Consider the following 57671-nt stretch of genomic DNA (forward strand, 5'->3'; position numbering starts at 1 on the left):
GGGTGGGGCGCGCCCGAATTCACGCATCGGGAGAGATTCCCTCTTGGTTGGTTGGAGAAATCCTGTCAGCTAACGGAGACTCGTAGAACGATGAATCCCCCTGCCTTCAGGCGGGGGAGAACGTCAATCCGTTGGAGTTTGTCCAGAGAGGTGATCAGATCCCGGATGGCATGGCTATTGGCTTGGATTAATTCGAGATCCAAACGTTGGTTATCTTGGATCTGTTGTGCCAAGGCTGCGATCGCCTCATTATTCGATTTCGCATATTGTTCTTGCAATTCCCGGGTTTCCGCCAGCTTTTCCGCCAACGCCGCAATCACCCATTGCCGAGAATCATCTGGAAAGTTCATGAGCCAAGTCTTAGGATTTTAAAAACGCCGAATTCTCCTCAAGTCCTGAAATCTCAAGTCTTGAGAAGAATCCACCCCAATTATTTCGTCGTCATGGTAAATACCCCATCCCAATCATCATCCGGAGGAACTTCCAAGAAATGGCGACAGCGTTCAATATGTAAACCCGCCGCCTTATCTCCCCCATTTACCTCTAAAATTGTGGCAAAATGACTTAACGCGAGGGCAAAATTGCGCTTCAAATAAAGCTCCCGTCCCCGGTTATATAACTCAATAGTTTGTTCCTTCTCATAGGGTAATTTAGCATTCACCTGTTCCACCAACTCATAGACCCCCACAGGCGTAGTTTTACCCTTCACCCGAATACAATCTAACTCCCGCACAATCACCTTATCCGAACATTGTTTAAAGGTATTTTCACTAATTACAATGTCACAACCGTACTGTTTACTCGCCCCTTCCAAACGGGAACTCAAATTCACCCCATCCCCAATCGCTGTAAACTCCATTCGTTTACTTGACCCAATATTCCCGCTAATCACATAATCGGAATTAATCCCGATCCCAATCCGAATAATATCTTTCCGTTCCGCTACCCGTTTTTCATTAAAATCTGCCAACCGATAGCGCATATCTAAGGAACTTTGAACGGCCTTCCACGCATGATCTTCCAAGGGGAAAGGTGTCCCAAATACCGCCATAATGGCATCCCCAATATACTTATCCAAAATGCCTTTATGGGCAAAAATTGCCTCAACCATTGACTCAAAATATTCATTCAGCATACTGACCACTTCTTCAGCTTGCAATTTTTCCGTTAACGTGGTATAGCTACGAATATCTGAGAAGAGAACCGACACTTCCCGGCGTTCTCCCCCGAGTTCTAATTCCCCTTTTTCTAATAACTGTTCCGCTAATTCTTGGTTCATATAGCGGTACATGGTACTTTTTAGTCGCTTTTCATCACTAATATCATCCATGACCACCAACGCGCCATAGACATTATCTTCATCGGCTGCATCACTAATGGAGTTAATCGAAAGGTTTACAGAATGCTCCTCTCCCGCCGCCGAAATAATAGTTTGATCCGGATAATACTGTTCTCGATCTTTATCATCTTTCGGATGTAATGCCCGGTTAAACCATTCAGAAAACTCGCCTTTTTTAGCCACATCTCCCTTCTCAACAACATCTTTACCCTTAATTTCCACTAAGGCGTTCATAGGTTTTCCTTCGAGGGGGTTTCTATCATCAAACCCCAACAATTCCCGGGCTTTTTCGTTGGCCGCAATAATCACCCCATTCTTATCGGTCGAAATCACCCCATTGGTTAAACTGCGCAAAATATCGCGCTGCATTTGTTCTTGTTGCTGCACTCGGGCAAATAAAGTTGCATTTTGTAAAGCAACCCCGGCCTGAATATTAAAGGCCTTCATGAACTCCTGATCACTGCGGTTAAAACTGGCTTTCCAGCGTTCGGGAGGTTCGGGCCAATCTTCGGAATTATAGGGGGGATAATCCCCTTGTTTAATTTTGTTAATTAATTGTGTCACCCCAATTAACTCGCCATCGGAGTTATAAACAGGCATACAGAGCAAGCTACAAGTCCGATATCCGGTTCTTTGGTCTGTTTCTTTAGATTTTTCGGATTCGGGGTGATTGTAGAGGTCAAAACCAATATTGAGGATTTCGCCCGTTTCTGCCACTCGTCCAGCATAACCCACACCAATGGGAATCCGAATTTCTAGTAAGGTGCCGTTGTCGAGGGGAATTTTTGTCCAGATGTCGTTTTTCTCGCGGTCAATTAACCAGAGGGTGCTGCGGTCGGCGTTCATTAGTTTTTTCGCCGCGTCCATCACCGTCCGTAGGGTGGTGTCGAGGTCTAAATTGCCCCGACTGAGGGAGTTTGTGGCCTCAATTAACGCATTGGCCGCTCGTTGTTTTTGGGTGGCTTTGTAGAAGGAGCGGGAGGATTCTAGAATTAAGCGGATGGAGGGGGCAAAGTTGGCAAAAACTTCTAGGTCATTCTCTGTAAATCCCGTATGGGAGATCCGATGTTCTAGGTCAGCCGTGGGATTATAGTCTGGTTCGAGTTTATTAATAAGTTGGACTACGGCCACCAGTTCCCCTTCGTCGGTTAGGAGGGGCAGGGCTAACATACTATAGGTGCGGTAGTTGTTGCGCTTGTCAAATTCCTTGGCGGCGACAGATCGGGGATCGTCATAAAAATCGTAGGGAATATTGATCACTTCCCGTAATTGGGCGACTTCCCCAGCAATGCCTTTCCCGACGGGAATGCGAATTTCAATGGGTTTCCCGTCGTCTCCTTTGGCAACAATAGACCAGAGTTCATCTTGATCATCGTCAAGGAGGTAGATGGTGGTGCGGTCAGCGCCCAGCAGTTCCCCGGTTTTGAGGGTGATGGAGCGCAACATTTCGTCAAGGATGGCATCAAACCCTTCGCTGTCTAATACGCTGTCGAGGAGGGAGAGGGTTTGATTGACGACTTTAAGTTTTTCCTCAACATCCATCACCACCTTTTGGAAGGTTTCTTTATTGAGGGGGGCGAGGAAGTTGGAGAAGGTGCCTTGAGCGGCGACTAGGGCGCTGGAGGATGACCCGTTGCCGTTGCTGGGGGGGGTGTTCTCGGGGGTGTTGGGGTCTGGGGTGGGGTTAATATCAATGGTGTTGCTGTTGTTATGACTAGACCCCTCAAATTTGGACGTTTTGGCGGTCGGGGGTGGCTCTTCTTCTGGTGTCACGTCAATATCAATGGTGGGGCCGGTTTGGGCAAATTTTTTGTTGTTTTGTTTGGGGTGAGAAGATGAAGGCTGATCATCCAGAATTTCCGGGTTGACTGATGCTCCCGTCGGGGTTTCTGCTGCGGGAGTTGGGTCAGGATTCTCATGGACATTGAGAGCCTGATTCGGATCATTAAATTGAGGTTTGTTGGGGTCAGGAGATGCAGCAGTCATTTCTCTTCACAGATTGGAGGACAGGGGTCTTAGCGGATGAGAGATGAGAGTTATTCGGGCTGAGTACGGCAAGCGGACTCCCGTTGTTCTAACTCAAGGGTCGGGCTTTTGACTCTGATGCTGATAAGTTTACGTCAAAATCATCAAAATATTCCTCAGTGGAATCAATAGTTGATGGGGAATAAGAGAGAATTTGTGTTCGGCCGGTCCTGACTGAGGGCAAGGTGATTGGACTCTCGATGACTTGAGAATTCTGGTGCTTTCAGGTGGGGGACTAGTGAACTACCCCACCCTGCCGTTGGCGAGGATGGGGCTTCCTGATTAAAGGAATTTTAGCGTCCTTTTTCTAATCGGGCGGCGGCTTGGGCAAGGAGGGATTGAGCAAAGGCGATCGCATCTTTGGCCGAATCTCCTCCGGTAAGTTGGGCGAGTTCGGCGGTGCGACTGTCGCTATGGTCGAGGGAGGTAATTCGGACGACGGTGCGTAGGGCGTTGGGGATGGTGTCGGGGTGGGTTGGGTGCTGTTCAATCACTTGTTTATCGACCCGGAAATGACTATCGGCGAGGGCGGCAATTAGGGGCTGATGGGTGACACAGAGGATCTGATGCTGGCGGCTGAGTTGGTGCAGTTTTTCGGCGATCGCCTGAGCGACTTTCCCGGATACTCCGGTGTCGATTTCATCAAATATTAAGGTTTTCTGACTTGTCTCGGGGGTGGTTGGGGAGAAGCAGGCTTTGAGGGCGAGGAGGAAACGACTCATTTCTCCCCCGGAGGCGGTGGTGGATAGGGGTTGCAGGGGTTCGCCGGGGTTGGGACTAAAGTAGTAGGTCACTTGATCCATGCCTTGGGCGCTGGGGGGGGTGGGGGTGAGGCGACATTCAAAGCGGACTTTATCCATTGCGAGGGGTTTGAGTTGTCGGATTAGTTGATTTTCCAACTGTTGGGCGGCTTGTTGCCGCTCTTGGGTGAGGATGGCACAGAGGCGGATTAGGGTGGCTTCGGCGGCTTCGTAGCGGGCGCTGAGGTGTTCGAGGGATTGTTCTGCGGTGGTGAGTTGGGCGAGTTCGTTTTGTAGGTGATCCCGATGGGCGATCGCATGACTTAATTCGGGGCCATATTTGCGACAGATTTGTTTCAGGGTTTGAATGCGCTCCCCGACTTCTTCTAGGCGTTGGGGATCGGCTTCAAGGCGATCGCCGTAATGATTGATTTGTTGTCCAGCTTCTACGACTTGAGCGATCGCACCCTGTACCATTTCTAATACGGGGGTGAGTTGAGCATCATAACTCACCATAGCTTGCAGGTGATTTTCAACGTCGGCCAGTAAATCGGCTACGGCTACCCCTTCTTGATCATTTTGATAGAGGAGTTGATACACTTGATAGCTCAGGTTTTGGAGGTCTACTACATGGGAAAGGCGATCGCGTTCTTGTTCTAATTCGGTTAATTCGTCAGGATCTTCTAACTCGGCTCCCTCCAACTCCTGCAACTGATAATTTAACCAATCCAGTCGTTGTAAGCGTTCCTGTTCCGACTGCTGACGTTCCTCCAGTGCTTGCTGTGCGGCTTTATAGACCTCGTAAGCCGTCTTGACCTCCTGCCGAGGGGTTTGTAGGGGTGTGCCGCCGTAGAGGTCTAATAAGTCCCGTTGACGTTGGGAAACGAGGAGTTCGACGGTTTGACCTTGGGCGGTAATTTCCACGAGGCGATCGCGCAGTTGCTGGACAATTTTCCGATTCACCAACACCCCATTAATCCGGCAACGGGAGCGAAAATGTTCCAATTTCGCCGACATCTCCCGACTACAGACTACCGTTTCCTCTTCTAATAATTCAATTTCCTGTTCCTTTAACCAATGGGTTAAACTCTCCGTCAAGCTAAAGGTGGCTTCTACTAGCGCCCGTTGACTACCAGTCCGCAACAAGCGACTACTGACTTTTCCCCCCAACACCACATCAATAGCATCGAGAATAATCGACTTTCCCGCCCCGGTTTCCCCTGTCAACACATTTAACCCTGTGCCGAACTCTATCTCTAATTGATCAATCAGCGCAAAGTTTTCAATCCTTAGCGACAGTAGCATCTGTTGCAGTCCCCCATTTTCAGTCAACTGTCATCCGTCATCAGTAAACAGGCGAACCATTCACTGTTAACGATGCACGATTAACTAGCTAATTCTAACGCTTGGGCTGGTCCAACGAGGGAAATATAGGGGTCTGTGCTGAGATAACGCTGGGCGACGTTTTGGGCTTGTTGGGGGGTGATTTGCTGAACCACAGCCTGAAAATCATCGTCAAATTCAATCCCCACGGAGATGGTTTCATACCAACCTAATATCTGGGCGATTTCGGCGTTGGTTTGTTTGCCGAGGGCGTATTGTCCTAACAGTTTATTTTTAGCGGACTGAAGTTCTTCCTCCGCTAAGGGGGCTTCCCAGAGTAATTTAACTTCTTGTTCAAGTCCGGCAATGGCCACGGGGGTATTATCGGGGGCAGTACCCATATAAACCACAAATTGGGAGGGTTCTAAGCGGGTGGGATAAAAGGCGGAGACATCGTAGGCTAACCCCCGTTTTTCTCGCAATTCTACGAAGAGACGACTGGATAAACCATTGCCGAGGTAGGTGTTGAGGAGTTTCAGGGTGGCGTAGTCTTCCCGTTTGTAGACCGATGGACCGAGGTAGCCCAACATGATGATGGATTGTTGGCTCTCTTGGGGGAGTTTGTCGGTTTGGGGGTGACTGGAGAGGGGGGGGAGTTCTAGGGTAGGCAGGGGGTGGGAGGGCGCTGGCCAATCACCGAGGGTTTGTTCAATGAGGTTGATGGCCTGTTCGTGGTCAATGCACCCGGAAAGGCTGACTACAAGGTTATCGGGGCGAAAATAGGTCTGATGGTACTGGTGAAGGTCGGCGGGGGTTAATTGGGTGACGGTTTCTTCTGTGCCGAGGATGGAAACGCCGTAGGGGTGGTTGGGGTACATGGCGCTGCGCAGTTGTTGGAAGGCTAGGTTAAAGGGGCGTTCTTTTTGGGAGTGAATGCTTTGTAGGGTGAGGTGTTGCTCTAGTTCAAATTCGTTGGGGGGGAAACTGGGCGATCGCAAAATTTCGGCCGCAAGGTCTAAAATTTCCCCAAAGTCGGCGGTGACGGTTTTCAAACTCATCACAAAATAATCGGTCGAAGCATCGGCCCCTAAGCTGGCTCCAATGGACTCGACTTTTTCGGCAATTTCGGCGGAATTGAGGGTGTGGGTGCCTTTGGTCAGCAGAACCGCGAGCAAGTGGGACATACCGGACTTTTCTAGGGGTTCCCAGCGCCCTCCAGCCCGGAAAAATAAACGAGCGGCAATAATATCCGTGGCTCGGTTTTCGACGGTTAGCACAGTAATCCCATTAGACAGGGTGGTGCGTTGAACGGTTTGCATAGCTTAAGTGTCAGGAGGTGAACAAGAGGAAGGTTATTTTTAGGTCGGTTGGAAAATTCCCCTTACAGTGACTCTGGAATGGGACTAGAGAAGAGTAACGGGAGGATGATCAAAGACCGAGCATAACAGTGACAGCGTATTTTTCAGGAGAGAGGTATTTTGCCGCGACTCGTTGTAAATCAAAGCCTTGAATTTGTTGGATACGTTGGGGATAACTCACGGAAAGTTCTGCGGCGCTGATGGTGTTGTAGTAGCCATAGAGTCCAGCCATTTGACTGGGGGTTTCGGTGGAGAAGGCGTAATCATTACAGAGCAGTCGCTTAGTGCGTTGTAATTCGGCTTCGGTGATGGGTTCGGAGATGATTTCTTGCAGGCGATCGCGAATAATGGCCTCGACTTGCTCTAAATCCCCTTCCTCTAACCACGCTGTAATAGTAATTAAACTAGCATCTCGTTGTAAGGAAAATTCACTGGCAATATCTAACACCAGTTGTTTTTCTTCGCGCAACTCTCGCACTAGCCTAGAAGACCGACCACTCGCTAAGATCACCGATAACATATCTAGACAACAGGCCTCACTTAATTGGGCTACACCAGGGCCTAACCACCCCATCATTAACCGGGCATGACCTAAACGGGGTAAACGGAGTTCGGTGCGTTGGATTTTTTGCAGGATGGGTTTACTTTTCTGGCGGGTGGGGGGACATTCTGAGCGAATCTCGAAATTTCCGAAGTTCTCACTCACTAAGGATAATGCCTTTTCTTGTTCAATGCCCCCCACTAAAACAACGGTCATATTTTCCGGTTGGTAGTGGGTACGGTGAAAACAACGCATTTGATTGGGCGATCGCATCCTCACCTGTTCCTCTGTCCCTAAAATAGAACGCCCATAGGTATAGTCTCCATAAATCGTCTCACACAACGATTGAAAGCCCAACCAGTCCGGATCATCCTGGCAGGAGCGAATTTCCTCTAACACCACTTCCCGTTCCCGGATAAACTCATCATCGGGAATCTGAGCATGAAGGAGAATCTCCGCAAAATAAGGCAAGGTTTCCGGTAAATACTCAGCCGCCGTGGTAATAAAAAAGTGGGCATAATCATGACTGGTTGCTGCGTTCGTCATCCCCCCACTGTTCTCAATCACCCAGTCAAACACCCCCGGCCCAACGGTTTTACTCCCCTTGAAGATCATATGCTCTAAAAAGTGAGCCATGCCATACCAATCATCAGGTTCTGCCGCCGCCCCTGCTCTCACCCAGACATCCACCACTGTGACGGGAGTTGCAGGAATATGTTGATGTATAACGGTTAAACCGCTTTCCAAGCGAAAGATATGGGCAGGGAAAGGGATTGCAGTGTGTTGTTGAACCAGTCGGGTAAGTTGTTGCAAGGTTAAGCTCGCTGAGTGACGCGCCAATGTATAATTCTTTATTCTAACCCGTCCCCTCTTGTAATATAGATCACTTTTATACAGATTTTGTGACATTTTCAGGTAGGGCTTGCTGAGAAGGTCTGCTTGTCGGGGAGTCGGGAGCAGGGGAGCGGGGGAGCAGGGGAGAGTCGGGAGTTATTGACATACTCCCCGACCTAAAGGTGCGGGGATTCTGGGATCAAGCAACGATTGCGGGCATTGCCCGTCTAACATCATCTAACCCAGCAGTTGATGCCCCAACTGCTTGAATATTCTTAGCGGCGTTTTCATCTCGCCCGTTCACAGATTGGCAGGACGGACAACGCCATTCTCGCACCGACAAATCCAACTCTTTAAGGACATACCCACAATGCGAACAGGTTTTCGAGGAAGGATACCAAGGGTCGATGAACACAACTTGCTTGTGCTTCTTTTTGGCAACCCATTTTAGAATCTCCAAGAACTCTCCGAAGGCGAGATCGGAAATTTTGCGTCCCCAAATTCGTTGCATCCCTTTCAGGTTCAACGTCTCAAAACACAGCACATCAAACTTGTCCGTGAGCCACTGCGCCAACTTCCAAAACCAATCAGAACGCCGATTGACAACATCCTCGTGCTTGCGAACTAGGTTCAATCTTGCCCGTTCCCGATTAGCTGAACCTTTCCGTTTCTTAGAATGCTGACGACTCGCTTTCTTAATGGCATTGAGCGACTGTTTCAGGAATTGCGGTGATTCAATCTTGGAACCGTCTGAGCAAGTGAGAAACGTTTTCAGACCGAAATCAAATCCAGCGATTCTACTCGTCTCGAATTTGGCTTCAGGTTCAACAACGCTATCAACGACTATGACCATGAACAACTCACCTAACAGAGTGCGTTTAATGGTCAAAGTTTTGATTTTCCCCTCAATGGGTCGAGAGTTCCAATACTGATACACACGATTCCCGATTTTGATTCGATTGCCACCGAGAAACTTATAGCCGGCTTGCTTGAGAGTGAACGATTTGTATCGTCTGACTTTCTTAAACCCCGGTGGTCGCACTCCTTTACCGTGATGTTTGAAGAACAGTTGATACCCCTTCTCAATGCGTTGACAGATATCCTGAACCGCCTGAGAACCAACCAACTGCCAGAAATCTTTACGCTTTCTGAGTTTAGCAATATGAGCTTGAAGTTTCGCGCCATTCAAATGCTTTCCCCACATACGGTAGTACCGTTTATGGAGTGCAATGCAATGGTTGTAGATCACCCCAGCCGCATTGATGGTGCGCTTGAGATGTCGATTCCGCTTGCTTTGATAGAGTTTGAACTTCAGAGTTTTCATGCTACCATTGTATATCATATAGATATATAATGCCATGAAAAAGAGTGTCTTTTTTCGACTGACTGATGAAGAGTTTGAAAAACTAGAAGCCTATTGCGAATCAACAGGTCGTTCCAAATCAGATGTTTTGAGAGAACTCATCAGAAGCCTTCAGATCAAGAAAAAGCCGTCCTAGAAGGACGGGGCTTTAGACCCAGTTCCTCGGTAATAATTCTCTATTCTCTCGTAGTACCCTGTCTGCCAAAAGGGAGAATTTAGCACCCGTGAGAGAAAAACGGAAACTATTGACCAAAAACTGCATCATTAGATCATCGATCACCGATTCACTTGTTAATTAGTATTTATGTTCTCACTGTTATCCCTTTTGTTTTTAGCCCAAACCCCAACCCCACCGCCGCCCCAAGAGATTGTACGCCCCCAAGAAGTGCGCCCCTTACCGGGGGAACTAGATCAAGTTCCCGTCTTTAATAGCAATAGTCCCGAATTGGTACTAGAAAGGGGAATTTTGCTCTCCACCTTTCCCCCCGAGGAAAAAGCCCATCCCGAGGCTCATTTGAACTTTGGCTTTGAAGGGCGCTTTGATGTATTTGCCCACCATGTCGCCAAGGCACCCACCCCGGAAGACTTACGCACCCTGTATTTAGGGGTATTGATCCACAATCCCGGCGATCGCCCCGTCACCCTGAGACTGCGGCAAGCAGCCAGCTACCTCAGTCAACCCGATGCTCCCTTTATTAGCCTTCCCCCCGTGCGAGAAAACCGTTTTGGGGAAGTTTATGCCGGCCCAGGCAGTCGAGTGATGAGTGATTTAGTCCGCGGCCGACGACAACGACAATTTCCCGCCCAAATCATCATCCCGGCCGGAGAAAGTCGGATGTTGATGAACCTTCCCATCCCCGTGAGAACCCTAGAACCCCCCTTAAATGGACGCTCAAGCTATTTTCGTTTAGAAAGTACCGGGAAAGTCTACGTCGCTAGTTTGGCTCAATTTGCCCCCACTGATGAACAAGGAGAAGAACGTTCTCCTACCCTAGAAGAGTGGCAAGAATTGTTAGTCAATGGACAATTAGCCACACCTCGCGATCGCACCCCCACCCCTCCAGGCTCCACCGAAGGCAGCTTTATCTATGGTCGCGTGGCCGGAGTCGCCCAAGGCTCCCAATGGCAAGCCCGACTCACAGATCCTGACCGGGATTATCTAACCATTCCCGAGGTCGGTCAAGCCTTTTCCTACGGCATCAGTACCTTAGATCGAGGCACCCTCGGCACCGGACAAATTCAAAGCGCCCCCATGTTAGTCCGTTATCCCGACACAGCCTATAAAGCCCACGGCAACTACGGCATCGAATACCGTTTAACCTTACCCCTCCATAACCCCTCCGACCAACCCAAAACCGTCACCCTCACCCTAGAAACCCCCATTAAACAGAATGAATTAGAGGGGGGACTGCGCTTTTTTGACCCCCTCCCCACCGCCACCTTTTTCCGGGGAACCGTACAAGTACAATATCCTGACTCAACAGGAAATTTCCAAACCCGTCATTTCCACCTCGTCCAACGTCGTGGACAGCAGGGAGTGCCGTTAGTTACTTTAAATTTAGACCCCCAAGAAACAAAAACCGTGGGCTTTAATTTCCTCTATCCTCCCGATGCTACGCCCCCCCAAGTCGTGACGGTGCAAACATTACCTATCAACAGTAATCAGTAATCAGTATGAAGCTAAGGTGTCGATATCGAATCTACCCAACAGACCAACAAAAGAGGCTGATGTCTCAGTTGTTCGGTTGCTGCCGGGTAGTTTTTAACGATGCCTTAGCTTACTGTTAAGAACAATACCGTGCAGGTAACAAAAAACCTAATATTAAGGAACTTTCCCAAAAGCTAACAGACCTCAAGAAGACGAATTAAAAGCAATGGTTAACAGAAGTTTCCTCTGTTCCCTTGCAACAGTCTTTGAGAGATTTGGAATAAACTTACTCCAACTTTTTCAAATCCTGTAAAGGACAAAGAAAAGGCTATAAAGTTAAAAGATGTTAACATGGGTGGAGGGGAGATGAATCTCTCCTAGGGTACTGGGGAAGCATGGTGAAATCGCCGATAATTAAATAATAATGACGATGTTTTTGCTCTTGTCTGCGGATGTTTAATGCCCTAACTTAAGATTATGCAAGCCACTCTTCATCAACTTCGAGTCTTTCAAGCAGTTGCTCATCATGGTAGCTTTACCCGTGCCGCAGAGGAACTTCTGATTACTCAGCCGACAGTATCGAGTCAGATTAAACAGTTGAGCCATCATGTGGGTTTGCCGTTGTTCGAGCAAATTGGCAAGCAGTTATATTTAACTGAAGCCGGAGAAGCATTGCTAGCGACTTGCGATGATGTTTTTGAACGCCTTGAACAGTTTGAAATGACGGTGGCTGACTTGAAAGGCATTAAGCGGGGTCGTTTGCGTTTGGGGGTGGTGACTACGGCAAAATATTTTGTCCCTCGGGTGTTGGGGTCTTTTTGCCAACGGTATCCGGATGTGGATATTGCGCTACAAGTGACGAATCACCAGAAATTAGTTCGCCGAATGCAGGAGAATCTGGATGATCTTTATATTCTCAGTCAGCCGCCGACGGATATTGATTTAAACACCCATCGTGTTTTAGAAAATCCTTTAGTGGTCATTGCCCATCGGGATCATCCTCTGGCGAAAAAGTCTCATATTGCGTTGAAACAGCTTCAGGATGTGCCGTTTATTATGCGGGAGTCGGGGTCGGGAACTCGTCGTGCTGTTCAACAGTTGTTTAATCAATATAAAATTAATGTGCAGGTGCGTTTAGAGTTGGGGAGTAATGAAGCGATTAAACAGGCGATCGCAGGGGGTCTAGGAATTTCGATTTTGTCCCAGCATACTCTCAACACAGAAGGCGATCGCAGTGAGTTAGCCATCCTCAACGTACAACACTTTCCCATCCAAACTCATTGGTATGCGGGCTATGTACGCGGGAAACAGCTATCGGTCATCACTCAGACCTTTTTAGACTATTTACTGGCAGAAAGTCCTAAAATCACCCTGCCCCATAGTCTTGAACAATCCATGAAGTCAGCGTGACCGACTCCCCCTTGCTCTCTCTCTTTTCTCTTTGCTCTCCCCGCTTGAGTTAAACATCTGGCAAGATACAATGAGAACAGCGACTTAACATTTATTAAGGATATTGACAGCACGCATGGGTAGAGTAGTTGGCATAGACTTGGGGACAACAAACTCGGTAGTTGCCGTAATGGATGGCACTAAACCGATCGTGATCGCCAATTCCGAAGGAATGCGAACCACCCCCTCCGTTGTTGGCTTCAATAAGGATGGGGATTTACTGGTGGGGCAAATGGCACGCAGGCAGGCCGTCTTAAACCCCCAAAACACCTTTTATGCTGTCAAACGCTTTATCGGTCGCAAATATGGGGAATTAAACCCCGAATCCAAACGGGTGGCCTATACAGTGCGTCGGGATGAACAGGGGAACATCAAAATCCCCTGTCCGCGCCAAGAAAAGAATTTTTCCCCCGAAGAAGTGTCCGCTTTTATTCTTCGTCGTCTGGCCGAAGAGGCCGAACGCTATTTAGGGGAACCGGTCACGGGGGCGGTGATTACGGTGCCGGCCTATTTTAATGACTCCCAACGCCAAGCCACACGGGACGCGGGGCGGATTGCGGGGTTGGAAGTGTTACGGATTATTAACGAACCGACAGCGGCCTCCTTGGCCTATGGTTTAGACCGCAAACAAAATCAGACCATTATGGTGTTTGATTTGGGGGGCGGGACCTTTGATGTGTCCATTTTAGAAGTGGGCGACGGGGTGTTTGAGGTGCGTTCCACCAGTGGGGATACTCAGTTAGGGGGGAATGACTTTGACCGGAAAATTGTAGACTGGCTAGCGGAGAAGTTCCTAGAAGCCGAGGGCATTGATTTACGACGGAGCGATCGCCAAGCCCTCCAAAGACTAACCGAAGCCGCCGAGAAAGCCAAGATTGAACTCTCTGGAGTCGCTAGCACAGAGATTAACTTACCCTTCATCACGGCCACCGAAGACGGTCCCAAACACATTGAAACCAGCCTTTCTCGCCCAGAATTTGAGTTCCTCTGTGAAGACTTACTCGCTCGTCTCCGTCGTCCGGTCAAACGAGCCTTCAAAGATGCAGGCCTCACCCCTATGCAAATTGATGAGGTGGTCTTAGTCGGGGGGTCTACCCGGATTCCGATGGTGCAGAATTTAGTGCGGAATTTAATTAATCGGGAACCCAACCAAAATGTTAACCCCGATGAAGTGGTGGCCGTGGGGGCAGCGATTCAAGCGGGAATTTTAGCCGGAAATGTCAAAGATATCCTCTTACTCGATGTTACGCCCCTCTCACTGGGTCTAGAAACCGTCAGTGGGGTGATGAAAAAATTAATCCCCCGCAACACCACTATCCCCGTCCGTCGTTCCGATATTTTCTCGACGGGGGAGAATAACCAAACCATGGTAGAAGTCCATATCTTACAAGGAGAACGGGAAATGGCCCGGGATAACAAATCCTTGGGACGCTTTAAATTAAGCGGAATTCCCCCAGCCCCTCGGGGGATTCCTCAGATTCAGGTCGCCTTTGATATTGATGCGAACGGCATCTTACAAGTGACGGCAATGGATAAAACCACCGGACGAGAACAGAGTATTGTCGTTCAAGGGGCTTCTACCTTAAGTCAGACTGAAGTAGACGAAATGATTGAGGAGGCCGAACGCTTCGCCCAGTTAGACCGGGAACGGCGGGAACGGGTGGAAAAACGCAATCGGGCCAAAGCTTTAGTAGACCAGTCCCAACGGCGTTTAAAAGAGGTGGCGCTAGATTTTGGGACCCAATTTGCCAGTTACTACCGCCGTCAAATTGATTCCCTCATTCGGGAGTTAGAGGAGAGCCTGCAACGGGAAGATGAACGGGGGATAGACCGGGCGGCGGCGGATTTACAAGATGCTCTCTATGAACTGAATCGGGAAGTCCGCCTTCAGTATGCGGCCGAGGAAGAGGATGATTTCTTTGGCTCCATTAAGCGCACCTTCTCGGGGGATAAGAAACGGGATGAACGAGGGTCGTCCTATTATGATTATGACCCCTATAATAGTCCGGGACGGGGGGCAGAACCGCCCGCCTATGGCTCATCCGGTCGGGGGTATGAATCCCGCCCCTATGAATCTCGCCCCTATGAACAACCTCGGGGGGAACAAGGACGCTATGATGCCCGTCCCTATGAGGCTCGACCCTCTGAGCGGGGGCGACCGGAACGGGATCCCTATAATGACCCGGTGAATAGTCGGCGAGAGCGCCGTCCCACTCGTCCCGTCTATGAAAATGACTGGGATGAAGACGATGATGATTGGTTCTAAATTCTGCCCTAGGGGACAGATTTAAGCTGGCTCGCTGTTCCCCTTGTCCTATTCCCTGTTCCCGATGCACCTATGGAAAATTTTCGCAATTATTACGACATTTTAGAAGTTGCCCCTAATGCGCCCAATACGGAGATTAAGCAGTCCTTTCGCCGACTCGCCCGGCGTTATCATCCCGATTTGAATCCGGGGGACAAAGGCGCGGAAGAGAAGTTTAAGGCGATTAACGAGGCCTATGAGGTGTTGTCTGACGAAAATCGGCGATCGCAATATGACCAATTTAGTCGTTTTTGGCAGCAAAGCGGCTTTAAGCGCCACGGGAAAACCACCGTCCGACGCAACGGCAAAACCCCCAGTCCCGACCTTGACCCCAAAGATTACCCCGACTTCAATCGGTTTGTCGAAGAACTCCTCAAACGTCAAGAAAAAGCCCGGTCAGCCCCCCGCACCAGCACCCGCGTTAACCCCAAAGACCCCGACGCTTTCCGCCCCGGCCGCACCAAAACAGAATATTCCGTCGGTCGAACCGCCGTCAAAGACCGTCCCCGAGATGTAGAAGCCCGTTTGACCCTCCCCCTCGAAAAAGCCTATCGCGGAGGACGGGAACGCATTCGTTTAGAAGATGGACGCTCCCTAGAAGTCGATATGCCCCCCGGAATGTTAGACGGTCAGAAAATCCGTCTGAAAGGCCAAGGTATTCAAGGGGGCAACTTATATCTAAAAATTTCCATTGAACCCCATCCCCGTTTTGAACTCCAAGGCCCCGACATCTTTTGTCGCGTCCCTGTCACCCCTACCGAGGCCGTATTAGGGGGCATGGTGGAAGTTCCCACCCTCGACGGTTTAGTTAAGATGAATGTCCCCAGTGGAGTGCGTTCCGGTCAACTCCTCCGTCTCGCGCAAAAAGGATTCCCCACCGAAAATCAAGGTCGGGGTGATCAATTAGTCGAAATTGAGGTAGTCATTCCCAAAACCATTACCCCCGAAGAAAAAGAACTCTATGAAAAGTTAAGAGCAATTGAGTCCTTTAAACCCCGTCGGGAATGGGTCGATTAGGGCTAGTGCAATCTTGACAAGTTAAGCCTTTTCTCCTCTTGTCAAGATTGCGTGAACGCTAACGCGAAGTGGCACAGCAAGCCCTATATAACTTCGGGAGTCGGGAATAATGTCATTATGGAATTCGAGTGGAACCCAGATAAAGCGGTTATCAATCTGAGAAAGCACGGTATTTCTTTCCAAGAAGCTGCCACCGTATTTGACGACTCGTTATCTGCAACATTTCCTGACCCTGATCATTCCATAGGAGAAGACCGCTACGTTATCATTGGGATGTCTGGGTCAGGGCAGTTGTTGGTTGTCTCCCACACTGACCGAGGAAACCGCACTCGTATTATCAGCGCTAGAAGAGCGACTCGCCAAGAAAGGAGATTTTATGAGGAAGGAAGTTGATGAGCTAGATGATGAATTACGCCCTGAATATGACTTCTCCAAGATGACGGGAGGTGTCAGAGGTAAGTATGTTGAACGATACCGAGCAGGAACAAATTTAGTGCTTTTGGAGCCTGATGTTGCCCGAGCCTTTCCAACTGATGAATCTGTAAATGAAGCATTACGGTTACTGCTCCAAATTGCTCAACGACAGCAACCTAATAACCCGATTGGAGCGGATTAGCAAGTTTGGTGAGTTGTGCCGCAAAAGTTAAGAATCTCCCTTGGTTTTAGCTTTCCCTAGAAAACTGCGAAAACGGCGCAGATTTGCCCGTATTACTTTCCATTGATCAAGGCTATGTAAGAGAATAAACGCTAGAAACGTATAACTTAGCCAGAAATGCAAATTGCGGGCTAATCCCACAGCACTGGAATCCACTGGGAAAATATCGGGTAATGGTAGCCCAAAGAACTTGACATTATTGGGGCGGAAAGAGTTGGAGAGGAAATAGCCCGCAACCGGAACTCCCCACATAAAGACATAAAGTGATGTATGTAGGGCTACTGTTTGAAACCAAGGAAGCGTCAGTTTAGGGAAACGTCTCGTGTATTTCTTCCACCACACCCGCAAGAGGGTTAAAATCCGCCAAGTTAACAAGGCCATTGTTAAAACTCCCATTGATTTATGGAAGCTATACATGGGGCTGCGAATGTCTAAATTCGCGGGTAATTGCACCATGATCATCCCTGTGGAGAAAATAATTACATAGCAGGCGGCCATCCACCAGTGAACGGTCATGAGATGTTTAAAAGCGGAGTTTTTTCTGGATTTCGTGATGGGGTTGGGTACGGTCATGTCCTGAATGTCCTTGGGTTGACATCGCTGAAACTCAAGGCTGATCAGCCTTAATGAGAAATGAGAATTTCTACTGTTCCGGAATCGTGAAAGTTTTAGATTTTGAAAGTTTTAGATTTTCTTCACGATTCGGCTTTATTGTAGCTTGCCTCTTTCCAATCTGACCTCCCCTAGTTGGCTCTTCTCGTTCCGAGATGCTACGCGAACGGAGATGTTCTGTCGGGGTTAATCTGGAATGAGCCGGATCAGAGTCTGTGAGGCAAGAGGACCCGTACCTTTGAGGTTGGGGATGGTCAAAGTGCCTGACCAGAACGGTGTTGGGCATACTGCCAATAGGCTTGATACTCTACGGCTTTTTCTTGAGCGAGATCGTAGTGGGGACTTCTGGAATCAACCGCCTGCATTAGCTGAATGGCCATTTCCCAGTGGGTGGCGGCTTTTACCCAGTCTTCGGGACTTGTGGCACCTTGACTGGATTTAACGGCCTGTAGGGCGTTATTTACGGCAATCCGGAACACTTCATTGGGGTTGGTTGCCCGATCTTTGGCATAGTCGAGATAGCCTTGATATTCATGAATTTTCTTCTGGGCGACGGCATAATGGCGATCTGTGGATGGCACTACTTTGAGCAGTGCGATCGCCTGTTGCCACTGTTGAGCAATCTGATCCCAATCCTGGGGCAATTGCGCCCTTTCCAATAACTTCACCGCCTCACTCGCCGCGTTAATCGCTAGTCGGTAGGCTTCCTCTTTCGGGACTTCGGATGCAATGGGCTGCCATAAATTCCCCGCAATGGTGGCCGGAGTTAAGGGGTTATTCTCCCAACTCCATCCCAACATGGCACTTACTCCCCATCCCCCCAATACAACGGGAATGAGAGCCAATAAGGCCGCTTCCGGGATGCGATTCCCCCGTTGGTGCCGTTTTTGATATTCCAGTTGCAGGGAACGAGCAATTTTCTGCACGGGTTTTTCGGCTACAGTCGCCGCATGAGTTGCCGGAGTTGGGGCGGCTGCTGTGTCCTCTTCTGGGCTGGTGAAATCTGCCCCCAGATCAGATTCCTCCCCTTCGGCCCCGACCTCGGGTTTCTCGGTGAGTAATAAACTGGGAATCTCTTGCCACTGTTCAACTTCCACCTGATTAGACTGTAGGGCGATTTTCTCTTTTAACCAGGCCTCAAATTTATCCTCAATCAGTCGTTGCCGTAAGGGTGGGCTTAACTCGGCGGAAATATAACGCTCTAGCCGCACAATCACCAGCCATTGATCGACCCGAAAGGGGGGGGAAATTTGCCCCGGCTGACTAATGCGCAACATTTGCGCCAGTCGGGGGTGAATATTGCGTAATTCCAATGGCCCCACTAAGCCATTAGTGCGGGCTTCGGGGCCTTGGGAATACTGGGTAGAGAGTTCCGAAAAAGAAGCCTCGCCCTCTTGTAAGCGAAAATATAGTTCTTGCACAACTTCCACCGCTTCACTTTGAATCAGGGAGAAGAGAACCTGATCATAAACGTGGGAGTGATTGCGAAATTCTTCCTCAACTTGCGCTCCCCAAGTTTCCTCCTTGAATTTGCCTAATCTCAGTTGGCGTTTTACCAACCAGTCCATCTGTTCGGGGGAATGGTGGGCAAATTGGGGGAGTTGGGCAAGTTGTCGATAAGCGAGTTCAAATTCTGCTGGAGTATAGGAAACGGAGGCGATCGCCTGTTCAATCGCCAATTCGCGTAGAAGGTGGGGGAGGATTTGAGGAGACGTGAGTAACGACACCACTTCATCCGCACCTAGTTGTTGATTGCCAAGTTGTAACGCTGCACTCATCGGTTGCCTCCAACTAGAGAGTAGTTGGGTGGATAGATGGGTAATTGAATCATCGGGGTACTGTCAGTTTAACGCTATCTTTTCAATTCAGCCAGTTTTTCTCTGTTGGTATAGAAGATAAGTCCGGGAGTCGGGAGTTGGGCTTATTGACATCCTCCACCGTCGTCAACGACGGGGATTCCTCGACCTTGTAATCTAGGCTTTCTGCTTCAGTGCCAGATAATTAATCATTAATAATTAATGATCAATTCCCTGTTGGGTCTAGCGTAGGGGTGTTATTCAGCAAACCCCACATACAGGAAAAGGATATGCTTAACATATCCTTTCCTGTCTTTAGTTGTCATTATTTTTTGCCGTCACTATACCGCTACACCACATAGGTCGTGCGACGGGCTAACAACCAGCACAAAATCGGTGACAGGATTGTACTAAAAATGGTCACAATCAGAATAACCCACAGGGCATCAATTAAATCTGGACTCATAACTTCTTCCTCCCGTAACTGCAACACAGTTGAATGATGATGAATGGCTAGGAATAGGCAGAACCATCACCATCCCCCCTTTGAGCCTAACCTAGCTTTTGAGAGATTTGTGTCTTTTGTTACAGAAATGTTAAGTATTTTGAGCATTTATCCGGATCTTAGCTGTCACGAAGGGGCAAGAGTCACTTTTTCCCCGGTTTCCACAGAGCGGCGAATGGCATCGGCAACGAGGAGGGCATAATAGCTCTGGCTGGGGTGAACGTACAAGGGCTTATGGTCTAGTAAGTAATCTAAGACTAACTGGGTGTCTTGCTGGAATAAACCGCGCCGACTGCTCACTTCTAGGGGGGTTTCCTGTTCTCCTTGGATGAGTTTTCCACGTTCCCTGACGAAGAGTAAGGTTCCTTGATCGCCGTGGAGTTCTAGGGTGCGGGTACTGTGCCAAAAGGTTTCCCCTTTGCCATAGACGAGATCGGCGATCGCACCGTTGCGAAATTCTAGTTGAGCGGTGGCTAAACAAGCCCGAAAATACTCGCTTTCAGGAACATCCCAATAGCGCAAGGTTCCGGTGACAGTGGCGACTTCTCCCAAAATATCAGTTAGGCGATGAATGCGAGACAGGGCGGCTGTGAAGGGAAACCCAAACAGGCTTTTATGATAAGTCCACCGTTGAGAAACGGGACGCTGGGGGGTAATGGTGATATAGCGCCCATAGGACACTTCCCCAATCTGCCCTAGGGCTTGGCCTAGGGCTTGATGAACGCCTCCCAACAGTTCGATATGTTCAACATGGAGCAATTTCCCCTGCTTGTCTGCTAGCGCTAGGAGAGTTTGACCGTCTTGGGGGGAGAGGGCGAGGGGATACTCTAAAACAACGTGCTTGCCTGCTTCTAGGGCTTTTTGGGCGATGGGGGCATGATCTTGATTGACGGTAGCAATGATCACTAAGTCAAGCTGGGGATGCTCGACAAGGGCTTGCCAAGAAGGGGCCGCCGAAATTTGATACTCCTGACAAAATGCCTCGGTATTTGCCCGACTGTAGCCGGATACGGTGACAAGATGCGATCGCTCATCCCCTTGGATCGCCTCAGCCCGTCGTTTGGCCGCGTATCCTGTCCCCACAATACCCACCCCAATGGCGGATTCTGATTTCTGCTCACCCATAAGATTTTTCTTTCTCTTTTCCTACAGTGAAGTACCCCACCCTGCCGTTGGCGAGGATGGGGCTTCCTGATTCAACGGGAACTGCATCTAACAAAACCGATGTTTTGCCAGGTTGTCTTACACTCCCTCCCCAGGCAATATCGCTGGTTCCCAACGACAATATCCGCAAGGCTTCTTTACATTCAGATTCTCTACAGCAATAACTTGGTTTTCGTTGACTATCTTGCGGGATAGTTTGTGTAGAAAGTCCTCACGGCAACGGGCAGTCTTGCTATGAACCTTAGCTACTTTTTGTTGGGCTTTAGTTCTATTCTGACTCCCCTTTGCCTGTCTTGAGATAGGTTTCTTGGCATAGGTTGAGTGCAAAATTCCCATACCAACGACAGCATCCAAAGGCCTTGGCGAGAGACGGTTTTTGGTCGTCGGTTGGGTAGATGCGATACTTGTATGCCTTATACATTATCTTTATTGGCTGTTGCCGATCAAATTGTAGCTGCTCATCCGCTCCCTGCAAGCGAGGAAGGGGAATTCCGCAACATTTTGTTAAATTATGTTAATAATAATTTAAACTAATTATAAGAAATTAGGCAATTTCTGGATCTCTGACTTCCCCCTTAAGATATAAAAACCTAGACTGTTCGAGATTCGGGAAAAAATTGCTTTCCCCTAGGGGGGCAATCCGTTCTTAGCATAAAGCATAATTAAAACTTATTATAGGATTGATTCAGAATTCCATTACTAATGCTCTCTACACTGATCATAATTTTCCCGTAGTATCAAAAATGGAATTGACTTCCCCCAGCATCAGGGCATAACCTTGAGCGGGAAAGTTGAATCATGGCTGCTATCTTAGCAATCCAAAAATTTCTAGAGGAGTTCACACATGGCGACCTATAAAGTTACGCTGATTAACGACGCAGAAGGGCTGAACACCACCATCGATGTACCTGATGATGAGTACATTTTAGATGCGGCTGAGGAACAAGGGATTGATTTACCCTACTCCTGTCGTGCTGGCGCTTGTTCTACCTGTGCTGGGAAAGTCACGGCTGGGACTGTTGATCAATCCGATCAGTCCTTCTTGGATGATGACCAAATTTCTTCCGGGTATGTGCTGACTTGTGTGGCTTATCCCACCTCTGACTGCACCATCATGACTCACCAAGAAGAAGAACTGTACTAAAACAAGTTTTTTCCGTTAGGACAGGGGGATCTCAAGGGATCTCCCTGTTCTTGTTTTGAGATCAAACCCTTGGCTCACCGTAGCACTTGATTGCGTCCTCTCGCTTTGGCGAGCAATAGTTTTTCATCAGCCCGTTGTAACAGACTTCTACCTTGGGGATCATCATCTGATTTTAATTCGGCAATGCCTAAGCTAATGGTGACACTTAGGGAAAGTTCCGGTTCTACGAGAAAGGGTTGTTCGGCGACGGTACGGCGTAAACGTTGGGCGATGACTTCCCCTTGATCGAGATTGGCTTGTTTAAACACCACAACAAATTCTTCTCCACCGTAGCGAAAAATGGTGTCGAGGGGGCGCAGTTTGTGCTTGATACGGGTGATGAGTAGCTGGAGAATGCGATCGCCGACTAAATGCCCATAGTTATCATTCACCGCTTTAAAGTAGTCAATATCAACTACCGCTATAGACAGGGGAACATGGTGCTTACGGGCGTTGTAGACTTGGCGGGGTAAGTCCCAATCTAGAGCGCGACGATTGCCAATTTCTGTTAGGGGATCACAAAGGGCAATGGTGGATAAATAATCGTTTTCTTGTATTAAGGTTTTGCATTTCTGACTCCACAATAAGCCGATTTCTAAATGAGATAAGAATAATTGCGCTTGGGCTTGGGCTTGATTTTTGCTCAAAATCTCCGGGGGGATAATATCTAAATACCCATCGACTCCTTGAGCCAAAAAATGTATTTTTTCTGAGCAATAAGCCTGCAAATCAGGATGGGTTTGACTTGAGTACTTTTGAGACTTTATGGCTAAAAAATAGATCCATCTACCATAGGCTTTTTGTTTGACAGATTGACATAATCCTTGGTCAATTAATAGACTATTTTCTAAGATCACAACATCCGGTAAATGGGTTTTAATCGCCTGTATCACTTCATCCATAGATTCTCCTTCTACCCAGGTCGAAAGGAGCGACGCATTGTGTTCTGTCAGGGTTGACAGGAGCTTATGATTGCCAATTAGTAAGATTGAAGTAGTCATAACCCATTGATCTAGTGTGAAGAAGAAAGGGAGTCATATAGGATCAAGTGGCTACATAAGGGGTTGGGCTACTAGGTAAAATTGGGGATGTTGATGGATGATGCCGAGTCCCTGATTGCCAAGAGAGACAGTCTCTAGAATTTTGTACAAGGCAACTATGAAGAATTTCTGAATAAGTCAGGATCGGGCAGTACGAGACTATCAAAACTTCATAAAAAGGGTATTTTTATAAAGTTTTGATGAATGTTCATAGACTCCAAAAATCAGTATTTATACGCATATTTTTCTAAGATAAAAATTAGTTTGCGTACATATACGGAAACCCTTAAGAGATAAAACTAGGATTTGGAACTCAGAGATTTTTGGTGAGTCTTACTGGGTCATGGGGTTAACTATTTCCGAGTAAAAACAAACTGATCAAGGTGCCACTGTTCCAAAGACTATGGAGACAGATGGAGGCGAGGAGATTGCGCGATCGCACATAAACAAACCCTAACACCATCCCTAACACCGTCAGAGGTAGCACTTCTGAGATATTCAGGTGAGCAATAGCAAACACTAAACTACTCACGGCAATGGCACCCCAAACCGGAATATAGCGCGTTAGGGAAGGGAGGAAAAAGCCGCGAAAGATGATTTCTTCAAATAAGGGAGCGGCGAGGGAAGCCGTGGAGAAAAAGATCAGCAGGGCGAGGGTATCCTGAGATTGGAGAGCGAGGGAAATAATGGGATTACTGCCCCCCTGTCCTTGCCAAATTTGTTGATTCACCAGAGAAATCACCACCACAAGGGGAATGGCCGCAAAATACCCCCCCACTCCCCACAGGGGCCAATTACTGAACCATTTAACCTTAAACCAACCTTCAGGTAAGGGAAAAAAGGGCTTGAGTGAGAGATAAAGAACCGCTAATCCTCCCACCATCATCAGAACATAACTGGTCAACACATAAAAGGCTTTTCCCCGTAAGTCGAAGCTGAGGGGATCTAAGCCCATCCCTTGGACAATCAGGGGGAGAAACTCGGGCAGGAGGATCTGACTAATGAAGAAAAACCCGACAATTAAGACTTGCCAAATGGTTTCCCCATCCCAAGGTGTCTCCCAGAGGGCGTTTTGTGTTCCGGCGAGGAGCGATCGCTCTTTTTGTAGGATCAACTGGATAATCAATCCCACCACAATGAACACCCCTAAAATGCCACCTAACAGGGGAATCCCCCCAATCAGGGTTAATTTCAATAAGGCTTGTTCTGCGGCTTGTTGCCGTTGGGTGGCCAACATAGCCAAAGCGGTATTATTGCCTTGTACTTGGTACAAATGACTTAAGCTTTCATCCCGAAACCAGCCCTGTAGATGGTTTTGAATCAGACGTTCTGCATCGGGAGCAATTAAGGGCGCCGCTGACCATAAACCCATTAAAACCTCTGCCGTTGCCTCCCAATGACTGCGAGGATAGGTCATCATGACTTCTTCCCAACTGCCTTGAGCCGCCTGAACTTGCTCTTGTTTCGCCTGCAAAATGCCCTTATTTAAGCCAATTTCTGCCCGCAATCCGGTCATTTCTACCAAGACGTTTTGTAAACGGGGTTGAGCTTCGGCGGAGGGATTATCGGCTCCCACCAGTTGAGGATCTCCAGCCACGGGGGCAGTTTCTAACAGGGTTTTGAGTTGACTTTCGAGTTGCTCAAAATTGCGGCGAATTTCCGCCTCTGCCTGTTCATATTGTTCTTGAGCCTTGCTGTAGGGGTTTTCTCCTAACAGGTATTGTAAGGGGAGTGGGTTAGACTCCCCTTCTATTTGCAATTCGGCCGCCTGTAAGATCAAATTAGTTTGATAAAGTTGCAAACGGCTTTGAACTTGGGGTTGATTGACACTGAATAGCAGGGAAAAGAGGAGTTTTGCCACAGCTAGGCCAGTGAGGAGAATCAAAATAATACGTTTTGGGGTCATAGCGGCTTTAAAAACATCTGGTCGATTATCCCAGATTAAGACCCGCCATGACTACGGGGATCTTCGCCGCTTTGGGGTTTCACCTTGGCTTGAAAGGCGGACACTTTCCCGGTTTGGTTGGCGTAGGGGAGAGTCTGCTGGGCAATGAGGGCCTCTAGATCCGCTTTGAGAACGGATTTGGGCTGTTCTCCGATGGTTTGGGCGATCGCCTCTCCCTGACTGTTAAAATAGACAAAATGGGGAATCCCATCCACCCGATAGCGCAAGACCTCGGGCAACCATTTAGTATTGTCTACATTCAACATCGCAAAATTAACCTGATTGCCATAGTCGGCCTTGACTTCCCCTAAATCTTTGGCCATTGCCTGACAACTGGTACACCAATTAGCATAAAATTCCATCAGTGTGGGTTTGCCATTGTTTAGAGCCACTTCTAGGGGAGTCGCTTGGGCGGCCTGGGTTTCAAGGGACGATACTCCCGTTTCTGTTTGCAAGCCCCAAACAAGGGTAGCACTTAATAACACAGCCACCAGAGCTAGAACAAGGTTGCGTAGCCGTTGATAGGGTTTAGGATTGGATTCTGTGGGGTTCGTGGTGGGATCTGTCATAGAATTACTGGGCGATAAAATGACTCTGGGTCTATTTTGACATCTTCATCGCCCTAGAAGGACGATGATTCCCAAACCGGATCAAAGGTTGTCCTGCTTCTTCCCTGCGGTAGCATAGTAGTAATGCCCCTTCATGGCCTGGTAAGGGGATGGGGTTTCTCAGAGGAAGATCATGAAAAAGCGAGTCACTCTTACTTTCCCCAGACGGGCGGTGCAAATGCCTGTCACTTATCGACTAGCCAAAGATTTTAATGTGGCGACTAATATTATTCGCGCTCAAGTCGCCCCCAATCAAGTGGGGAAGTTAGTCGTGGAATTGTTGGGGGATATTGATGAAATGGATGCGGCCATAGAATGGATGCGATCGCAAGATATCACCGTTTCCCTCGCCAGTCGCGAAATCCTGATTGATGAGGAAAGTTGTGTAGACTGTGGTTTGTGTACTGGAGTTTGCCCCACTCAAGCCTTAATCTTAGATCCAGACACCTATCAACTCAAATTTACGCGATCGCGCTGTGTCGTCTGCGAGCAATGTATTCCCGCTTGTCCTGTGCAGGCTATTTCTACTAATTTTTGAGGATCCGGGTTTTTCCCATGTCCATGCACAATTCCCTCAATTCTTCCCCTGTCTCTTACTTCAGTTCCACCCTCCACGACCTCAGTTTAGAGTCTACCCTCGCCCAATTATCCCTATTTTCCTGTGTCGTCTCTACTGAACAAACAGGAACAGAATTAGCCGCCATTTTTGAGCAGTATCCTCAGTTACCGGGTGCCATTTTAGTCGATACCCAAGACAAAACCCCCCAATTTGTCGGCATGATCTCTCGGCGACAACTCCTAGAATACTTGTTACTCCCCCACGGTATCGAGTTATTTTTACCCCGTCCTCTCGCTATTTTACACCACTACCAGCGCGGCGAAACCCTAGTTCTCAAGGGAGATACACACATCTTAGAAGGCAATCGTCAAGCCTTAAGGCGATCGCCCACTCTCATCACAGAACCCATTATCGTCCAATTAGACCCCCAAACCTACCATATTTTAGACTTTGGACAACTGAGTTTAGTCGCTTGGCAAATTCGCGGCATTGAGACACAAATCCGTTACGAACGCAGCCAAGCCCAAATGATTCAAAGTGAAAAAATGGCTAGCTTAGGGCGCTTAGTCGATGGAGTCGCCCACGAAATTTTAGATCCCGTCGGCTTTATTTGGGGCAACCTCACCTATATTTCCCGCTACAGCGATCAACTCATGGAACTTCTTCAAGCTTATGAGAAGATTTTACCCACCCCCCCCACTTGGATTCAAGACCTACAAGAAGACATCGAACTGGACTATCTCAAACAAGATTTGTCCCGTATTGTTAACAGTATTACCACCGGAGCGCAACGGCTGAAAACCTTAGCCAGTAGCCTACAAAACTTTTGTCATGTTGATGAAGTTTACCCCAAACCTGCGGATATTCATAGCTGCTTAGATGGGATTTTATTACTCCTAAAAAGTCGGATTAGTCGTGAGATAAGAATTGTAAAAAAATATGGACAATTGCCCCCAGTTATGTGTTACTCAGGCAAACTGAGTCAAGTTTTTATTAATATTTTTACCCAAGCCATTAACTCATTATTAGAACAAGCTGTTACTCAAGAAATAGCCCAAGAATTTGATCATCCTATCCCCAACCATGATCCCGCTCAAATTACCATTATTACCCAAGTTATTTCCCGCAATATGTCATCAGAATCAACCCTAGAGATGCGTTTCATCTCCATTCGCATTATTGATAATGGTCCCGGGATGAGTCAAGCTGAATATCAACAATTTATGGATTCTTTTTCTCTTAAAAATAGGGCAGATATTGAAACCAGTTGGGCGGTGAGTTACCAGATTATCACCGCCAAACACGGGGGAGAATTTTGGGTTAAATCCCAGTTAGGATTCGGCACAGAATTTGAAATATTACTCCCCCTTGGTGAAGGGTGATTGGTGGACTCATAATTGATAATTGATAATTGATAATTATTTCCGACTCCCGACTCCCCTGCTCCCCTGAGAATTGATAATTGATAATTGTCAATTGTCAATTGTCAATTCCCCACTCCCCCGCTCCCCTGCTCCCCAACTTATTCAGCAAGTCCTATGCTAGCTCAAGGTTAACATCCAAATCATGCCCCCCACCGCAATTAACCAGCCCAAAAAACACCAACGCATTAATCCTAAAGCTTGGTAAATAATCTCCGGTGTAATGGGATTAATTGCCTCTCCTAATAACGGTTTTGTCCTCACTTCCCCTTGATAAGAATTAACCCCCCCTAATTGCACCCCTAAAGTAGCGGCATAAACGCATTCACTCCACCCAGAATTAGGGCTAGGATCTTGTGTCGCATCACGACGACATACTCCTAATATATAACAGGGACGGGTAGAAAATAAGGCAATAGTTAGCACCGTTAAACGACAAGGCAACCAGGTTAAACGATCTTCTAATTGGGCGCTAAACCAGCCTAAATCTCTGTAAGGTTCGCGTAAATAACCAATCATAGAATCAAGGGTACTAGCGGCTTTATAGGCCATACAAAAGGGAACCGTACCAACCGTAGGGATAAAGATACCTAGGAGGGCATAAAATAAGGGGGCTGTGACTCCATCGGTGGCGTTTTCGGCGATGGTTTCTAATACAGCGCGCAAGATTTCCGGTTGAGATAGTTGGGCAGTATCTCGCCCTACATATAGACTTAATTTAGCCCGTGCCTGTTCTATATCTCCGTGAGATAAAGGAGTTAAAACATCCTCAGCTGCCCGCCGTAAACTTCGACCTGCAAAGCAACTAGCCAGTAAAATAATTTGTAATAAAGTGGCTAAAAGGGGGTTAATTTTTTGAGTTAAATAAAGCCCTAGCCAAGTTAAAAATCCTGTACCTATAATTAGGATCAGTCCTAAGAAAACTCCAGCGATTTTGCGAGCGGTTTTTGAATTAAATTGTTGTAGAATAATTTGGCTCAGTTTTTGAATGATCCAGCCCATAAACTGGACGGGGTGAGGAAAATTCCAAGGATCTCCGATTAAATAATCCCAAAAGGCAGCTACACAGACTAGAATGAATGCCTTTTCTACAACCGCATGGTACATTCTAGAATGAGTTTCTGGTTAATGGTTGCATAGGGTTGGATTTCTAAGGCTTTGCGGAAGGCATGAATGGCAGGTTTATATTTACCTACGGCGGCATAACATAAGCCTAAACCATGCCACGCGCCAAAGTGAATGGGGTTAAGTTCTACTACTTTTTGACAGTCTTTTTGTGATTTTAAGTAACGAGATTGGGTATAATACAAAACAGCGCGGCGATTCCAAGCTTCGGCAAAATCAGGGTAGTTTTGAATGGTTTTAGTCAGAATTTGTTCTGCTTTGGTGAACTCTCCATTATCTAATAAAGCTTGAGCGCGCTTTAAGTATTCTAAGCCTAATTCCCCTTTTTGGTTTAACCACAAGTTCCAAAATTCTGCGGTGGCTTGTTCGCGAATGCCCTCATCTGGATCTTTGAGTTGGGCAAGGAGTTGCAGGGTTTGAATATCAAAGTCTTTCATAGATGTTAGGGGATAGGGATTGGGGGAAATACGGGCATAATTGGCCAGCTTTGTGGTAGGGGGTAACTCGTGAATTACCCCCTACAATATGGGTTAAATGTCCAAAACTATGACAACTTCAATAGGATGGTGATAATTGACAATTGATGGGCGTTAACCTACTAACAATTTGGACGGTTAATCTTAGCGGTTGATCAGGGATTTACTGGTCTTTTTTGTCGTCTTTGTTGAGGTCAGGAATGAAGTCGGGGCGATCTTTGTCTTCCCAGCCGGGGGGACGTTTGGAGTTATACCAGGCGAGGGAACCGAAGACGACGGCGGCAATGAAGCCGACGACGTAGACGGCGGTGAAGGAGAAGGGGAGGGCGTTGGCGGCGGCGAGGATGTCTAAGGGTGTTTCCATAATTGGCTTGTCAACTTTTGATGCTCATTAGTGGCGATCCTACCAGAATTTGGGGGGATCAGGGGAGGGGTAGAAAGGGGGTAAGGGCTTCTAGGATGGGCTGGGGGCAACTGGCGGCGGCATCGTGGCCGCAGTTGGGGAGGATTTGCAGTTGGGCGTTGGGAAGGGCTTGCTGGAGGGTTTTTCCTTGGGGTAGGGGGAACCAATGATCTTGATCTCCCCAGAGGAGGAGGGTGGGCTGGGTTATTTGGGGGAGTTTGGCTTGAATGTTGCGGATGGTGTTGGGTTTTTGTTGGACGAGGGACTCGATTTCTCGACAAGCTTGTTGGAGGGCTTGGCCGTATTGGGCGATCGCACCGGGAAATTCAATATAAGGGTAGGTAATCCAGTACACATCTTCGAGGGTGATTAAACTGGGATCGGTGACTAATTCCCGTCGGGAAAAACGGGTAATTTCCCGAATGAGGGGGGCGAGGGGTTTACTGAGACGGGCTTGATCAAACCATTGGATGAGGGAGAAGGGCAAGCGGGCGATCGCAGGCATCCACCAACTGGGCAGGGTATCCAAGAAAATCGGTACGTTGATCAACACCATTTTCTCGCATAACTGGGGATATTCTTCCACCAAGCCTAAGCTGATTAATGCTCCCAAGGATTGGGCGATGAGAATGACAGGTTGATCACATAAGGCCCTAATTACCCGTTGTAATTCGATAATTTCATGACCGATGGGTTCAATTTGTTGGGGTTTGTCGGAAAAGCCATTCCCTTTGAGATCCACGCAAATCACCCGGAAAGATTGGGCTAGAGGGTCAATCAGATGTCGCCAGCTATAACTCCAACTGCCGATTCCATGCACTAATAACAGGGGCTGCCCGGTGCCTTTTTCTCCGTAGGCGATTTTAACCTCTCGTCCGGTGGCATCGGGGATGATCAGGCTTTGTTGTCCTTGGGGAAAGGTGGTTTCCCACCAGTTGCTTGGCATAAGGGCGAGGAATGAGTAAAAATCAACAATTATTAATTATTAATTCTCAAGAGGACTCGGGGCTTTTCCGCGTCTACTAAAAACTTTGCCCGACGAAGATGGAACGCACCTCCCCATCCCGGCGAATAATGGCATTTTGACCGTTAGCATCGACTAGGGTCCAACCACTCTCCCCGATGGTTTCCCCGATGGTGATGCGTTGGGTGCTGCTACCAATGCGGAAGAGGGCGGCGGTGCGATCGCCAGATTCCAAAATTCCGACCAGTTTATGGGTATTCCCTAAAGCGGTTTGAGTGGGGCTAGGACTGGCTTGGGGGGCATCAGGAGAGGCTACATCTTCCGGTTCCGGCACGTTGGGCAATTCGGAACGACTGACACCAGCCCGCGCCGCAGGGGTTTCCGGAGCCGCAGCGACTGGAGAGGGAGAAGGGGCGGGGGATTGGGCGGCACGAGGAGAGGGTGCAGGGGGGGCGGGAGGACTGGGAGCCGCTTGAGGACTCGGACTGGGGCTAGGACTGGCTTGAGGGGCAGGGGAAGCGGCCGGAGAGGGTGGTAATAGGCTGCTAACGGAAGGATTGGGGGGGTAAATGGGGATATACACCCGTTCTACGACTTGGGGGGATTGACCGGGGATGGCGGGTAAACCACTGGCTACGGGGGAGGTGCTGCCTTCTGGGGGGGCGGATCTGGCTTTGGTTTCGATGACTTCAAGCGATCGCTGCATATAGCGCACAAACTGGGCATCTTCCCCAGAAATCGGCACCCAGACGTACTGAGAGCGAGAACGCACCCCCTGTAAAAAGGCTGGAGGCCATTCTAGCTTACCTTCGTTCACCAGCCACGCCACAACCCCGACAAAGGAAACACAGGCCACCCCGAATACAATCTTATCGGCGTGTTCAAGCCATGAGATATTTTTGAAGGTGGTCGCCCACTTTCCGCCTTTCCCCGTGGCTGTTGGGTCTGCTTTAGCCCCTTTGTGGCGCGTTTTGCCGCTCCCTTGACTGGACCGAGATTGGGTAGACTGGAGTTGGGTGGTCTGGCTGTTGGTCGTGGGATTTTCAGCTAAGGAGGACTGAGGGCTATTGGCGGCTGGTAAGGTTAAGGAGGGAACAACGACCGACTCCAAGGCAACATAATCTGATTTAACCGTCTTAGTGGGTAGTTTAGCCCCTCCATCTAGGAGACGATCCACATCATCAAAAAGGTCATCCATCAGAGCATCTGCATCCTGTTCAATCGACCACGGCTGAAGGGGAGCCGTTTCAGGAAAGGGTTGTCTTGGGCGATTGTTATAGCTCACATCCTCAGACATAAATCGTTTCCTCTGTAACACAAGCAACACTAAGAACAGTTACAGGATAGCCGAAGAACGGGCTATCCTGTGTACATTTTTTGCAAATCTATGAGTTTGGCTCTCTTGAATCGGGGGCATGAGGATTAATAACCATGAAACAGTATGACTGGCACGAAAAAATTTATGAAGGCTCTCTCTCTATCGTTTACCGAGGAGTCGATCGGGTAGCCAAACGTCCGGTCATTGGCAAAATTCTGAAAGCGGATTATCCCACCCCCGAACAGTTAAGTCGCTACCACCAAGAATATCAAATTACGCGATCGCTTAATCTGTCCGGAGTCGTCCAAGCCTACGCCCTAGAACGCTATCAAAACAGCTTAATGATTATTCTAGAAGACTTTGGAGGAGAATCCCTAGAACAGTTACTACAGCGTCGTTCCTTAAGCTTATCAGAGTTTTTGGCGATCGCCCTTCAAGTGACCCAAACCCTCGCCCAAATCCACGCCGCCCACATTATCCACAAAGACCTTAACCCATCCAACCTTATTTATAATAGCACAACCGGACAAGTTAAAATCATTGATTTTGGCCTATCCAGTGGGTTAACTTCTGAAGTCACTTCCCCCCAAATTTCCCCCTCATTTGTCGGCACATTAGCCTACATTTCCCCAGAACAAACTGGACGGATGAACTGTTTACTAGACTATCGCACCGACTTTTATTCCTTGGGGGTAACATTTTACGAATTACTTACCGGAGAACTCCCCTTTAAAACCCAAGATTCCTTAGAACTAATTCACTGTCATATTGCTAAACAACCCCCTCCACCTAATCATTGTCCTGAAGTTCTCGCTCAGTTAATTCTAAAGCTCCTTGAAAAAAATCCCGAATCCCGCTATCAAAGCGCAACGGGGATTTATGAAGACCTAAAATGTTGCTGGGAGCAGTTAAGAACCCAGCAAAAAATTAAACCCTTTCCTTTAGGAAGATTTGATTATTCTGACTTCTTTAAAATCTCACAAAAACTCTACGGAAGAAGCCAAGAAATTGATTTTTTACTGCACTACTTTGAGCGACATCTCCAAGGAGTGCAAACCTCCCTTAACTCAACTCCATCAGAAAAACCAGCCCTACCATTTTTATTAGTTTCCGGTGCCCCCGGTATTGGTAAATCCGCTTTAGTCAAAGAACTCTACAAACCCATTACCGAAAAACGCGGAGTTTTCTTATATGGTAAATTTGAACAATATAAACGAGACAGACCCTATAGTACCATTATTGATGCTTTTCAAAGCCTAATCAAAGCCATCTTGACCGAAAATGAGCAAATTATCACCCAATATCGCAAAAAAATCTTAGAACATATCGGGAAAAATAGCTCAATCCTTATAGAAATTATCCCCGAATTAGAACTAATTCTTGGGACTCAATCTCCTGCACCAATTTTGTCCCCTAATGAGTCTAAAAATCGCTTTAATTTAGTCCTACAAGATTTTATCTCTATCTTTGCCAAACCCGAACATCCTCTAGTCTTATGTCTCGATGATTTACAATGGGCAGACCTAGAAACTTTAGACCTCATTCGCCTATTAGTAACTCGTCCGCTTCCCCAAGCACTTTTTATCATAGGGACTTATCGAGATAACGAAATTTCCCCCCTGCATCCCCTCAGCCTAATGCGTGAGGAAATTGACCATTTAGGCTACTCTCTCCCTGAGATTACCCTACAACCGTTAGATTTTCTCTCCATTGGTCAATTAGTCGCAGATACTCTAAATCTATCCATCTTCGAGGTGATGCCATTAGCCGAACTTTTAGGACAAAAAACCAATGGTAATCCCTTCTTTTTAGTGCAATTTCTCAAAACTTTATATGATCAAAAATACATCGTTTTTGATCATAAAGCCCGATGTTGGATTTGGGATTTAGTCCAATTACAATCCTTGCAAATTACCGATAATGTCGTTGAACTTCTCGCCACTCGCATTCAACAACTCCATCCCATAACCCAAGAATTCTTACAGCAGGCAGCCTGTATTGGGAACTGCTTTGAAGCCGATCTTTTAGCCGTTTTAAGCAAACAATCAGCCCTTAATATTCAAAATGCCCTACAAGAAGCCTTAGAAATGGGGTTAATCTTTCCCGTTGGCGAGCAATCTTATTATACCATGAGAATCGGCAATCAACAGGATTTAGAACTATCCAGTTATACCCTCTTAGGTTGCCAGTATAAATTTATTCATGATTATATCCAACAAGCCGCTTATTCCTTAGTTCCAGAAGAGCAAAAACCGATCATTCACCAAAAAATTGGCGAATATTTATTACACAATACACCGGAAGTTGAACGGGACGACAAATTGTTTGATATAGTCAATCAACTAAATCTAGGATTATGTCAATTGCCGTCAGATACTGTGGCAGAAGAGAAAAAAATAGAACTAGCTCAGTTGAACTGGGAAGCGGGGATAAAAGCCAAACAATCAACCGCCTATGCTATAGCTTTTGAATATCTTCAGACGGGCGTAAGCTTGTTACCTGAAAACAGTTGGCAAAACCATTATGATTTTACCTTACAACTGTTTATCTCTACCGCAGAAGTAGCTTATTTAAGCAGTCATTCTACGGAGCTTGACCAATTAATCAATAAAATTTTACCTCACACAGCAACCCTTTTAGATCAAGTTAAAGTTCATGAAATTAAAATTCAAAGTTTAATTGCTCAGGGAAATCTATCAGTCGCCCTTAATATTGGCTTAAAAACCTTGAGCTTGCTGGGGCTTAATTTACCCCCTAGACCGAGCAAAAATCTAGTTCAGGAAAAGATTAAGCAAACTCAGCAAAACTTAATCAACATTTCGGTTAAAAATATCTTAGAATTACCCCCAATGGTCAACTTAGAAGTTGAAGCCATGATGGGACTTTTAGCCAATATTTGTGCCGCATCTTATTTACATCGTCCCAGTTTATTCCCCTTCACGGTTTGTACGATGGTTGATCTCAGCTTACAATATGGCAACAGCATGATCTCTCCTTTCGCTTATGCCGCTTATGGTTTAATTTTATGCGGAATTCTAGGTGATATTGACGCAGGATATGAACTAGCAGATGTTGCTTTAGACTTGGCTCATAAAATCAAAGCAGATTCAGTTTTAGCTCGCACTATGTTTGCTGTTAATAATGAAATTAAAAGCTGGAAACTGCATTTTCGGGAGGTATTAAACCCCCTCAAACATTGTTACCAGATTGGGGTAGAAAACGGTGATTTAGAGTTTGCAGGCTATGCCGCAATGTATTACTGTAGTTATCTATACTGGGTTGGAACCCCATTAAGTAAAATGAAAACGGTTTTAATGGAATACATTAAAGCCTTGCAAAAAATCCAACAACCGACGGGAGTTCATTATCTAGAAATTTTACTCCAGCTAGTATATAAATTAACGGATCAATCTGCTGATCCTACCCATTTATTAGGGAAAGTTTATACTCCCTCTAAATTCAGTTGGCTAAACGGGGCTAAAATTCGCACTGTCCTTTTATTCTTCTATCTCCATCAAGTTTATCTCGCCTATATCTTCGGGGATTATGACTTAGCCTTAGAACAATTAAAATTTGCTCAAGAATACAGTGATGCTCTTCCCGGATGTCCTCAAGTTGCCATTGTTGATTTTTATAGTGCTTTAGTTTTATTAGAACAGTATCATAAAATCACAGATTCTGAACAAGAGAGTCTGTTACAGCAAGTCTATCAACACCAAGCAAGCCTGAAAAAATATGTAGATTTTGCACCGATGAATCACTGGCATAAATACCAATTAATTGAGGGAAAAATTCACTGTATAAAGGGGGAGTATTTCCAAGCTATTCGTTGCTATGAAGAAGCCATTCAGGAGGCTAAAAATAATCGCTTTATTCAGGATGAGGCAATGGCTTATGAATTAATAACCCAATGTTATAAAGCCCAAAATAACACGATTGTAGCTCGGGCTTATATTCATGAAGCACACTATCATTATCGCTCTTGGGGAGCAGTTGCCAAGGTTAAGCAGATTGAGCAGAAATATAATGAATTATTGATCGGACTGAAGCACCCTAGCAACAATCTGAGTTCTAGTCAGGAGAATAATGAGGATTCTACCCTAGATATTAACAGTGTCCTCAAGGCTTCTCAAGCCTTGGGCAGTGAGATTATTTTTGAACAACTGCTCACCAAGATGATGAAAATTGTCATTGAAAATGCCGGAGCAGATCGAGGGGTTTTATTGTTAGGGTATAATGACCAACCTTGGCAAGTGGTAGCGGCGGAAACCATTGGCAAGGAAGTTTCAGATTTTTTGCAATCTCCTCTAGAAAGTTTACCCTCTAATGCCCTGCCTAAGTCGATGATCTATTATGTCATGCGAACTCAAGAAAATTTAGTTTTAGCGGATGTAATGGAGGGCAAATTTAGCCAAGACCCCTATATTATACAATATCAACCCCAATCGGTTTTATGTATGCCGTTATTGAACCAAGGTCAGTTAATTGGAATTCTCTATCTAGAGAATAAGTTAATTGCTGGGGCATTTACGGAATATCGCCTCAAGATTTTAAGAATTTTAGCCGCTCAAGCGGCGATTGCTTTAGAAAAGTCTCTATTATACCAAGATTTAGAGCAGGCGAAACAACAGGTTGAGGACTACTCAAAAACCTTAGAACAAAAGGTCAAAGAAAGGACAAAAGCACTCCAGATTAGTGAGTCTCGTTATCGGGCTATTGTGGAGGATCAAACGGATTTGATTTGCCGCTTTAAGAAGGATGGAACATTACTGTTTGTCAATGATGCTTATTGTCGTTATTTTGGCGTAGAACGATCCCAAATTTTATCGCAGTCTTTTGTGCCGATTATTCATCCAGAGGATCGGGAAAAGGTGCAAGATATTATTGAGGCTTTGAGTTCAGAAAATCCGGTGATTAGTGTGGAACAGCGCACGTTAAGTCCAGAGCATCCTGATGATCCTGAGACAGTACGTTGGCAACAGTGGATTAATCGGGTGATTATTAATGAACAGGGGGAAGTGGTGGAATATCAGGGGGTAGGACGAGATGTTACCCTGCAAAAAAAGGCGGCTTTTGAATTAGAAAAAGCCAAAGAAGTGGCTGATGCAGCTAATCGCGCTAAAAGTGAGTTTTTAGCGAATATGAGTCATGAGTTACGAACTCCTTTAAATGCGATTTTAGGCTTTAGTCAACTGTTACAACGGGAAACTGAAGGTTTAGATCATCCCAAGGTGCATGAATATATCCAGATTGTTAATCGCAGTGGGGAACATTTGCGGGATTTAATTAATGATATTCTGGATATGTCGAAGATTGAGGCGGGTCGTTTGACGTTGAATCAGACGGATTGTGATTTGTCTGGTTTATTGCGAATGTTAGAGGATTTATTTCAATTAAAGGCGCAACAAAAGGGGTTAGCGTTATGTATGGATTGTGATCCCGCTATTCCCCCGTTGATTGTGGTAGATCAACGAAAATTACGTCAAGTTTTAATTAATTTATTGGGGAATGGGATTAAGTTCACGGTAGAGGGAGAAGTTCGTTTAGGGGTAATGTTAGAGGGTGCAAGTTCTGCGGACAATTTGCGGTTACGCTTTGAAGTGAGGGATACAGGGGTAGGGATTGGGGAGGAAGATTTACCGATGCTATTTGAACCGTTTGTACAGACGGAGGTGGGGAGACAGTCGAATAGCGGCACGGGATTAGGTTTGGCGATTAGTCAGCAGTTTGTGGAGTTAATGGGGGGGAAAATTACGGTACAAAGTCGGGTCGGTGAGGGGACGGTGTTTGAGTTTACAATTCCTGTGCTGCTTGCGGAGGGTTCTCTTCCGGTTGTTTCTCCTGTGGGTCAGCGTATTATCGGTTTAGAACCGGATCAACCGAATTATCGTATTCTGGTAGTGGATGATCGTTGGTCAAATCGCCATCTTTTAGTACAATTGCTCGAACCGTTTTTTGAGGTTCAGGAGGCCAAAAATGGGGAGGAGGCGATCGCACTTTTTCAGAGTTGGCATCCCCATCTGATTTGGATGGATGTTCAAATGCCGGGGATGAATGGCTACGAAACCACCCGTTACATTAAATCCACCCCAGAAGGTCAAAATACACCGATTATTGCTCTGACAGCTAGTATCTTTGATGAGGAACAAGCGGTTATTGTCTCCGTGGGATGTGATGACTGGGTGCGTAAACCCTTTGCCAGTCGGGTGATTTTTGAGAAAATTCAGCAATATCTGGGGGTGCGTTATCGTTATGGGGAGGAAGTCCTCAATCCTGCGGTGACTATGCTGAAGGAAGTCCCTCTGACGCGGCAAGACTTGGCCGCACTGCCTCTGCCATTGCAGCAAAAACTCCACGAGGCAGCTTTAACGCTTAAGTATCATGTGATGATTGAGGCGATCGCACAAGTCCCCCCAGAATCAACTAAACTCAGGGATGCTCTCCGCCAATTAGCTGATAATTTCCGATATGACACTATAATTGACTTGACTGAGCCTTGCTTAGAATCCTAGCTCCCCCAGAAAAAATCGTCTCCCACTCACTAGATTGCCCCAAGTTACGTCATTTATCACTCACTCTATTTTATCACTCACTCTATTTTTTTTCAAAAATTGTTGGCAAAATTCACTCAAAAAAGTAGAGAAAAAATTCAGGATAAAATTTTTCGTTTCTTGTTTCTTCAGATAGTAAAGGTCGTCTTTTTCCTGAGTCTATCAAAGGGATTTGCTAAATTTAAATGTGTCACTTGTCTCCTAACATCTTTAACTTATTTGCTCTCTTCTTTTGTTTAACCATCATTAAAAATGACGATTAAAAATGACGATTGAGACGACCGAATCTCGAAAAGCGAATATTTTAATTGTTGATGATACTCCAGATAACTTACGATTTCTCGCCCAAACTTTAGAGATCAGAGGCTATGAAGTACAATGCGCTCTGTCAGGGGCGTTAGCTCTGCGTGCTGCTAAACTGGAACCCCCAGATTTAATTTTGTTAGATATTAAAATGCCGGGGATGGATGGGTATGAGGTTTGTCAACAATTTAAACGTTTAAAAGAAACCCAAGAAATTCCCGTCATTTTTATTAGTGCGTTAGATGAAGTTTTGGATAAAGTAAAGGCGTTTCAAGTCGGGGGTGTGGATTATATTACAAAGCCTTTTCAAGAGGAAGAAGTCCTAGTGAGAATTGAAAACCACTTGATGTTACAAGCGGCAAAACAGGAAATTTCTCAACTCAATTTAGAATTAGAAAAGCGGGTTCAAGAGCGAACAGCAGAACTAGCTCAGGAAATTAAACAACACCAACAAACTCAACAACAATTGCTCCATATTGCTTTGCATGATGAGTTAACAGGGCTACCTAATCGGAGTTTATTAATTGAACGCTTAAAAGAGTCTTTAAAAGCCTATAAAGCTAATCCTAGCCAACGTTTTGCGGTTTTATTTTTGGATTGCGATCGCTTCAAGGTAGTCAATGACTCTCTCGGACACAGTGTAGGCGATCGCCTACTCTGTGCCATTGCCTCCCGTCTGCGCTGTTGTCTGCGTTTGGGGGATACCCTAGCTCGTTTGGGAGGAGATGAGTTTACCATTTTGTTAGAAAATATTGAACAACTCGAAGATGTATTACTGATTGTCCGTTCCATTCAATCAGAATTGCAATATCCCTTTAAGCTGGAACATCAAGACATTTTTATTGATATGAGCATTGGGATTGCAATGGTCAATGAAGACTATCAACAGGCCGAACATTTATTACGAGATGCTGATGCGGCTATGTATCAAGCTAAACGAGCAGGGAAATCTTGTTATCAAGTATTTCAGCCGGAAATGTATCGCAATGCACTGATTCGGTTTCAAGCAGAACGAGACTTACGGCACGCCATTGAACGGCAAGAGTTTCGGGTGTATTATCAACCCCTAATTTCTCTGATGACAGGTCAATTAACAGGTTTTGAAGCCTTGGTGCGTTGGCATCATCCTGAACGGGGGCTAGTGTCTCCGGGGGAATTTATCGACATTGCAGAAGAAACCGGATTTATTGTCCCTATTGGTTTCTGGGTTTTACGAGAAGCGTGCGCCCAGTTCCAAACTTGGCAAGATACGATTGCTATTCCTTCTAATTTAACCCTCAGCGTCAATCTTTCAGTGAAACAATTTGCGCAACCGAATTTATTAGATTGGATTGATAGTATTTTAAAACAAACTAATATTAAATCTCAACAATTGAAGTTAGAAATAACAGAAAGTGTTATACTAGAAAATACAGCCTCAGTTCAAGGCATTTTTAATCAACTACATCAACGAAAAATTTTATTAGCGATTGATGATTTTGGCACGGGTTACTCCTCCCTGAGTTATCTCCACCGTTTCCCAATGGATACGTTAAAAATTGACCGTTCTTTTGTTGATTTTATGACCCAAAGTCCGGTAAATTTAGGCATTGTTAAAACCATTATCAATCTTGCTCATCAACTGGGAATGAGTGTCGTGGCAGAAGGCATTGAGACAGAACACCAAGCCCGCACTTTACAAGAGATGGGTTGTGAGGAAGGGCAGGGGTTTTTATTTTCTAAACCCCTGCCTGTGGAAGCGGCAACGGAATTGCTCCAACAATTTCCTGTCTTGTTGGTTTCTAGAGATTAGCAAAAAGGACGCAACATCTTGCGTCCTTTCCGTTGTATGATGGGCCAATCCCTACAACTGTTTCACTTCAGACACTAACTGAGTCACCACATCTTTGGCACTGCCAAACAACATCATGGTTTTGTCCTCATAAAATAACTCGTTGTCTACCCCAGCAAAACCCGCCCGCATACTGCGCTTAATGACAATGGTATGCTTGGCGTGATCTACCTCCAAGATGGGCATTCCGTAAATGGGACTACTGCGGTCATGACGGGCGGCTGGATTGACTACATCATTGGCCCCAATGACTAAAGCGACATCGGTTTGATCAAATTGGGGGTTGATGTCGTCCATGTCGTAGAGTTGGGGATAAGGCACATTGGCCTCTGCCAGTAAAACGTTCATGTGGCCGGGCATCCGACCCGCGACGGGGTGAATCGCATATTTCACTTCTACCCCTAAACCTTCCAATTGGTCGGCTAATTCCCGGACGGCGTGTTGCGCTTGAGCAACGGCCATACCATACCCGGGTACAATGACCACAGAACGGGCATAGCCCAACATCATGGCCCCTTCTTCGGGATCAATGCTATGGACGGTCTTCTGGATGCCATCTCCTCCGGCGCTGCTCACTTCCCCTGAATCTGAACCAAATCCGGCAAATAGGACATTGGCCAAAGAACGGTTCATGGCTTTACACATGATATTGGTCAGGATTAGCCCGGAAGCTCCCACTAGGGCCCCGGCAATGATCAACATATTGTTATTGACCACAAATCCAGCCGCGGCCGCGGCCAGTCCAGAGTAGGAGTTTAAGAGGGAAATGACTACGGGCATATCCCCCCCACCAATGGGGATGACAAATAACACCCCGAGGATGAGGGAAATGGCAATTAGACCGTAGAAAATGGGCAGGGTATGGGGGGCAAAGAGGAAGTAGGCACTGCCCCCTAAAAAGGCGGCGAGGATGAGGAAGTTCACCACCTGCTGGAGGGGGAAGAGGACGGGCGCCCCGGGCATGATGCCCTGAAGTTTGGCGAAGGCGATAAAACTCCCGGTGAGGGTGACTCCACCAATGAGTACGCCGAGGATAATGGTGACGAGGGAGGTGGTGGAGAGGGGGGCGTTGCTGCTGAGGAGTCGCCAAAATTCGGCGATCGCAACTAGGGCCGAAGCCCCCCCGCCTAAACCGTTGAAAATCCCCACCATTTGGGGCATGGCGGTCATTTCCACTTTCGAGGCAGCAACGGCCCCAATCACGGAGCCAATCACAATCCCAATCAAAATGATCTGATAGTTCAAGACTTGCTGTTCTAGCAAGGTGGCGACAACGGCTAAGAACATCCCAATGGCGGCTAGTTGATTGCCTTGGCGCGCTGTGGCCGGGGAGCCTAAGCGTTTTAAACCCAAAATAAACAGGGACGCGGCCACCAGATAACTCAATTGAATCCCAGTGGGCAAAAATTCGCTCAGATTCATGCTTTAGCCTCCTTTTTCTTAAACATGAGCAACATCCGGTCTGTCACCAGAAAACCGCCGACGACGTTAATGGTGGCGAGAATGACGGCGATAAAGCCCAAAATGACGGTTAAGTTCCAATCCTTGGCCCCAGAGACTAAAATCGCCCCTAATACGGCAATACCGGAGATGGCATTAGCTCCAGACATCAGGGGGGTGTGTAGGGTGGGGGGGACTTTGTTAATCACCTCAAAGCCCACAAAGGAGGCCAAGACAAAAACAAACAAACAAGTAATTAAGGTTGCTGTGGTCATAGTTTTGACGAAATTAACAGATCAAGCTTTAAACGGCGACACTTTCAAGACCCAGGGCGGCTTTCACTCGTTCATTGCGCAGTTCCCCGCCGTGGGTGACACAGGTTTCATCTACAATGTCATCGCTAAAATCAAGGTTTAGGCTGCCGTCCTCTTGGATGAGGTATTGCAGCAGAGTGGCGATGTTTTTGGAGTACATTTCGCTGGCATGGACGGGCATGGAGGAGGGCAAGTTCACCGGTCCCATCACGGTCACGCCTTGATACTGGATATTTTTCCCCGCTTCACTGACGGCACAATTGCCCCCTTGTTCGGCGGCCATGTCTACAATCACGGTGCCAGGTTTCATGGCGGCTACCATGTCCTCGGTGACTAAGAGGGGGGCTTTTTTCCCCGGAACTTGGGCGGTGGTAATCACCACATCGGCACTGGCGACGTGCTGGGCAATGACGGCCTGGGTGCGTTGTTTGGATTCTTCCGAGATTTCTTTAGCGTAGCCTCCTTTGGCGGTGGTTTCTTCTTCAAGTTCCACCTCCACGAATTTGGCCCCTAAGCTTTGGACTTCTTCCTTGACGGCGGGACGAATATCAAAGGCTTCGACTACGGCACCTAAACGCCGGGCTGTAGCGATCGCCTGAAGTCCCGCTACCCCAGCCCCAATGACAAACACCTTGGCCGGGCGGATGGTTCCGGCGGCGGTGGTCAACATGGGGAAGAATTTGGGTAAGGTGGCGGCTGCAATCAGGACGGCTTTATACCCGGCTACCCCCGCTTGGGAGGAGAGCGCATCCATACTCTGAGCGCGACTGGTGCGGGGAATCAGTTCCATACTAAAGGTGGTGATTTTGCCCTCGGCTAGCTTTTGGGCGGTTTCTGGTTGTCCCAAGGGGTTGAGGAAACTAATCAGGGCGGCTCCTTCGTGGAGTTGCTCTAGTTCGTCATCCTTGGGGGGGGCGACTTTGACGATTAGATCAGCTTCTCGCCACAGTTGCCCTTTATCGCCTATGATTTGCGCTCCGGCTTGGCTATAGTCTTCATCGCTAAAAAAAGAGCCTGTTCCTGCTCCGGTTTCTACACAAATTTCCCAGCCTTTTTTGGTCAGCCGGGATACCATATCAGGGATTAGGGCAACTCGGCGTTCTCCTCCTTCTAAATCTTCTCGGGCGATCGCAATTCTCATGTAAACCTCCTTTCAATACTCCTGCTCAACCTTGGAATGGTTAACGGCGGGAGGAACTATCCTAATGCAGTGAATCGCAAGACTTCTGAGGGTGTTCTCATCGGCTTTAGCACAGACACAACAATGCACTTCTACTCTGAATCCTAGTGGTGATTTCTAGAGGAGAAGCCTGATCTTTAGCTTGTTTTATGGATTGTGAGACAAAAAGCAAAGTTTGATGAAGCGTGAGAAGGGATGGCTTGGGGGACTTTCTGTTATGGGAAGCGATCGCGTATGGGAAGCCATCTTCAGTTGAAGGGATGGCTTCGGGGGGCTTTTCTGATACATCCCCCAGACTAACGTTTCCCCCTCGCCATGACAGGACTCATCCTGAGTCATTGAGGGACTTTTTCCTGACTCCCAACTCCCGAAGTTATTCAGCAGACCCTACTTAGGACTATTAATCGGTAGATAAATCACAAACTCCGTTGTTTCTCCCGGTTCGGAATAACAGAAGATTTGCCCTTGATGTTTTTCGACAATGGTTTGATAACTCATAGCGAGGCCTAATCCTGTCCCTTCACCAATGGGCTTAGTCGTAAAGAATGGATCAAAGATTTGGGAGACAATTTCTGGAGGAATCCCAATCCCATTATCTTTAATTCGAATACAAATTTGAGGAGTTTCTGGATCTTGTTTATCCTCAAGGCTCGTTTCTAAAACAATAGTTGGCACAAAAGTATTTGACTGAGTTAGTTTTTCTTCTAAGGCATCAATGGAATTATCCAGTAAATTCAAAAAAACCTGATTCAGCAAGCCGGGATAACACTCAATTTCAGGTGTATTTCCATATTTCTTTTCTACTTTAATGGGGATTTTTTGATTATTAATCCGACTTTTCAGCATCATCAAGGTACTGTCTAATCCTTCATGAATATCTACATCCTTGCGTTCAGCTTCATCTAAACGGGAAAAGTTACGCAAGGATAAGATAATATTGCGAATTCGTTCTACGCCCGATTGCATAGACTGGAGGAGTTTCGGAAAATCTTCCTCAATAAATTCATAGTCAATGGCTTCGTAACAGGCTTGAATTTCTGGGGAGGGATTCTGGCAGTATTTCCGGTAGTGGTCAATCAGTTCAAATAAGTCCTCGGCATATTCAGCGCTGTGGGTGATATTCCCGGCAATAAAAGCCGTGGGGTTATTAATTTCATGGGCAATGCCTGCGACTAATTGCCCAAGACTGGACATTTTTTCAGTTTGAATCAGTTGGGTTTGGGTATATTGGAGATCCCGGAGTGCCTCGCTGAGTTGTTCAGTTTGGGCTTTCAGTTGGGTTTCGGATTGGCGTAGGGCTTCTTCAGTGCGCGATCGCTCTTCTAACTCATTTTGCAGTTGATTAAACAGTGCCGCTTGACGAATGGCGATCGCCAACTGTACCGCCAGAGGTTTCAAAAGTTCAGTTTCCCAATGTTGCCATTGTCGAGGAACTCGACAATGATGGAGAATGAGTAACCCCCACAACTTGTCCCCATGAGCAACAGGTAGCACTAAATTGGCTTTGACTTGTAAGCTTTCCAACAGTGCTTGATGGCATGGATCTAACTTTTCAGCCGCCACATTGGGAATGGCACGTACACGACCCTGTTGATAATCTGGAACATAAGAGGATAGGAAACAATCATCTTGAATATTCATCCCTAAGACCGATTTCCACCCACGTCCGACAGACTCAACGACGACATCCCCACTCCAATCTTCATTAAAACGGTATAGCAACACCCGATCCGTATCTAAAACTTGACGGATTTCCTCAACGGCCGTTTGTAAGACCTCTTCAACATCCAACGACTCCCGAATCCGATGAGCCATTTCACTGACTAATTTTTGTTGGGTGGCCAGAGCAATTAATTCCCGTTGAATCGATTTTTGATGGGTAATATCTTGAGTGGTGGTCATCCCTCCGGAAATCTCCCCGTTTTCATCCCGGACTGGAACAATATGGATCAGAAAATCGTGGTCTTCGTAGCGATACTCCACGACGGTAGATTCCCCCGTTAACGCCCGTTGATAAGCTCCCATAAAGGTCTTACTCACCACCGGAGGAAAGGCTTCCTGTAAGGTTTTTCCTTCGATTTTATCTTTGGAAAGTCCGACGGTTTCCAATCCTTTCCCTTCGGCCAAAATATAACGACAGTTCTGGTCAAAGAGCATCACACAACCGTTTGGGATATTTTGGGCGAGAACATGATAGAGTTCGTCTTTTTTCCGGAGTTCGGCTTGGGCTTGTTTGCGATCGCGAATATCCCGGGTAAAAGCGCAATTATAGGCCTTACCATTGAGTTCAATATAATTAACCGTAATTTCAACCGGAATGTTCTCCCCATTCCGCGCTTGATTAATCGCCTCAAAGGTGAAAGATCCCTCAATTTCAATCATTCGCCAATGATTCACCCAGTCTTCCTGTGAAAAACCCGGCGCTATATCGGGAATCGTCTTTCTACACAGTTCTTCTGTCGAGTAACCCAACAAATCACAGGCTGCTTGGTTAGCATAGATAATCATGCCCTCTGGATTAATGAAAAATATAGCATCACCTGCTCGTTCCACCGAAAACTGCATCAAGTGACTCAGTTCAGCATTAATCATGGCATCTGGGGGGGTAATCATCTGATAGGTACTCATCAGATGAGTCACTTCCCCCGCCTCATCACAGAGCGGAACAAAGCGAATACCTTGCCATTGAGCCGCTTGGGGTTGATCAAATATTGGTAAAGTTAAATACTGCTCCGTGCGTGTGGTGATGGCAATATGCAGCGCATTCCACAGGATTTGTTGATTCCGAATGGGAAAAGACTGTCCGAGCAAATCCTGTTTTGAGCGACCCATCATTTGAGCAAAGGGTTCGTTACACTCAATGATAATTAGTTCAGTCGCTTGAACGGAGCAAATCACTACCCCTTGATCAGTCAACGGCAATAAGTGATGACAAATCCATTGCAGTTGAAGATGAGATAGGGGGTGAACAGTAGAAGACGTTCCAACCAAGTTTGAAGAGTCCATTGTAAGTTGAAAGTGAAGTGTCATAGGAGAGTGTGAAGAAAGGCTGAGATCAGGTTATCACTGGGTTCAGGGACAATTTTCTAAGATAATTTTTAAGTAAAAATACTGAGCTAGATCCTCGAATCCATATCCGCGCTGAGGCCATTCTAGCAATAATATTAAGAAAATATAAAAGATCCTGAAAAAAATATGACGGCTTGTTATTCTGTGTGGGAAATCGATAGTTTATAACTGATAATTGATATTTATTCCCTAGTAATCAGTCATCAGTAATCTATTCCCTGACCTTGACAAGAGGAGAAAAGGCTTAACTGGTCAGGATTGCCTATTCCCCATGCCCTAAATCCATTTCCTCATCAGGAGACAAGGCCGCACCAAAACGGGGCTGGGGGGGAATGGCCGCTACAATGGCATCAATGACCTTGTTCACCGGAATGACCTCTAAGCCCAAATCATCAGCAAAGGCCTGTCCTTTGGGGACAATCGCCCGTTTAAAGCCTAATTTAGCCGCTTCCTTTAACCGTAACTCCATTTGAGAGACAAGGCGCACCTGTCCCCCTAATCCCACTTCGCCGATTAATACTGTGCGAGGGTCCACAATGCGATCGCGAAAACTAGCCACCACAGCCACCGCAATCCCCAAATCGGCTGCCGGTTCCGCCACCCCTAAACCCCCGGCCGAAGCCACATAAGCATCTAATTTAGATAAAGGCACCCCTAACCGTTTCTCCAGCACCGCTAAAATTTGCTGTAAACGGCTATAGTCCACCCCCGTAGTCGCCCGACGAGGGGAAGCATAACTCGTGGGACTCACCAGCGCCTGCAACTCCACCACAATAGGGCGAGTCCCTTCACAGGCCACCACCGTAGCCGTACCCGGAGACGATTCTTCCCGGTTGCCGAGGAACAATTCTGAGGGATTATCCACCTCCCGTAACCCATTTTCCACCATCTCGAAAATACCGATTTCATGGGTCGCCCCGAAGCGATTTTTCACCGAACGCAGAAGACGATGGGAGGCATAGCGATCGCCCTCAAAATACAGTACCGTATCCACTAAATGCTCCAACACCCTAGGTCCGGCGATCGCCCCCTCCTTCGTCACATGACCTACAATTAACAGCGTAATATTTTCCCGTTTCGCCACCTGCATCAACGCTGACGTACATTCTCGCACCTGAGCCACAGAACCCGGCGCCGACGTTAAAGACGAAAAGTAAAGAGTTTGAATACTATCAATCACCGCCACCTGGGGCCGCAAAGACTCCAACTCCCGTAAAATCTCCTCCAAATCCGTCTCCGGCAACACATAGAGATGATCATTCACCACCTTAGCCATCGTCCCCTTGCCGTTTTGTTGTTCCTCCTCCGTCAACTCATCCAAACCCACCCACAAACGGCCAGCGCGCAACTTCACCTGTTGCCCCGACTCCTCCGCACTCACATACAAAATGCGGTGATCTTTCGCCAACTGGTGCGCCGTTTGCAACAAAAGCGTAGACTTGCCAATCCCCGGATCCCCCCCAATCAAAATCAACGCCCCCGGCACAATCCCCCCCCCCAACACCCGGTCAAACTCCCCATACCCCGACGGGAAACGGCTCTGCTCCCCCTGGGAAATATCCGAAAAGCGCATAGAAGAACGGGGTTGGGTGGAAGCCTTGGGGGAACTGTTGTTATTATTGCGTTTTTGGGACTGCCACCCCACCCGAGCATTCACCAGAGAATCACTGGCGACAATCTGCTCCTCTAGGGAACCATAGGTGCCACAGTTCGGGCATTTACCAAACCATTGGGGCGTTTCGGCTCCACACTCGTTACATAAATAGCTCGTTCGCGATTTGGGCATGGCGATCGCCGTTGACAATTTCTCTCAATTTAACCCGATGGCGAAAAAATAAACAATCCGCGCCGGAATGAAATAAATCTTAACAATAAATACAAATCTTAAAAACTCCTAAATTTAGTCCCAAAAAGGCTAGGGAGGGCTTGAGATTAAACCTGAACAGGATATCCTAATTATAAGTAATCGCCATTTCATTGCACGATAGCTAAATTGGCGATCGCGTAATTGTTAATGAGTAGTCCCCCCGTAGAGAAGGAGAGTTGAGTTCCTTGGAAACTCATAAGGAAAAGATCCTCGTTGTCGATGATGAAGCCAGTATCCGCCGCATCCTAGAAACCCGTCTTTCTATGATTGGGTACGATGTTGTCACCGCCGCCGATGGAGAAGAAGCCATAGAAACATTCCGCACCACCCAGCCCGACTTGGTGGTACTAGATGTCATGATGCCCAAACTAGACGGTTATGGCGTTTGCCAAGAACTGCGCAAAGAATCAGACATCCCCATTATTATGCTCACCGCCCTCGGTGATGTCGCCGACCGCATTACCGGATTAGAACTCGGAGCCGACGACTATGTAGTGAAACCCTTTTCACCCAAAGAACTCGAAGCTAGAATTCGCTCCGTTTTGCGCCGAGTCGATAAAAACGGAGCATCAGGAATCCCCAGTTCCGGCGTGATTCAAGTTGGTTCCATAAAAATTGACACCAACAAGCGGCAAGTTTATAAAGGAGACGAACGCATCCGCCTCACCGGAATGGAATTTAGTCTCTTGGAACTCCTAGTCAGTCGTTCAGGAGAAGCCTTTTCCCGCTCAGAAATCCTACAAGAAGTTTGGGGCTATACCCCCGAACGCCATGTAGACACCCGCGTTGTCGATGTCCATATTTCCCGCCTGCGTGCCAAACTAGAAGACGACCCCAGCAATCCCGAGTTAATCCTCACCGCACGGGGTACAGGCTACCTGTTTCAACGCATCTTAGAACCCGGTGAAGAATAATTTCGAGTGAGTCCTATACTAATTCTCCCCTGCCACCACCCCTTGATTGAGTGGTTGGGGAATTCCTGAATCTCTCACTGAACCCAAAACGCCCTATGGCACAATCTGACCCCAATCGTGTCCTCCGTTTACTCCCCCTCATTACAGGGGGACTCGGAGCCATCCTATTATTATTTAACCGTTTTTCCACCTCAGAAATTACAGCCACCCAATCCCGTTCCGATGCCTTGGGAGTCATTTTAAGCGCCCTACTGATTCTTGTAGGGTTAATCTGGCAACAAATTCAACCCAAACCCCCCGAAACAGTCACACTGATTGGAGAAGAACAGTTTGAGCTAGCCGAAGACCTACCCGACGAAGTGAAAATAGAACTCGCTTGGGCTTCTCACCTCCTCTTAACCAATACCGTCACCCGTAGCGTTGTTCTCTACTACCAACAGCGCACCCTCCTCAGACGCGGCATCCTCCCCCCCAAACCCGAGGTAACAGCCGGAGGTATTATCCGGCGAGTATTAGAACAACAAAAACCCGTCTATCTCGTAGAGTTAAAGGTTTATCCCGGTCGCATTGAGTTTGATTATCTACCCGAGAACACACAAGGAGTTATTTGTCAACCCCTTGGCAAAAACGGCGTTCTCATCTTAGGTGCCAATGCCCCCCGTAGCTACACCAAACAGGATGAAGTGTGGATTGAAGGGATTGCCGACAAACTTACAGAAACCTTAGAACGTTACTTTTCATAATCAAACTTAAATTCTGTTGTCTTGCCTCCACATTCTAGTTTCCCATAATACAATCTCGGTTTTGGCAGAGGATCTGACAGGTTTTTCCCGTGACAGATAATAGATTTGAATTGAATTTTATTGGGTTCATCATCCCCATTATCCTCCCCATTGGGGTCAGGGGAAAATACACCCACGATATAAGCATCAACTTTATCTTTTATCTCCTCATTGGGAATCCCAGATATAAAAACAGCATCCTCTGTTAAACTCGTGGAATAAGTGTATTTCTTCGTCCGCACTGGAATCTCTCTTAGTGGATTCGGCTTTTCACTAAAAGACTGGTACATTTGAAAATAACCTTCTTGTTGACTCTGAACTGATGAAAGGTATGTTGATGCGAAAAAGCTTTCGCGTTTTAAGTAGTCGCTAGCCTGGATTTGTGCGAATGGAATCAGCACTAAAAGAATAAGAAAATAGCTAAACAAAACAACAATTGTGTCACAAAAGTGATATTTTTGTGATGCTTTCTGGGTTGACTTTTTATCCACAAAACTATCAAATAAGGTACGACTTACTTTAACCGATGGGATATAAAAAACGAGCATCCAGAACAGTATTATAAGAAACACAAACTTATTGTCATAAACTAGCATATCTCCTTGTACAGTGAATAAGCCGGAGAAGCTTGAGATAATATAACCCACAAAAACAAACCAACTTATAACAATGAGAAGTGCGATACAATTCATTGATTTTGCTCCAGAGATTTAATTAAGTAGGTTCAATCGGACACCTGTTCCATAAAGCGAACCATTTCCTGACCATTTTTGAGACAAACTTTAACCAGTTTATCGGCATCTCTCCGTCCGGTTTCGGTGTCTCGAATAATTTGAAGTTTCTCAGCAGACCTTAAGTAAATTCAATTAGACACCTGTTCCATGACAATCCCCTCGAATGTGTTAAGGGAATCTACGGTATTTGAAATCCCGACTGAAAGGACTCCGGCAACTTCATCATCCAGTCAAATTGATATATTTTCTTTTAGGATTCTTGACACAATGCCTTTAAATAGTCCATTGCGGCGGCTAACTTAGAAGGATAATGATAGGCAAACTCTTCAAACCATAATCCCTCATCTGAATCTGGATCTAACTGTTTTAACCACATTTCGGCCTGACGTTTTAACGCCTTTTCTTGTTGTTGCCGTCGCCATGCTTGCTCCCGTTCAATTCTAAGCAACTTCTCTTTTTCTTGGAGTTGCTGCGCTAAATCTGGCTCAGATTTTGGTTTTTGCCACTTCTCTAATAAGTGATCAAAATCTAGGTCAACCGTAGGCTCTTTAGGTTGACTGACCTGGGAAAATTGCGCTTGCAACTCCTGCAAAAAGTCATCGGTTGCCGCAGAAACGGGCGGTTTCGGTTGAGAGACAGGTGGGGATTGAGTCGGCGGGCGAACAAACTGATTCTGGAGGTTAGTTAAAAAGCTATCAAGTTCCCCTTGTTGCTCTGACATGGGTGGCTTCCTCCTCTGGGCTAGAATATCATTAGGTTGAGGTTCTACTTTCATATTAACCCCGTTACGGCTTTCCCCCCATCAATCGACAATGGCATGAATGAGAACATCCGTTAACGTCATTTCCCCCATTTCATCAATCGTCAAAGTGTCCACAATATCAAAACGCGCTCCCGCCCCTTGCAACTGATCATCTAATACCTTTAAAAAACGGGTCGCCTCTCCATTATGACCGACTTGAATAAAGGAAATCGCTAACTCATCATCTCGCTCAATCCGTTGTGAAGCGTCTAGGATTAAACGAATTAAGCGCCCTCGATCTTTAATATTGCCATCAGTTACGACTAAAAATGTCTCTCCATTGGGCTTAGACTGCCCTAATGCCTTTCGTTCAAAATAACTATGTAGGGCATCCTCTAAGGCGCTACAAAGCCCGGTGTGACCTGTGGGGGTGTTTTCCTGAAAGATTCGTGCCACTCGGTCAGATGTAACATGATCATAACGACGAAAACGCCCGGAAAATACATAAACTGTAATGCCATCGGGGTCAAACATCTCGCACTGTATGGCTAAAGCAAGGGTAGACTCCTGCATGATTTCCCAGTGACTTTTGCCTACTCGCGGGTCAATTTGTGACATACTGCCACTTTTATCAATAATCAGGGTGTAGTCACGGGCTTCTAGCATGGGAGTCTCCCCGCTTCTGCAAGGTTGAAAGAATGGAGAGTTAGGCAGCGCGAATGACATCCTGAAGGGGTTGCCACCGGAAATAACGCTCTCCTCCTAATTCTAAGACAACTTTCAATCGGGGTTCTTGTTTGGGCAGATTGACCAGATATTCAATTTCTTGGTTGGACAAAATCATGCCTTCAAGAATCCACAAGACTAGACCTTTAGCGGTGGGTGGCAGGGTTTCTAATTGGGAGAGTGCGATCGCCGGAACATAATACACCGGCCCCACAGCCGCACTCTGGGCAATATTCTTCTTGCCTAAATGAGGAGGTCGCACCCCATGCACCCCCGTTAAATAGGACGCTACATCCCCCAAGCCCCGCGCTGTCAAGTGGAGGGAATAATACCCCGTAGCCCGTAAGCGTCGTTGATAGCGACCCTCAAAACCCCCTTCTAAGGGCGCGTACACACCTAAAGCACCATGCTTTTCTAAATCCCGAATAAAGGGTTTCCCCGTCGTCAGTAGCGGCATAACCTTCTCACATTGCTAAAAAACGGCTTGATCTCCTTGCCAATTATAAAGACTCCCGGCTCAATTCCCAATCTCTCTCCCATCCCTTGACTCTTTGCGTCAAAACCGCTATAGTGGACGATTGTGACCTCATAAACACCCTAAGCGTGTTGAGGTTGAACGTGAGGTTCAATCAGTGACCACCTGAAGAAACAAAAGGGTTTCAACCCCCAGAGTTCCAGCGTGACACTAGATGAATGCCTCGTTCAAGATACTGAGGAGAGCTTAATTGAGTTCCTTAAGTCCTGAGCGAAACACGGCAACTCGTTAGCTAATTACTTGGTTTGACCGTTCACAGAACTCCTAGATTTCTAGTCCCTGCAAACAGGTTAAACCCGATAGCAAAACGCGAAAACCGTTGATCTTCCGTGATCATCATGTTCCGGTCATCCCGTCTGGATGATCCTGTGCGTGGTCGTCATGGACGTTTCTTGTGAAGTGCGGGCAACATCGGAGGACGAACCTATCTCCGGGCCCAAATCTTTAATTCAAGTTGATTCAAGTAGTGTTGTCTAGCAAAAGAGAGGGGTAAACCCGTGTCTTTCGGTATCCTCGGTACCAAACTGGGCATGACTCAAATTTTTGACCAAGAAACCGGAAAAGCGATTCCGGTGACAGTCATTCAAGCAGGTCCATGCACCGTTACTCAAATTAAAACACCAGAAACCGATGGCTACACCGCCGTTCAGGTCGGCTACCAAGAAGTTCGACCCAAAGCGTTAACCAAGCCAGAACTCGGTCACTTAGAAAAATCTGGGGCTGCGCCTCTGCGTCATCTCACAGAGTATCGCGTCTCAGAATCCAATACATTTGAACTGGGACAAGCCATCAAGGCTGATATTTTTAGCCCCGGTCAACTGATTGATGTTCATGGAACGAGCATCGGTCGTGGTTTTGCGGGCTATCAAAAGCGGCATAACTTCCGACGCGGCCCCATGTCTCACGGTTCCAAAAACCACCGACAACCCGGTTCTACCGGTCCGGGGACAACTCCCGGTCGGATTTTCCCCGGGAAACGCATGGCTGGACGCTATGGCGGAACCAAAGTGACCATCCGCAAGCTGGAAGTGGTGCGAGTGGACGCAGAACGCAACCTGTTACTGGTGAAAGGCTCTGTCCCCGGCAAACCCGGCGCATTGGTCAGCATTACGCCCGCCAATATTGTCGGTCAATAGAGCCATCAGTCCAATCCTAGAACAGAAAACGAACCAGAAAATAGGAACCAGAAAATAAACAATGGTTACTTGTGTAGTGAAAAACTGGGAAGGGGAAGCGGTTGGTGAAGCCACCCTAGAACTGAAGGTTGCTAAAGAAGAAAATGCAGCCCATATTGTTCACCGCGCCCTAGTGCGTCAACTGGCCAACGCCCGACAAGGTACCGCCTCCACCAAAACCCGCGCCGAAGTGCGTGGGGGGGGACGTAAACCTTGGCGGCAAAAAGGCACCGGACGCGCCAGAGCCGGATCCATTCGTTCTCCCCTGTGGCGGGGAGGCGGGGTCATTTTCGGACCCAAACCCAGAGATTATAGCCAAAAAATGAACCGCAAAGAGCGGCGGCTGGCTTTGAGAACAGCGATCGCCAGTCGGGCAGAGGACATCATTGTAGTGGAAGAATTTGCCGAACAATTTGCTCGCCCCAAAACCAAGGATTTAGTCACCGCTTTAAACCGTTGGGGTGCAAACCTTGACCGGAAAGTGCTGCTCATCCTTAACGAAAAAGTGGAGGGGGTTTACCTATCCGGTCGGAATATCGCCAATCTGAGAATGATTTCAGCGAATCAGTTAAACGTTTACGACTTACTGAACGCCGACCGCATTGTTACCACTCCTTCAGCACTGGCAACGATTCAGGAGGTCTACAGTGACTGAGTACAATCCCCGTGATTTAGCCGATCTGATCATCAAGCCGATTGTGACGGAAAAAGCAACCCTGTTGCTTGAACAAAACAAATACGTCTTTGATGTGGTTCTCAAAGCCACCAAACCCGAGATTAAAGCGGCCATTGAGAGTTTATTTAACGTCAAAGTGACGAAAGTGAACACAGCGCGCCCCCCGCGTAAGAAAAAACGGGTCGGGCGGTTTGTGGGCTATAAACCCCAATACAAACGCGCCATCGTCACCTTAGCCGAAGGGGATTCCATTGTTCTCTTCCCAGATGTTTAGGTCAGACCAACAACTACCACATCTAAAATCTAAAATCTAAAATGGGTATTCGTTCTTATCGACCAATGACTCCTGGGACTCGGCAAGCCAGTGTTTCTGACTTTGCGGACATCACCAAGAGTAAACCAGAAAAATCCCTCACCCAGTATAAGCACCGCAAAAAAGGTCGCAATAACCGGGGGGTAATTACTAGCCGCCGTCGGGGGGGTGGACACAAACGCCTCTACCGTTTAATTGATTTTCGGCGGGATAAACACAACATTCCAGCGCGGGTGGCGGCCATTGAATATGACCCCAACCGCAGCGCTCGCATTGCTTTGCTCTACTACCAAGATGGAGAAAAGCGTTACATTATCTGTCCCGACAAATTACAAGTCGGGAGTACCGTAGTCTCGGGTCCCACGGCCCCCTACGAAGACGGCAACGCCCTGCCCTTAAGTAACATCCCATTAGGGACCGATGTTCACAACATCGAGTTATACCCCGGTCGGGGAGGGCAAATGGTACGAGCGGCTGGCGGTTCAGCCCAAGTAGTCGCCAAAGAAGGGGATTACGTCACCCTGCGCTTACCCTCCAAAGAGGTGCGCATGGTGCGCAAAGAATGCTACGCCACCATTGGTAAAGTCGGCAACGCCGATGCCCGCAACTTGAGTTTAGGGAAAGCCGGACGCTCCCGCCACTTAGGCCGTAGACCGGAAGTCCGAGGCAGTGCCATGAACCCGGTGGATCACCCCCATGGTGGTGGTGAAGGCCGCGCTCCCATCGGTCGTCCCGGCCCAGTCACGCCTTGGGGTAAACCCGCCTTGGGTCGTAAAACTCGTAAACGCAATAAACCGAGCGATCGCCTGATCGTCCGGCGACGTAGCTCAAGGTAGGAGGCAAAAACTATGAGTCGTTCTCTGAAAAAAGGTCCCTTCATCGCGGACAGTTTATTAAGCAAAATCGAAAAGCTGAATGAAAAAGGCGAAAAACAGGTGATTAAAACCTGGTCCCGCGCCTCAACCATTCTGCCCAACATGGTAGGTCACACCATTGCCGTTCATAACGGGAGGCAGCACGTCCCCGTTTATGTGTCCGAGCAAATGGTGGGTCATAAATTAGGCGAATTTGCACCGACCCGGACCTTCCGCGGCCACGCCAAAAGTGACAAAAAAGCCGGGAGACGCTAAGGGGAGAAAACTATGGCAGTTGAAACACAAGAAGAAGTTAAAGCGATCGCCCGCTACATTCGGATGTCCCCCTTTAAAGTGCGGCGCGTACTCGACCAAATTCGGGGTCGCTCCTACCGGGAAGCCCTGATTATCCTCGAATTCATGCCCTATCGAGCCTGTGAACCGATCACCAAAGTCCTCCGTTCTGCGGTGGCCAATGCGGAACACAACAACGGTTATGACCCCAGAGACCTGGTAGTGACCCAAGCCTACGCCGACCAAGGTCCCAAACTGCGGCGGTTTCGCGCTCGCGCCCAAGGCCGGGCTTATCAAATCCATAAGCCCACCTGTCACATCACCGTTGCCGTTGCCCCATTACTAGAGGAATAGAGGAAAAAAACGTGGGACAGAAGATTCATCCAACTGGTTTCCGTTTAGGAGTCACCAAAGAGCATAAGTCCTGTTGGTATGCCGATACCAAACGCTATCCCGAACTCCTGCAAGAAGATCATCAGATTCGGCAGTATGTCGAGAAAAACCTCAACAACGCCGGAATCTCTGATGTGCGCATCGAACGGAAAGCCGATCAAATCGACCTAGAAATTCATACCGCTCGCCCCGGCGTAGTGGTCGGTCGGGGCGGCAGTGGTATTGAATCCCTCCGCACCGGACTGCAAGAACACCTCGGCGGCAACCGCCAAATCCGCGTCAACGTGATCGAAGTCTCCCGCGTCGATGCCGATGGGGTCTTAATCGCCGAATACATCGCCCAACAACTGGAACGACGGGTTTCGTTCCGGCGCGTAGTGCGTCAAGCCATTCAACGCGCCCAACGAGCCGAAGTGCAAGGCATCAAGATCCAAGTCAGTGGCCGCTTAAACGGGGCAGAAATTGCCCGGACCGAGTGGACTCGCGAAGGTCGGGTTCCCCTGCACACCCTGCGCGCTGATATCGACTACGCCTATCGCACCGCCCGCACGATCTACGGGATCTTAGGCATTAAGGTCTGGGTCTTCAAAGGGGAAATCATCCCCGGTCAAGAAGAAGCCCCCAGCGCCGCTCCCGCGCAAACCCCCCGTCGTCAACGTCGCCGTCAACAATTTGAAGACCGCTCCGAATAGGTGGATCTTCCGAATTGTTAACGGTTGAGGATGACCGGGAGCAAGGATAAGGGTTGCGGTCGGGATCATTGTTCCCAGCCTGCACCCATCACCCATTACCGATTACCCAACCATGTTAAGTCCTAGAAGAACAAAGTTCCGGAAACAACACCGTGGGCGGATGAGAGGTCTGGCCAAAGGAGGTACTACCTTTAATTTTGGTGAGTTTGCGCTCCAAGCCACAGAACCCTCTTGGATTACTGCCCGCCAAATTGAGGCCGCCCGTCGTGCCATGACCCGTTATGTCCGCCGGGGTGGGAAAATCTGGATTCGGATTTTCCCCGATAAACCCGTGACCATGCGACCCGCCGAAACCCGGATGGGTTCAGGGAAAGGCTCCCCCGAATTCTGGGTAGCCGTAGTTAAACCCGGTCGCATCATGTTTGAAATGGCCGGGGTGAGTGAAGAAGTCGCCCGGGAAGCCATGCGTCTGGCCGCCCAAAAACTGCCCATCAAGACTAAGTTTATTGTTCGTCCCCAGGAGGAAGTCTAAATTATGGCACTTCCTAAAGTTTCAGATGCCCGCAAACT

At 47.4% G+C, this 57671-nt stretch carries 51 protein-coding genes and 2 pseudogenes (1 of these 53 running past the window's edge); 25 read left to right on the top strand and 28 right to left on the bottom strand.

What is annotated here, in order from left to right:
- Positions 1–86, top strand: a pseudogene (locus K4A83_RS22935) (RNA-guided endonuclease TnpB family protein); the annotation flags it as partial.
- On the opposite strand, the gene K4A83_RS02155 reads toward K4A83_RS22935, so the two are convergent.
- The 6 genes from K4A83_RS02155 to K4A83_RS02180 form a co-directional block, all read right to left on the bottom strand.
- Positions 66–350 (bottom strand): hypothetical protein, encoded by a 285-nt coding sequence (locus K4A83_RS02155; protein WP_265262737.1) that lies wholly within the window; start codon positions 348–350, stop codon positions 66–68. The pseudogene K4A83_RS22935 and the gene K4A83_RS02155 overlap by 21 nt on opposite strands.
- 80 nt (positions 351–430) lie before the next feature.
- The gene (locus K4A83_RS02160; RefSeq protein ID WP_265262738.1) at positions 431–3325 is read right to left on the bottom strand and encodes an adenylate/guanylate cyclase domain-containing protein; all 2895 of its coding nucleotides are present in this window, start codon (positions 3323–3325) and stop codon (positions 431–433) included.
- A 332-nt stretch (positions 3326–3657) separates the two neighbouring features.
- Positions 3658–5409, bottom strand: a complete 1752-nt coding sequence (gene recN / locus K4A83_RS02165; protein ID WP_265262739.1) for a DNA repair protein RecN — start codon at positions 5407–5409, stop codon at positions 3658–3660.
- A gap of 80 nt (positions 5410–5489) precedes the next feature.
- Positions 5490–6746 (bottom strand): M16 family metallopeptidase, encoded by a 1257-nt coding sequence (locus tag K4A83_RS02170; RefSeq protein WP_265262740.1) that lies wholly within the window; start codon positions 6744–6746, stop codon positions 5490–5492.
- 109 nt (positions 6747–6855) lie between these two features.
- A complete protein-coding gene (locus K4A83_RS02175; protein ID WP_265262741.1) occupies positions 6856–8139 on the bottom strand; it encodes a M16 family metallopeptidase in 1284 nt (427 codons plus the stop codon).
- A 220-nt stretch (positions 8140–8359) separates the two neighbouring features.
- Entirely contained in the window at positions 8360–9484 is a 1125-nt protein-coding gene (locus K4A83_RS02180; protein ID WP_407809790.1) for an RNA-guided endonuclease InsQ/TnpB family protein, read from the bottom strand.
- Between the two features lie 34 nt (positions 9485–9518).
- Here K4A83_RS02180 and K4A83_RS22940 point away from each other — a divergent pair, with 34 nt between their 5' ends.
- The 8 genes and pseudogenes from K4A83_RS22940 to K4A83_RS02205 all read left to right on the top strand — a co-directional run bounded on the left by K4A83_RS22940 (position 9519) and on the right by K4A83_RS02205 (position 16558).
- Complete coding sequence (locus K4A83_RS22940) at positions 9519–9659, top strand: ribbon-helix-helix protein, CopG family (RefSeq protein WP_407809786.1); 141 nt, start codon at positions 9519–9521, stop codon at positions 9657–9659.
- Positions 9660–9827: 168 nt separating this feature from the next.
- Complete coding sequence (locus tag K4A83_RS02185; protein ID WP_265262743.1) at positions 9828–11192, top strand: DUF3370 domain-containing protein; 1365 nt, start codon at positions 9828–9830, stop codon at positions 11190–11192.
- Between the two features lie 5 nt (positions 11193–11197).
- A pseudogene (locus tag K4A83_RS22945) lies at positions 11198–11452 on the top strand (helix-turn-helix domain-containing protein); the annotation flags it as partial.
- Positions 11453–11645: 193 nt separating this feature from the next.
- The gene (locus tag K4A83_RS02190; protein ID WP_407809791.1) at positions 11646–12581 is read left to right on the top strand and encodes a LysR family transcriptional regulator; all 936 of its coding nucleotides are present in this window, start codon (positions 11646–11648) and stop codon (positions 12579–12581) included.
- 115 nt (positions 12582–12696) lie between these two features.
- Positions 12697–14886 (top strand): molecular chaperone DnaK, encoded by a 2190-nt coding sequence (dnaK, locus tag K4A83_RS02195; RefSeq protein ID WP_265262745.1) that lies wholly within the window; start codon positions 12697–12699, stop codon positions 14884–14886.
- A gap of 72 nt (positions 14887–14958) precedes the next feature.
- Entirely contained in the window at positions 14959–15942 is a 984-nt protein-coding gene (locus K4A83_RS02200) for a J domain-containing protein (RefSeq protein WP_265262746.1), read from the top strand.
- Between the two features lie 117 nt (positions 15943–16059).
- Positions 16060–16335, top strand: a complete 276-nt coding sequence (locus K4A83_RS22950; RefSeq protein WP_407809787.1) for a BrnT family toxin — start codon at positions 16060–16062, stop codon at positions 16333–16335.
- On the top strand, positions 16319–16558 hold the full coding sequence (locus tag K4A83_RS02205; RefSeq protein WP_407809788.1) for a hypothetical protein: 240 nt from the start codon (positions 16319–16321) through the stop codon (positions 16556–16558). Before K4A83_RS22950 ends, K4A83_RS02205 begins: the two co-directional genes overlap by 17 nt.
- 27 nt (positions 16559–16585) lie before the next feature.
- Here K4A83_RS02205 and K4A83_RS02210 read toward each other — a convergent pair whose 3' ends face one another.
- The 5 genes from K4A83_RS02210 to K4A83_RS02230 form a co-directional block, all read right to left on the bottom strand.
- Positions 16586–17170 (bottom strand): cytochrome b, encoded by a 585-nt coding sequence (locus K4A83_RS02210; protein ID WP_265262748.1) that lies wholly within the window; start codon positions 17168–17170, stop codon positions 16586–16588.
- Between the two features lie 293 nt (positions 17171–17463).
- The gene (locus tag K4A83_RS02215; protein ID WP_265262749.1) at positions 17464–18987 is read right to left on the bottom strand and encodes a peptidylprolyl isomerase; all 1524 of its coding nucleotides are present in this window, start codon (positions 18985–18987) and stop codon (positions 17464–17466) included.
- A 649-nt stretch (positions 18988–19636) separates the two neighbouring features.
- Entirely contained in the window at positions 19637–20635 is a 999-nt protein-coding gene (locus tag K4A83_RS02220; protein ID WP_265262750.1) for a Gfo/Idh/MocA family protein, read from the bottom strand.
- A gap of 117 nt (positions 20636–20752) precedes the next feature.
- Complete coding sequence (locus tag K4A83_RS02225; protein ID WP_265262751.1) at positions 20753–21010, bottom strand: transposase; 258 nt, start codon at positions 21008–21010, stop codon at positions 20753–20755.
- The gene (locus tag K4A83_RS02230) at positions 20943–21095 is read right to left on the bottom strand and encodes a helix-turn-helix domain-containing protein (RefSeq protein WP_265262752.1); all 153 of its coding nucleotides are present in this window, start codon (positions 21093–21095) and stop codon (positions 20943–20945) included. Before K4A83_RS02230 ends, K4A83_RS02225 begins: the two co-directional genes overlap by 68 nt.
- A gap of 423 nt (positions 21096–21518) precedes the next feature.
- On the opposite strand from K4A83_RS02230, the gene K4A83_RS02235 reads away from it, so the two are divergent.
- A complete protein-coding gene (locus K4A83_RS02235) occupies positions 21519–21818 on the top strand; it encodes a ferredoxin (RefSeq protein ID WP_265262753.1) in 300 nt (99 codons plus the stop codon).
- Between the two features lie 74 nt (positions 21819–21892).
- On the opposite strand, the gene K4A83_RS02240 is transcribed toward K4A83_RS02235, so the two are convergent.
- The 3 genes from K4A83_RS02240 to K4A83_RS02250 form a co-directional block, all read right to left on the bottom strand.
- Complete coding sequence (locus K4A83_RS02240) at positions 21893–22759, bottom strand: GGDEF domain-containing protein (RefSeq protein WP_265262755.1); 867 nt, start codon at positions 22757–22759, stop codon at positions 21893–21895.
- A gap of 487 nt (positions 22760–23246) precedes the next feature.
- Positions 23247–24803, bottom strand: coding sequence for a CPBP family intramembrane glutamic endopeptidase (locus K4A83_RS02245; protein WP_265262756.1), 1557 nt, complete (start codon positions 24801–24803; stop codon positions 23247–23249).
- 35 nt (positions 24804–24838) lie between these two features.
- Positions 24839–25411, bottom strand: a complete 573-nt coding sequence (locus K4A83_RS02250; protein WP_265262757.1) for a thioredoxin family protein — start codon at positions 25409–25411, stop codon at positions 24839–24841.
- A gap of 172 nt (positions 25412–25583) precedes the next feature.
- Between K4A83_RS02250 and K4A83_RS02255 the strand changes: the two genes are divergently transcribed.
- Together K4A83_RS02255 and K4A83_RS02260 are read left to right on the top strand one after the other, a co-directional pair.
- Entirely contained in the window at positions 25584–25988 is a 405-nt protein-coding gene (locus K4A83_RS02255; protein ID WP_265262758.1) for an NIL domain-containing protein, read from the top strand.
- A 23-nt stretch (positions 25989–26011) separates the two neighbouring features.
- The gene (locus K4A83_RS02260) at positions 26012–27391 is read left to right on the top strand and encodes a sensor histidine kinase (RefSeq protein ID WP_407809792.1); all 1380 of its coding nucleotides are present in this window, start codon (positions 26012–26014) and stop codon (positions 27389–27391) included.
- Positions 27392–27550: 159 nt separating this feature from the next.
- Here K4A83_RS02260 and cbiB read toward each other — a convergent pair whose 3' ends face one another.
- From cbiB to K4A83_RS02285, 5 genes are all read right to left on the bottom strand, one after another.
- Positions 27551–28537 carry an adenosylcobinamide-phosphate synthase CbiB gene (cbiB, locus tag K4A83_RS02265; RefSeq protein ID WP_265262760.1) on the bottom strand — a complete coding sequence of 329 codons (987 nt, stop codon included), beginning with the start codon at positions 28535–28537 and terminating at the stop codon, positions 27551–27553.
- Positions 28519–28992 (bottom strand): tetratricopeptide repeat protein, encoded by a 474-nt coding sequence (locus tag K4A83_RS02270; RefSeq protein ID WP_265262761.1) that lies wholly within the window; start codon positions 28990–28992, stop codon positions 28519–28521. Before K4A83_RS02270 ends, cbiB begins: the two co-directional genes overlap by 19 nt.
- Positions 28993–29194: 202 nt before the next feature.
- The gene (gene psb35, locus K4A83_RS02275) at positions 29195–29395 is read right to left on the bottom strand and encodes a photosystem II assembly protein Psb35 (RefSeq protein ID WP_265262762.1); all 201 of its coding nucleotides are present in this window, start codon (positions 29393–29395) and stop codon (positions 29195–29197) included.
- Positions 29396–29453: 58 nt separating this feature from the next.
- On the bottom strand, positions 29454–30380 hold the full coding sequence (locus K4A83_RS02280; protein WP_265262763.1) for an alpha/beta fold hydrolase: 927 nt from the start codon (positions 30378–30380) through the stop codon (positions 29454–29456).
- 76 nt (positions 30381–30456) lie between these two features.
- Positions 30457–31695 carry a hypothetical protein gene (locus K4A83_RS02285; RefSeq protein ID WP_265262764.1) on the bottom strand — a complete coding sequence of 413 codons (1239 nt, stop codon included), beginning with the start codon at positions 31693–31695 and terminating at the stop codon, positions 30457–30459.
- 134 nt (positions 31696–31829) lie between these two features.
- Between K4A83_RS02285 and K4A83_RS02290 the strand changes: the two genes are divergently transcribed.
- Both K4A83_RS02290 and K4A83_RS02295 read left to right on the top strand, forming a co-directional pair.
- On the top strand, positions 31830–38228 hold the full coding sequence (locus K4A83_RS02290; protein ID WP_265262765.1) for a protein kinase domain-containing protein: 6399 nt from the start codon (positions 31830–31832) through the stop codon (positions 38226–38228).
- Positions 38229–38532: 304 nt separating this feature from the next.
- Positions 38533–40362 (top strand): two-component system response regulator, encoded by a 1830-nt coding sequence (locus tag K4A83_RS02295; RefSeq protein WP_265262766.1) that lies wholly within the window; start codon positions 38533–38535, stop codon positions 40360–40362.
- 51 nt (positions 40363–40413) lie between these two features.
- On the opposite strand, the gene K4A83_RS02300 is transcribed toward K4A83_RS02295, so the two are convergent.
- From K4A83_RS02300 to radA, 5 genes are all read right to left on the bottom strand, one after another.
- Complete coding sequence (locus tag K4A83_RS02300) at positions 40414–41817, bottom strand: NAD(P)(+) transhydrogenase (Re/Si-specific) subunit beta (RefSeq protein ID WP_407809793.1); 1404 nt, start codon at positions 41815–41817, stop codon at positions 40414–40416.
- A 2-nt stretch (positions 41818–41819) separates the two neighbouring features.
- Positions 41820–42116, bottom strand: a complete 297-nt coding sequence (locus K4A83_RS02305) for an NAD(P) transhydrogenase subunit alpha (RefSeq protein WP_033374180.1) — start codon at positions 42114–42116, stop codon at positions 41820–41822.
- A gap of 28 nt (positions 42117–42144) precedes the next feature.
- Positions 42145–43296, bottom strand: a complete 1152-nt coding sequence (locus K4A83_RS02310) for a Re/Si-specific NAD(P)(+) transhydrogenase subunit alpha (RefSeq protein WP_265262769.1) — start codon at positions 43294–43296, stop codon at positions 42145–42147.
- Between the two features lie 426 nt (positions 43297–43722).
- Positions 43723–46341 carry a PAS domain-containing sensor histidine kinase gene (locus tag K4A83_RS02315; protein WP_265262770.1) on the bottom strand — a complete coding sequence of 873 codons (2619 nt, stop codon included), beginning with the start codon at positions 46339–46341 and terminating at the stop codon, positions 43723–43725.
- 325 nt (positions 46342–46666) lie between these two features.
- The gene (gene radA / locus K4A83_RS02320) at positions 46667–48190 is read right to left on the bottom strand and encodes a DNA repair protein RadA (RefSeq protein ID WP_265262771.1); all 1524 of its coding nucleotides are present in this window, start codon (positions 48188–48190) and stop codon (positions 46667–46669) included.
- Positions 48191–48456: 266 nt separating this feature from the next.
- Between radA and rpaB the strand changes: the two genes are divergently transcribed.
- On the top strand, positions 48457–49185 hold the full coding sequence (gene rpaB, locus K4A83_RS02325; protein ID WP_026079501.1) for a response regulator transcription factor RpaB: 729 nt from the start codon (positions 48457–48459) through the stop codon (positions 49183–49185).
- Between the two features lie 95 nt (positions 49186–49280).
- Positions 49281–49928 carry a cofactor assembly of complex C subunit B gene (locus K4A83_RS02330; RefSeq protein WP_265262772.1) on the top strand — a complete coding sequence of 216 codons (648 nt, stop codon included), beginning with the start codon at positions 49281–49283 and terminating at the stop codon, positions 49926–49928.
- Here K4A83_RS02330 and K4A83_RS02335 read toward each other — a convergent pair.
- The 4 genes from K4A83_RS02335 to ndhN form a co-directional block, all read right to left on the bottom strand.
- Positions 49916–50659, bottom strand: a complete 744-nt coding sequence (locus K4A83_RS02335) for a type IV pilin-like G/H family protein (RefSeq protein ID WP_265262773.1) — start codon at positions 50657–50659, stop codon at positions 49916–49918. The two genes, K4A83_RS02330 and K4A83_RS02335, sit on opposite strands and share 13 nt — an antisense overlap.
- A gap of 292 nt (positions 50660–50951) precedes the next feature.
- Positions 50952–51422: a salt stress protein, Slr1339 family gene (locus K4A83_RS02340; RefSeq protein WP_265262774.1), complete on the bottom strand. Its 471-nt coding sequence runs from the start codon at positions 51420–51422 to the stop codon at positions 50952–50954.
- Positions 51423–51503: 81 nt separating this feature from the next.
- The gene (locus K4A83_RS02345) at positions 51504–52109 is read right to left on the bottom strand and encodes a vWA domain-containing protein (RefSeq protein ID WP_265262775.1); all 606 of its coding nucleotides are present in this window, start codon (positions 52107–52109) and stop codon (positions 51504–51506) included.
- A gap of 40 nt (positions 52110–52149) precedes the next feature.
- On the bottom strand, positions 52150–52626 hold the full coding sequence (ndhN, locus tag K4A83_RS02350; protein ID WP_265262777.1) for an NAD(P)H-quinone oxidoreductase subunit N: 477 nt from the start codon (positions 52624–52626) through the stop codon (positions 52150–52152).
- Between the two features lie 575 nt (positions 52627–53201).
- Here ndhN and rplC point away from each other — a divergent pair.
- The 9 genes from rplC to rpmC form a co-directional block, all read left to right on the top strand.
- Positions 53202–53840: a 50S ribosomal protein L3 gene (rplC, locus tag K4A83_RS02355; protein ID WP_265262778.1), complete on the top strand. Its 639-nt coding sequence runs from the start codon at positions 53202–53204 to the stop codon at positions 53838–53840.
- A gap of 61 nt (positions 53841–53901) precedes the next feature.
- The gene (gene rplD, locus K4A83_RS02360; RefSeq protein ID WP_265262779.1) at positions 53902–54534 is read left to right on the top strand and encodes a 50S ribosomal protein L4; all 633 of its coding nucleotides are present in this window, start codon (positions 53902–53904) and stop codon (positions 54532–54534) included.
- The gene (locus tag K4A83_RS02365; RefSeq protein WP_265262780.1) at positions 54527–54829 is read left to right on the top strand and encodes a 50S ribosomal protein L23; all 303 of its coding nucleotides are present in this window, start codon (positions 54527–54529) and stop codon (positions 54827–54829) included. The genes rplD and K4A83_RS02365 overlap by 8 nt, the downstream gene beginning before the upstream one ends.
- A gap of 41 nt (positions 54830–54870) precedes the next feature.
- Entirely contained in the window at positions 54871–55704 is an 834-nt protein-coding gene (gene rplB / locus K4A83_RS02370; protein ID WP_265262781.1) for a 50S ribosomal protein L2, read from the top strand.
- Positions 55705–55716: 12 nt separating this feature from the next.
- A complete protein-coding gene (rpsS, locus tag K4A83_RS02375) occupies positions 55717–55998 on the top strand; it encodes a 30S ribosomal protein S19 (protein WP_017303348.1) in 282 nt (93 codons plus the stop codon).
- 12 nt (positions 55999–56010) lie between these two features.
- Positions 56011–56370 (top strand): 50S ribosomal protein L22, encoded by a 360-nt coding sequence (gene rplV / locus K4A83_RS02380; RefSeq protein WP_265262782.1) that lies wholly within the window; start codon positions 56011–56013, stop codon positions 56368–56370.
- 11 nt (positions 56371–56381) lie between these two features.
- Positions 56382–57101, top strand: a complete 720-nt coding sequence (rpsC, locus tag K4A83_RS02385) for a 30S ribosomal protein S3 (protein ID WP_265262784.1) — start codon at positions 56382–56384, stop codon at positions 57099–57101.
- Positions 57102–57213: 112 nt separating this feature from the next.
- Positions 57214–57633 carry a 50S ribosomal protein L16 gene (rplP, locus tag K4A83_RS02390; protein WP_026079503.1) on the top strand — a complete coding sequence of 140 codons (420 nt, stop codon included), beginning with the start codon at positions 57214–57216 and terminating at the stop codon, positions 57631–57633.
- A 3-nt stretch (positions 57634–57636) separates the two neighbouring features.
- Positions 57637–57671: the start of a 50S ribosomal protein L29 gene (rpmC, locus tag K4A83_RS02395; protein WP_265262785.1), read on the top strand. 208 nt of this gene lie beyond the right edge of the window; the window shows 35 of its 243 coding nt (coding positions 1–35); it begins with the start codon at positions 57637–57639; its stop codon lies off the right edge, out of view.

Origin of the sequence: Spirulina subsalsa FACHB-351 (genome assembly GCF_026130165.1) — a bacterium.
GTDB classification, from domain to species: domain Bacteria; phylum Cyanobacteriota; class Cyanobacteriia; order Cyanobacteriales; family Spirulinaceae; genus Spirulina_A; species Spirulina_A subsalsa_A.

What these genes read in the sequence shown, in the direction of transcription:
- K4A83_RS02235 (WP_265262753.1), top strand. Translation starts at nt 21,519, where the DNA reads ATGGCGACCTATAAAGTTACGCTGATTAACGACGCAGAAGGGCTGAAC.
- dnaK (WP_265262745.1), top strand. Translation starts at nt 12,697, where the DNA reads ATGGGTAGAGTAGTTGGCATAGACTTGGGGACAACAAACTCGGTAGTT.
- K4A83_RS02295 (WP_265262766.1), top strand. Translation starts at nt 38,533, where the DNA reads ATGACGATTGAGACGACCGAATCTCGAAAAGCGAATATTTTAATTGTT.
- K4A83_RS02305 (WP_033374180.1), bottom strand. Translation starts at nt 42,116, where the DNA reads ATGACCACAGCAACCTTAATTACTTGTTTGTTTGTTTTTGTCTTGGCC.
- K4A83_RS02170 (WP_265262740.1), bottom strand. Translation starts at nt 6,746, where the DNA reads ATGCAAACCGTTCAACGCACCACCCTGTCTAATGGGATTACTGTGCTA.
- K4A83_RS02340 (WP_265262774.1), bottom strand. Translation starts at nt 51,422, where the DNA reads ATGTCAGAGCAACAAGGGGAACTTGATAGCTTTTTAACTAACCTCCAG.
- K4A83_RS02330 (WP_265262772.1), top strand. Translation starts at nt 49,281, where the DNA reads ATGGCACAATCTGACCCCAATCGTGTCCTCCGTTTACTCCCCCTCATT.
- K4A83_RS02290 (WP_265262765.1), top strand. Translation starts at nt 31,830, where the DNA reads ATGAAACAGTATGACTGGCACGAAAAAATTTATGAAGGCTCTCTCTCT.
- K4A83_RS02155 (WP_265262737.1), bottom strand. Translation starts at nt 350, where the DNA reads ATGAACTTTCCAGATGATTCTCGGCAATGGGTGATTGCGGCGTTGGCG.
- K4A83_RS02185 (WP_265262743.1), top strand. Translation starts at nt 9,828, where the DNA reads ATGTTCTCACTGTTATCCCTTTTGTTTTTAGCCCAAACCCCAACCCCA.
- K4A83_RS02345 (WP_265262775.1), bottom strand. Translation starts at nt 52,109, where the DNA reads ATGCTAGAAGCCCGTGACTACACCCTGATTATTGATAAAAGTGGCAGT.
- rplD (WP_265262779.1), top strand. Translation starts at nt 53,902, where the DNA reads ATGGTTACTTGTGTAGTGAAAAACTGGGAAGGGGAAGCGGTTGGTGAA.
- K4A83_RS02260 (WP_407809792.1), top strand. Translation starts at nt 26,012, where the DNA reads ATGCACAATTCCCTCAATTCTTCCCCTGTCTCTTACTTCAGTTCCACC.
- K4A83_RS22950 (WP_407809787.1), top strand. Translation starts at nt 16,060, where the DNA reads ATGGAATTCGAGTGGAACCCAGATAAAGCGGTTATCAATCTGAGAAAG.
- K4A83_RS02180 (WP_407809790.1), bottom strand. Translation starts at nt 9,484, where the DNA reads ATGAAAACTCTGAAGTTCAAACTCTATCAAAGCAAGCGGAATCGACAT.
- K4A83_RS02220 (WP_265262750.1), bottom strand. Translation starts at nt 20,635, where the DNA reads ATGGGTGAGCAGAAATCAGAATCCGCCATTGGGGTGGGTATTGTGGGG.
- K4A83_RS02205 (WP_407809788.1), top strand. Translation starts at nt 16,319, where the DNA reads ATGAGGAAGGAAGTTGATGAGCTAGATGATGAATTACGCCCTGAATAT.
- ndhN (WP_265262777.1), bottom strand. Translation starts at nt 52,626, where the DNA reads ATGCCGCTACTGACGACGGGGAAACCCTTTATTCGGGATTTAGAAAAG.
- cbiB (WP_265262760.1), bottom strand. Translation starts at nt 28,537, where the DNA reads ATGTACCATGCGGTTGTAGAAAAGGCATTCATTCTAGTCTGTGTAGCT.
- K4A83_RS02215 (WP_265262749.1), bottom strand. Translation starts at nt 18,987, where the DNA reads ATGAGTGCAGCGTTACAACTTGGCAATCAACAACTAGGTGCGGATGAA.
- K4A83_RS02210 (WP_265262748.1), bottom strand. Translation starts at nt 17,170, where the DNA reads ATGACCGTACCCAACCCCATCACGAAATCCAGAAAAAACTCCGCTTTT.
- K4A83_RS02240 (WP_265262755.1), bottom strand. Translation starts at nt 22,759, where the DNA reads ATGGATGAAGTGATACAGGCGATTAAAACCCATTTACCGGATGTTGTG.
- rplB (WP_265262781.1), top strand. Translation starts at nt 54,871, where the DNA reads ATGGGTATTCGTTCTTATCGACCAATGACTCCTGGGACTCGGCAAGCC.
- K4A83_RS02270 (WP_265262761.1), bottom strand. Translation starts at nt 28,992, where the DNA reads ATGAAAGACTTTGATATTCAAACCCTGCAACTCCTTGCCCAACTCAAA.
- radA (WP_265262771.1), bottom strand. Translation starts at nt 48,190, where the DNA reads ATGCCCAAATCGCGAACGAGCTATTTATGTAACGAGTGTGGAGCCGAA.
- K4A83_RS02315 (WP_265262770.1), bottom strand. Translation starts at nt 46,341, where the DNA reads ATGGACTCTTCAAACTTGGTTGGAACGTCTTCTACTGTTCACCCCCTA.
- K4A83_RS02200 (WP_265262746.1), top strand. Translation starts at nt 14,959, where the DNA reads ATGGAAAATTTTCGCAATTATTACGACATTTTAGAAGTTGCCCCTAAT.
- rplP (WP_026079503.1), top strand. Translation starts at nt 57,214, where the DNA reads ATGTTAAGTCCTAGAAGAACAAAGTTCCGGAAACAACACCGTGGGCGG.
- K4A83_RS02310 (WP_265262769.1), bottom strand. Translation starts at nt 43,296, where the DNA reads ATGAGAATTGCGATCGCCCGAGAAGATTTAGAAGGAGGAGAACGCCGA.
- K4A83_RS02255 (WP_265262758.1), top strand. Translation starts at nt 25,584, where the DNA reads ATGAAAAAGCGAGTCACTCTTACTTTCCCCAGACGGGCGGTGCAAATG.
- K4A83_RS02250 (WP_265262757.1), bottom strand. Translation starts at nt 25,411, where the DNA reads ATGACAGATCCCACCACGAACCCCACAGAATCCAATCCTAAACCCTAT.
- K4A83_RS02335 (WP_265262773.1), bottom strand. Translation starts at nt 50,659, where the DNA reads ATGAATTGTATCGCACTTCTCATTGTTATAAGTTGGTTTGTTTTTGTG.
- K4A83_RS02230 (WP_265262752.1), bottom strand. Translation starts at nt 21,095, where the DNA reads ATGTATAAGGCATACAAGTATCGCATCTACCCAACCGACGACCAAAAA.
- K4A83_RS02160 (WP_265262738.1), bottom strand. Translation starts at nt 3,325, where the DNA reads ATGACTGCTGCATCTCCTGACCCCAACAAACCTCAATTTAATGATCCG.
- K4A83_RS02225 (WP_265262751.1), bottom strand. Translation starts at nt 21,010, where the DNA reads ATGGGAATTTTGCACTCAACCTATGCCAAGAAACCTATCTCAAGACAG.
- rplV (WP_265262782.1), top strand. Translation starts at nt 56,011, where the DNA reads ATGGCAGTTGAAACACAAGAAGAAGTTAAAGCGATCGCCCGCTACATT.
- K4A83_RS02285 (WP_265262764.1), bottom strand. Translation starts at nt 31,695, where the DNA reads ATGTCTGAGGATGTGAGCTATAACAATCGCCCAAGACAACCCTTTCCT.
- psb35 (WP_265262762.1), bottom strand. Translation starts at nt 29,395, where the DNA reads ATGGAAACACCCTTAGACATCCTCGCCGCCGCCAACGCCCTCCCCTTC.
- K4A83_RS02280 (WP_265262763.1), bottom strand. Translation starts at nt 30,380, where the DNA reads ATGCCAAGCAACTGGTGGGAAACCACCTTTCCCCAAGGACAACAAAGC.
- K4A83_RS02245 (WP_265262756.1), bottom strand. Translation starts at nt 24,803, where the DNA reads ATGACCCCAAAACGTATTATTTTGATTCTCCTCACTGGCCTAGCTGTG.
- rpsS (WP_017303348.1), top strand. Translation starts at nt 55,717, where the DNA reads ATGAGTCGTTCTCTGAAAAAAGGTCCCTTCATCGCGGACAGTTTATTA.
- recN (WP_265262739.1), bottom strand. Translation starts at nt 5,409, where the DNA reads ATGCTACTGTCGCTAAGGATTGAAAACTTTGCGCTGATTGATCAATTA.
- K4A83_RS22940 (WP_407809786.1), top strand. Translation starts at nt 9,519, where the DNA reads ATGAAAAAGAGTGTCTTTTTTCGACTGACTGATGAAGAGTTTGAAAAA.